Annotated in this window: 52 protein-coding genes and 2 pseudogenes; 36 read left to right on the top strand and 18 right to left on the bottom strand. The window is 56.6% G+C overall.

The window, feature by feature from the left end:
• A partial coding sequence (locus ACVCAM_RS18715) for a hypothetical protein (RefSeq protein WP_447093642.1) occupies positions 1–422 on the top strand: 422 nt, incomplete at its 5' end.
• 1,001 nt (positions 423–1,423) lie between these two features.
• On the opposite strand, the gene ACVCAM_RS18720 is transcribed toward ACVCAM_RS18715, so the two are convergent.
• Positions 1,424–2,248 (bottom strand): flagellin N-terminal helical domain-containing protein, encoded by an 825-nt coding sequence (locus tag ACVCAM_RS18720; RefSeq protein WP_025912254.1) that lies wholly within the window; start codon positions 2,246–2,248, stop codon positions 1,424–1,426.
• Positions 2,249–2,651: 403 nt separating this feature from the next.
• Between ACVCAM_RS18720 and fliD the strand changes: the two genes are divergently transcribed.
• Genes fliD through amyA form a run of 4 tightly spaced genes read left to right on the top strand, consistent with a single transcriptional unit; the run spans position 2,652 to position 6,421 of the window.
• A complete protein-coding gene (gene fliD / locus ACVCAM_RS18725) occupies positions 2,652–4,076 on the top strand; it encodes a flagellar filament capping protein FliD (protein WP_025912253.1) in 1,425 nt (474 codons plus the stop codon).
• Positions 4,077–4,097: 21 nt separating this feature from the next.
• A complete protein-coding gene (gene fliS, locus ACVCAM_RS18730) occupies positions 4,098–4,502 on the top strand; it encodes a flagellar export chaperone FliS (protein ID WP_025912252.1) in 405 nt (134 codons plus the stop codon).
• Between the two features lie 5 nt (positions 4,503–4,507).
• On the top strand, positions 4,508–4,882 hold the full coding sequence (gene fliT / locus ACVCAM_RS18735; protein WP_008500332.1) for a flagella biosynthesis regulatory protein FliT: 375 nt from the start codon (positions 4,508–4,510) through the stop codon (positions 4,880–4,882).
• A 51-nt stretch (positions 4,883–4,933) separates the two neighbouring features.
• A complete protein-coding gene (gene amyA / locus ACVCAM_RS18740; protein ID WP_021241382.1) occupies positions 4,934–6,421 on the top strand; it encodes an alpha-amylase in 1,488 nt (495 codons plus the stop codon).
• A 93-nt stretch (positions 6,422–6,514) separates the two neighbouring features.
• Here amyA and yedD read toward each other — a convergent pair whose 3' ends face one another.
• Entirely contained in the window at positions 6,515–6,928 is a 414-nt protein-coding gene (yedD, locus tag ACVCAM_RS18745) for a lipoprotein YedD (RefSeq protein ID WP_023293875.1), read from the bottom strand.
• 74 nt (positions 6,929–7,002) lie between these two features.
• Positions 7,003–7,317 carry a flagellar hook-basal body complex protein FliE gene (gene fliE, locus ACVCAM_RS18750; protein ID WP_008500329.1) on the bottom strand — a complete coding sequence of 105 codons (315 nt, stop codon included), beginning with the start codon at positions 7,315–7,317 and terminating at the stop codon, positions 7,003–7,005.
• A 228-nt stretch (positions 7,318–7,545) separates the two neighbouring features.
• On the opposite strand from fliE, the gene fliF reads away from it, so the two are divergent.
• The 14 genes and pseudogenes from fliF (at position 7,546) to rcsA (ending at position 19,080) form a co-directional block, all read left to right on the top strand.
• A complete protein-coding gene (gene fliF / locus ACVCAM_RS18755; RefSeq protein ID WP_021241384.1) occupies positions 7,546–9,225 on the top strand; it encodes a flagellar basal-body MS-ring/collar protein FliF in 1,680 nt (559 codons plus the stop codon).
• On the top strand, positions 9,218–10,216 hold the full coding sequence (gene fliG, locus ACVCAM_RS18760) for a flagellar motor switch protein FliG (protein WP_008500327.1): 999 nt from the start codon (positions 9,218–9,220) through the stop codon (positions 10,214–10,216). Before fliF ends, fliG begins: the two co-directional genes overlap by 8 nt.
• On the top strand, positions 10,209–10,916 hold the full coding sequence (gene fliH / locus ACVCAM_RS18765; RefSeq protein WP_008500326.1) for a flagellar assembly protein FliH: 708 nt from the start codon (positions 10,209–10,211) through the stop codon (positions 10,914–10,916). The genes fliG and fliH overlap by 8 nt, the downstream gene beginning before the upstream one ends.
• The gene (fliI, locus tag ACVCAM_RS18770; RefSeq protein ID WP_008500325.1) at positions 10,916–12,286 is read left to right on the top strand and encodes a flagellar protein export ATPase FliI; all 1,371 of its coding nucleotides are present in this window, start codon (positions 10,916–10,918) and stop codon (positions 12,284–12,286) included. The genes fliH and fliI overlap by 1 nt, the downstream gene beginning before the upstream one ends.
• A 21-nt stretch (positions 12,287–12,307) precedes the next feature.
• A complete protein-coding gene (gene fliJ, locus ACVCAM_RS18775) occupies positions 12,308–12,751 on the top strand; it encodes a flagellar export protein FliJ (RefSeq protein ID WP_021241386.1) in 444 nt (147 codons plus the stop codon).
• The gene (gene fliK, locus ACVCAM_RS18780) at positions 12,748–13,980 is read left to right on the top strand and encodes a flagellar hook length control protein FliK (protein ID WP_248247903.1); all 1,233 of its coding nucleotides are present in this window, start codon (positions 12,748–12,750) and stop codon (positions 13,978–13,980) included. Before fliJ ends, fliK begins: the two co-directional genes overlap by 4 nt.
• A gap of 106 nt (positions 13,981–14,086) precedes the next feature.
• Complete coding sequence (gene fliL, locus ACVCAM_RS18785) at positions 14,087–14,557, top strand: flagellar basal body-associated protein FliL (protein ID WP_021241388.1); 471 nt, start codon at positions 14,087–14,089, stop codon at positions 14,555–14,557.
• 4 nt (positions 14,558–14,561) lie between these two features.
• Positions 14,562–15,566 (top strand): flagellar motor switch protein FliM, encoded by a 1,005-nt coding sequence (gene fliM / locus ACVCAM_RS18790; RefSeq protein WP_008500320.1) that lies wholly within the window; start codon positions 14,562–14,564, stop codon positions 15,564–15,566.
• Complete coding sequence (gene fliN / locus ACVCAM_RS18795; protein ID WP_008500318.1) at positions 15,563–15,976, top strand: flagellar motor switch protein FliN; 414 nt, start codon at positions 15,563–15,565, stop codon at positions 15,974–15,976. Before fliM ends, fliN begins: the two co-directional genes overlap by 4 nt.
• A 2-nt stretch (positions 15,977–15,978) precedes the next feature.
• Positions 15,979–16,353, top strand: coding sequence for a flagellar biosynthetic protein FliO (gene fliO, locus ACVCAM_RS18800; protein WP_021241389.1), 375 nt, complete (start codon positions 15,979–15,981; stop codon positions 16,351–16,353).
• Positions 16,353–17,090 (top strand): flagellar type III secretion system pore protein FliP, encoded by a 738-nt coding sequence (fliP, locus tag ACVCAM_RS18805; protein WP_008500316.1) that lies wholly within the window; start codon positions 16,353–16,355, stop codon positions 17,088–17,090. The genes fliO and fliP overlap by 1 nt, the downstream gene beginning before the upstream one ends.
• A 9-nt stretch (positions 17,091–17,099) precedes the next feature.
• Positions 17,100–17,369 carry a flagellar biosynthesis protein FliQ gene (fliQ, locus tag ACVCAM_RS18810; protein ID WP_008500315.1) on the top strand — a complete coding sequence of 90 codons (270 nt, stop codon included), beginning with the start codon at positions 17,100–17,102 and terminating at the stop codon, positions 17,367–17,369.
• A gap of 7 nt (positions 17,370–17,376) precedes the next feature.
• A pseudogene (gene fliR, locus ACVCAM_RS18815) lies at positions 17,377–18,169 on the top strand (flagellar biosynthetic protein FliR); the annotation flags it as partial.
• 287 nt (positions 18,170–18,456) lie between these two features.
• Complete coding sequence (gene rcsA / locus ACVCAM_RS18820) at positions 18,457–19,080, top strand: transcriptional regulator RcsA (protein WP_008500313.1); 624 nt, start codon at positions 18,457–18,459, stop codon at positions 19,078–19,080.
• 107 nt (positions 19,081–19,187) lie between these two features.
• Here rcsA and dsrB read toward each other — a convergent pair whose 3' ends face one another.
• Positions 19,188–19,376 carry a protein DsrB gene (gene dsrB / locus ACVCAM_RS18825; RefSeq protein WP_008500312.1) on the bottom strand — a complete coding sequence of 63 codons (189 nt, stop codon included), beginning with the start codon at positions 19,374–19,376 and terminating at the stop codon, positions 19,188–19,190.
• A gap of 136 nt (positions 19,377–19,512) precedes the next feature.
• Here dsrB and yodD point away from each other — a divergent pair, with 136 nt between their 5' ends.
• Both yodD and ACVCAM_RS18835 read left to right on the top strand, forming a co-directional pair.
• Positions 19,513–19,740 carry a YodD family peroxide/acid resistance protein gene (gene yodD / locus ACVCAM_RS18830; protein ID WP_008500310.1) on the top strand — a complete coding sequence of 76 codons (228 nt, stop codon included), beginning with the start codon at positions 19,513–19,515 and terminating at the stop codon, positions 19,738–19,740.
• A gap of 301 nt (positions 19,741–20,041) precedes the next feature.
• Positions 20,042–20,842 (top strand): mannosyl-3-phosphoglycerate phosphatase-related protein, encoded by an 801-nt coding sequence (locus tag ACVCAM_RS18835; RefSeq protein ID WP_032652560.1) that lies wholly within the window; start codon positions 20,042–20,044, stop codon positions 20,840–20,842.
• Here the strand turns inward: ACVCAM_RS18835 and dgcQ are convergent.
• From dgcQ to ACVCAM_RS18850, 3 genes and pseudogenes are all read right to left on the bottom strand, one after another.
• A pseudogene (gene dgcQ, locus ACVCAM_RS18840) lies at positions 20,827–22,526 on the bottom strand (cellulose biosynthesis regulator diguanylate cyclase DgcQ). The gene ACVCAM_RS18835 and the pseudogene dgcQ overlap by 16 nt on opposite strands.
• Positions 22,527–22,599: 73 nt before the next feature.
• Positions 22,600–22,782, bottom strand: a complete 183-nt coding sequence (locus ACVCAM_RS18845; RefSeq protein WP_008500307.1) for a YodC family protein — start codon at positions 22,780–22,782, stop codon at positions 22,600–22,602.
• A gap of 78 nt (positions 22,783–22,860) precedes the next feature.
• Positions 22,861–23,772, bottom strand: a complete 912-nt coding sequence (locus ACVCAM_RS18850) for a DUF808 domain-containing protein (protein WP_008500306.1) — start codon at positions 23,770–23,772, stop codon at positions 22,861–22,863.
• A 178-nt stretch (positions 23,773–23,950) separates the two neighbouring features.
• Here ACVCAM_RS18850 and yedA point away from each other — a divergent pair, with 178 nt between their 5' ends.
• Positions 23,951–24,865 carry a drug/metabolite exporter YedA gene (gene yedA, locus ACVCAM_RS18855; RefSeq protein WP_025913347.1) on the top strand — a complete coding sequence of 305 codons (915 nt, stop codon included), beginning with the start codon at positions 23,951–23,953 and terminating at the stop codon, positions 24,863–24,865.
• Here yedA and ACVCAM_RS18860 read toward each other — a convergent pair.
• The 3 genes from ACVCAM_RS18860 to ACVCAM_RS18870 all read right to left on the bottom strand — a co-directional run bounded on the left by ACVCAM_RS18860 (position 24,837) and on the right by ACVCAM_RS18870 (position 27,487).
• Positions 24,837–25,328 carry a very short patch repair endonuclease gene (locus tag ACVCAM_RS18860; protein WP_025913345.1) on the bottom strand — a complete coding sequence of 164 codons (492 nt, stop codon included), beginning with the start codon at positions 25,326–25,328 and terminating at the stop codon, positions 24,837–24,839. The genes yedA and ACVCAM_RS18860 overlap by 29 nt on opposite strands.
• Positions 25,309–26,724, bottom strand: a complete 1,416-nt coding sequence (locus ACVCAM_RS18865; RefSeq protein WP_025913344.1) for a DNA cytosine methyltransferase — start codon at positions 26,722–26,724, stop codon at positions 25,309–25,311. The genes ACVCAM_RS18860 and ACVCAM_RS18865 overlap by 20 nt, the downstream gene beginning before the upstream one ends.
• 61 nt (positions 26,725–26,785) lie before the next feature.
• Positions 26,786–27,487, bottom strand: a complete 702-nt coding sequence (locus ACVCAM_RS18870; RefSeq protein ID WP_025913343.1) for a phosphohydrolase — start codon at positions 27,485–27,487, stop codon at positions 26,786–26,788.
• A 284-nt stretch (positions 27,488–27,771) separates the two neighbouring features.
• On the opposite strand from ACVCAM_RS18870, the gene ompC reads away from it, so the two are divergent.
• Positions 27,772–28,935, top strand: a complete 1,164-nt coding sequence (ompC, locus tag ACVCAM_RS18875) for a porin OmpC (protein WP_025913341.1) — start codon at positions 27,772–27,774, stop codon at positions 28,933–28,935.
• A gap of 56 nt (positions 28,936–28,991) precedes the next feature.
• Here ompC and ACVCAM_RS18880 read toward each other — a convergent pair whose 3' ends face one another.
• Entirely contained in the window at positions 28,992–29,855 is an 864-nt protein-coding gene (locus tag ACVCAM_RS18880) for an N-acetylmuramic acid 6-phosphate etherase (RefSeq protein WP_348581469.1), read from the bottom strand.
• 165 nt (positions 29,856–30,020) lie between these two features.
• On the opposite strand from ACVCAM_RS18880, the gene ACVCAM_RS18885 reads away from it, so the two are divergent.
• Positions 30,021–31,637, top strand: a complete 1,617-nt coding sequence (locus tag ACVCAM_RS18885) for a sensor histidine kinase (protein WP_023293867.1) — start codon at positions 30,021–30,023, stop codon at positions 31,635–31,637.
• Positions 31,634–32,353, top strand: a complete 720-nt coding sequence (dcuR, locus tag ACVCAM_RS18890) for a two-component system response regulator DcuR (protein ID WP_008500296.1) — start codon at positions 31,634–31,636, stop codon at positions 32,351–32,353. Before ACVCAM_RS18885 ends, dcuR begins: the two co-directional genes overlap by 4 nt.
• Here dcuR and ACVCAM_RS18895 read toward each other — a convergent pair.
• A complete protein-coding gene (locus tag ACVCAM_RS18895; RefSeq protein ID WP_407223497.1) occupies positions 32,334–33,296 on the bottom strand; it encodes an FAD:protein FMN transferase in 963 nt (320 codons plus the stop codon). The genes dcuR and ACVCAM_RS18895 overlap by 20 nt on opposite strands.
• A 94-nt stretch (positions 33,297–33,390) precedes the next feature.
• The gene (locus ACVCAM_RS18900; protein WP_407223498.1) at positions 33,391–36,171 is read right to left on the bottom strand and encodes a flavocytochrome c; all 2,781 of its coding nucleotides are present in this window, start codon (positions 36,169–36,171) and stop codon (positions 33,391–33,393) included.
• A 609-nt stretch (positions 36,172–36,780) separates the two neighbouring features.
• Between ACVCAM_RS18900 and ACVCAM_RS18905 the strand changes: the two genes are divergently transcribed.
• Together ACVCAM_RS18905 and fumA are read left to right on the top strand one after the other, a co-directional pair.
• Positions 36,781–38,289, top strand: a complete 1,509-nt coding sequence (locus ACVCAM_RS18905) for an anion permease (RefSeq protein ID WP_023325580.1) — start codon at positions 36,781–36,783, stop codon at positions 38,287–38,289.
• A 52-nt stretch (positions 38,290–38,341) separates the two neighbouring features.
• On the top strand, positions 38,342–39,991 hold the full coding sequence (fumA, locus tag ACVCAM_RS18910) for a class I fumarate hydratase FumA (RefSeq protein WP_025913337.1): 1,650 nt from the start codon (positions 38,342–38,344) through the stop codon (positions 39,989–39,991).
• Here the strand turns inward: fumA and ACVCAM_RS18915 are convergent.
• The gene (locus ACVCAM_RS18915) at positions 39,980–40,873 is read right to left on the bottom strand and encodes a LysR family transcriptional regulator (protein ID WP_008500290.1); all 894 of its coding nucleotides are present in this window, start codon (positions 40,871–40,873) and stop codon (positions 39,980–39,982) included. The two genes, fumA and ACVCAM_RS18915, sit on opposite strands and share 12 nt — an antisense overlap.
• 106 nt (positions 40,874–40,979) lie before the next feature.
• On the opposite strand from ACVCAM_RS18915, the gene ACVCAM_RS18920 reads away from it, so the two are divergent.
• The 3 genes from ACVCAM_RS18920 to ACVCAM_RS18930 all read left to right on the top strand — a co-directional run bounded on the left by ACVCAM_RS18920 (position 40,980) and on the right by ACVCAM_RS18930 (position 44,657).
• Positions 40,980–42,278, top strand: a complete 1,299-nt coding sequence (locus ACVCAM_RS18920; RefSeq protein ID WP_025913335.1) for a serine hydrolase domain-containing protein — start codon at positions 40,980–40,982, stop codon at positions 42,276–42,278.
• 280 nt (positions 42,279–42,558) lie between these two features.
• The gene (gene tcuC / locus ACVCAM_RS18925) at positions 42,559–43,872 is read left to right on the top strand and encodes an MFS transporter (RefSeq protein ID WP_407223499.1); all 1,314 of its coding nucleotides are present in this window, start codon (positions 42,559–42,561) and stop codon (positions 43,870–43,872) included.
• Positions 43,869–44,657, top strand: a complete 789-nt coding sequence (locus ACVCAM_RS18930; RefSeq protein ID WP_025913332.1) for a substrate-binding domain-containing protein — start codon at positions 43,869–43,871, stop codon at positions 44,655–44,657. The genes tcuC and ACVCAM_RS18930 overlap by 4 nt, the downstream gene beginning before the upstream one ends.
• Here the strand turns inward: ACVCAM_RS18930 and ACVCAM_RS18935 are convergent.
• The 3 genes from ACVCAM_RS18935 to ACVCAM_RS18945 form a co-directional block, all read right to left on the bottom strand.
• Positions 44,632–45,531, bottom strand: coding sequence for a LysR family transcriptional regulator (locus ACVCAM_RS18935; RefSeq protein ID WP_025913330.1), 900 nt, complete (start codon positions 45,529–45,531; stop codon positions 44,632–44,634). The two genes, ACVCAM_RS18930 and ACVCAM_RS18935, sit on opposite strands and share 26 nt — an antisense overlap.
• 94 nt (positions 45,532–45,625) lie before the next feature.
• Positions 45,626–47,155, bottom strand: coding sequence for a cryptochrome/photolyase family protein (locus ACVCAM_RS18940; protein WP_155267978.1), 1,530 nt, complete (start codon positions 47,153–47,155; stop codon positions 45,626–45,628).
• Positions 47,152–47,298 carry a DUF2256 domain-containing protein gene (locus ACVCAM_RS18945; protein ID WP_071530926.1) on the bottom strand — a complete coding sequence of 49 codons (147 nt, stop codon included), beginning with the start codon at positions 47,296–47,298 and terminating at the stop codon, positions 47,152–47,154. Before ACVCAM_RS18945 ends, ACVCAM_RS18940 begins: the two co-directional genes overlap by 4 nt.
• A 216-nt stretch (positions 47,299–47,514) precedes the next feature.
• Between ACVCAM_RS18945 and mtfA the strand changes: the two genes are divergently transcribed.
• Positions 47,515–48,312 (top strand): DgsA anti-repressor MtfA, encoded by a 798-nt coding sequence (gene mtfA, locus ACVCAM_RS18950; RefSeq protein WP_023325586.1) that lies wholly within the window; start codon positions 47,515–47,517, stop codon positions 48,310–48,312.
• On the opposite strand, the gene ACVCAM_RS18955 is transcribed toward mtfA, so the two are convergent.
• Positions 48,309–49,520 carry an MFS transporter gene (locus tag ACVCAM_RS18955; protein WP_025913328.1) on the bottom strand — a complete coding sequence of 404 codons (1,212 nt, stop codon included), beginning with the start codon at positions 49,518–49,520 and terminating at the stop codon, positions 48,309–48,311. The genes mtfA and ACVCAM_RS18955 overlap by 4 nt on opposite strands.
• Before the next feature lie 138 nt (positions 49,521–49,658).
• Here ACVCAM_RS18955 and ACVCAM_RS18960 point away from each other — a divergent pair, with 138 nt between their 5' ends.
• From ACVCAM_RS18960 to ACVCAM_RS18980, 5 genes are read left to right on the top strand one after another with little or no spacing between them, the layout of a single operon-like run.
• Positions 49,659–51,401, top strand: a complete 1,743-nt coding sequence (locus ACVCAM_RS18960; protein WP_407223500.1) for an IucA/IucC family protein — start codon at positions 49,659–49,661, stop codon at positions 51,399–51,401.
• Complete coding sequence (locus ACVCAM_RS18965) at positions 51,401–52,348, top strand: GNAT family N-acetyltransferase (protein ID WP_407223501.1); 948 nt, start codon at positions 51,401–51,403, stop codon at positions 52,346–52,348. The genes ACVCAM_RS18960 and ACVCAM_RS18965 overlap by 1 nt, the downstream gene beginning before the upstream one ends.
• Entirely contained in the window at positions 52,345–54,087 is a 1,743-nt protein-coding gene (gene iucC, locus ACVCAM_RS18970) for an aerobactin synthase IucC (protein WP_348581459.1), read from the top strand. Before ACVCAM_RS18965 ends, iucC begins: the two co-directional genes overlap by 4 nt.
• Positions 54,084–55,409: a lysine N(6)-hydroxylase/L-ornithine N(5)-oxygenase family protein gene (locus ACVCAM_RS18975; protein ID WP_126306197.1), complete on the top strand. Its 1,326-nt coding sequence runs from the start codon at positions 54,084–54,086 to the stop codon at positions 55,407–55,409. The genes iucC and ACVCAM_RS18975 overlap by 4 nt, the downstream gene beginning before the upstream one ends.
• Positions 55,410–55,435: 26 nt before the next feature.
• Positions 55,436–57,625, top strand: coding sequence for a TonB-dependent siderophore receptor (locus tag ACVCAM_RS18980; protein WP_070533862.1), 2,190 nt, complete (start codon positions 55,436–55,438; stop codon positions 57,623–57,625).
• Positions 57,626–57,671: the final 46 nt, after the last annotated feature.

The following is a 57,671-nucleotide window of genomic DNA, read 5'->3' on the forward strand; positions in this document are numbered from 1 at the left end:
CTAACTCACCTTACATTATAAAAACAGAAGAGAATATACATACTCTTCTGAACGCTACGGATTACTATCTTTTTACACAGTCGACGATTCAGTACGAAGCAGTTTTTTATCAAAAACCCATGGGACTCCTTTCAAGAAGTGTTCTGGGTATACATGGTGGTGTCTATGAAAGTGATTGCTATGATGATATAAATGAATTTCTAAACGCTCTTATTACTGACAAAGACTACGAACTACACCAGCAGCGTTCGAAAAAATGGCTGTCATTTATCTATCATTATTTCCTTATAAAAAACGATAATGAAAATAGAGGAAGTGAGAGTCAGCGTGTCAGCAATCTTTTAGCTCGCTATAGCCTTCCAGTAAATATCGACACCATTTACTCTCTTGAAAGATTCATTGCGCGATGGTGCAAGCATTAAATCATTCTAAAATGAGGTTCTATTTATTAATACACTCAGGGATAAATGCCTTGTAAATATATTTTGATCCAAATTATCTTCAGCTCGCAATATCTTGTCTATTAATGCTTGAAATGTAATCATAATGGTTTAGTTGCTCAATTGAGATTAAGGTTACTTGAGATAAGTGGCCTTAATCTTGCCACTCGCGCCAAACAAAAAATCCACATTCTGAATACGAAATTTAGTAAAGCTAAAGAATTTCTTTTCATAATTTTGTTTAATAAATACCACAAAACATCGCAACCTCAATTTTAATTTAGTTGAAGTCTAGTAATTCAGCACCGAATGTGAATAGCATTTGTTATAGTCCTGTCGTCAATCATCAATTGTTTTCGCTCCGCAAACGATATCACTTATCAAGTGACTCGTTAAGACACTCAAATCTGTATCAGATGTATCATCTGTGAAGCTATAAATAAATCTGTTCTGTGTCGACTTGCCCGGTTGAATAAGATACAGCTCCTTGTCATATTATAATTACCGTTGTTTAATTGAGCTGCAGGTGAATTATTACTGATGAAAATATTATTAATTTCTCGGTTCATTAATTAGCTAGAGTAGAGCAGAAAACCCAAATAAACAGGTATATGTTTGATTAAATTCCTTGCTTCCAGCATTCATGCTTTTCACTTTCACATAGCTATGGCAAAAGGCTTTTTATACTCTACTTTTTTCCTCGCATAACACTTGCCTACATTATCAAGAATCGAAAGCTAAGTGATATTTAGAGTTCCATGGAGTATATACAAACACTTTTCCGTCCCCGATTGGCTATTACTTTTGTTTTTTCCGCTTGACGGTCTTGTACGGTAGGTATGTTTTAAAAATCATAAGGCTTTTTATAACAGAATGAATGCTAATGCTTTTCCAGAAACCCAGCATAGCTGCTGATTATCTTTATTCAATAAAAAAAGCCAACCTTTGGGTTGGCTTTTTGAAAACAAAAACTAAAAAATTTATCAACGCAGCAGAGACAGAACGGTCTGTGGAACCTGGTTTGCCTGAGACAGAACAGAAGTACCAGCCTGCTGCAGGATCTGCGCCCGAGACATGTTGGAAACTTCAGTTGCGTAGTCAGCGTCCTGGATACGGGACTGAGCAGCAGACAGGTTGTTAGAGGTGTTGTTCAGGTTGTTGATTGCAGAAGTGAAGCGGTTCTGCACAGCACCCAGGCCTGAACGCGCGGTATCAACTTTAGCGATAGCTTTATCGATGGTGTCCAGATCAGTAGCGCTCATTGATTTGAGGTTGATTCCACTCACACCCAGAGTAGCAGAGTCAGCTTTAGCGCCGCTCAGATCCAGATTAATGATGTCGCCGTCATTCACGCCAACCTGGATTTTAACCACACCAGAAGCACCTGCAGTACCGTTCAGCAGTTTGATGCCGTTGAAGTCAGTTTTGCCTGCAACGCGGTCGATTTCTTGCAGACGAGCAGTAACTTCATCCTGCAGAGAGGCCAGGTCAGTAGTACTGTTAGTACCGTTGCTTGCCTGAACAGCCAGTTCACGAACGCGCTGCAGGTTGTTGTTGATTTCGTTCAGGGAGCCTTCAGCAGTCTGCGCCATGGAGATACCGTCGTTGGCGTTACGTGCTGCCTGGTTCATACCTTTGATCTGAGCGGTCATGCGGTTTGCAATCGCCTGGCCAGCGGCATCGTCTTTCGCGCTGTTGATACGCAGACCTGAAGACAGACGCTCAATAGCAGTGCCCAGAGAAGACTGAGATTTGTTCAGGTTGTTCTGAGTGGTCAGGGACAACAGGTTAGTATTGATAACTGCCATAATTTTCTTTCCTTCAAAAATTGGGTTTTAGGTCCGGTGCCTAACACTCACAGCGTCTCTCACCGTCAACAAGGTTATCGACGGGTCCCCAAAAGACTTTAGAATCAATTTTGAAAAAATTACAACCAACTGATTATTAACAGTTTTATTTTTAAAAAAAATCAATTAAGGTTTGCCAAAGCGTTATTATTTACGCTTTTTTAACGCGCAAAGAGATGACCAAAAGGGCACACACTTATTCATGTTTTAAATGCGCGGATAATGATCCTAAAGTGCAATCCTTTCATTAACCCCGCCAGGACGTGCCTATTCTTTGGATTATTTTTTTCTCACCATCGTAAACTTTTGCGTTAAGAGGCCGATAAGAGTCCTGAACTACTTTCGTATTTTAAGGAAAATATGCATGGCTACTATCAGTAACCTCGGGATAGGTTCTGCAGGACTCGGGGATTTATATAATCAGTTGGAAGCGGCAGAGAAAACCAAGCTGACGACGATTACTTCCCAGCAATCAACGTATAACGCACAGTTAAGCGCTTACGGCAAGCTGCAGAGCGCCATGACATCGCTGCAGACTGCCACCGCTGCACTGGGTAAAGCCACCACCTGGAACTCAACGTCCGTGAGCAGCACCAACACGGCCTTTACCGCCACGACGACGGCTGACGCCTCCGTGGGTTCCTTTGTGGTTAACGTCAACCAGGTTGCAAAGGCACAGGCGCTCACAACCGGCTCCTATGCAAACAACACGGATTTGTTAGGCGATACGACAGGTACGACCCGTAAAATCACCATCACCCAGCCGGGCACGAAAACGCCTTTAGAAGTCACGCTGGCCGATGGTGATACGTCGCTGGCCGGGATCGCGAGCGCCATTAACAAAGCGAACGGCAACGTCACCGCCAGCGTTATTAAAGCGAAAGACGGTGATTACCGCCTGATGCTGTCATCAAAAACCACCGGTACCGATGGTGCGATGACCGTCAGCGTCACCGGCGACGCCAAGCTGCAAAGCGCAATTGGCTACGATTCAACCACCAAAACGGGCGCGCTGACGGTGAACACCGACGCGCAGAACGCGATTGTGGTGGTGAACAACATCTCTATCGAGCGCCAGTCGAATACCATTACCGATGCGCTGCCTGGCGTGACTTTCTCGCTGAAAGCAGAAAGCAAGGCGGATGAAACACTAGAGGTCACTCGCGCAACGGATGCTAACCAGAAGGCGATTACGGACTGGGTAACGGCGTACAACTCGCTGCAGTCCACCATAAACAGCCTGACAAAATATGTACCGGTCGATGCAGGCTCTGGCAGCCAGTCTACCAGCAACGGCGCGCTGGTCGGTGATGCGAACGTGCGTGGGATCCAGTCTCAGCTGCGCGGTCTGCTGACCGAAGTGCAGGCCGGCTCTGTTCAAATCATGGCCCAACTGGGGATTACCCAGGACCCGGTAAAAGGCGCAGACGGTACCGTCGGTAACCTGAAGGTCGATACCGACAAGCTGAAAAAAGCGCTGACCGAAAACCCGAACGCCGTACAGCAGTATTTTGTCGGTGACGGGAAGAAAACCGGCATGGCGACCCAGATGAATAACACGCTGACCTCCATGCTCAGCACCAGTACCGGCAGCGCCGGTGTGATCCAGAACGCGAAAGACGGGATCAACAAAACGTTGAAAACTCTGGGTGAACGTTACGATGCCATGGATGCCCAAATTGAAGCCACCATGGCGCGTTACAAAACCCAGTTCACCAGCCTGGACGTATTAGTCACCAAAATGACCAATACAGCCAACTACCTGACCCAACAGTTCTCACAGAAATAGTCGTCGCATTGAGGAGTGGATATGTATAACACCTCTGGTGTTCAATCCTATCAGCAGATAGGAGTCGAAAGCGCAGTGATGAATGCCAGTCCACACCAGCTGATTGTCATGTTGTTCGACGGGGCGCATAGCGCCCTTGTCCGCGCGCGTTTGTTCCTGGAAGCCGGACAAATTCGTGAAAAAGGCGAAGCGTTATCCAAAGCCATCAACATCATCGACAACGGTTTAAAAGCAGGACTGAACATGGAGGTTGAGAGCGAGTTGTCCGGTAACCTTGCCTCCTTGTACGAATATATGGTTCGACGTTTGTTACTGGCGAATGTCAGTAATGACGTAGACGCAATTGTTGAAGTCGAGGGTTTATTAAACAACATTGCGGATGCGTGGAAGCAAATCGGCCCCAATGCGTCCTCTATTTCAGGATAATTTTGATGAATAATCCCAGCGCAGCGCTTAGCCACTGGCAGGCGTTACATGCTCAGAGCATTGCTATGCTAAATCTCGCACATTCTGGTCAATGGGATGCGCTTATCGAGCAGGAAATGCATTATGTACAACTGGTGGAGAGGATTTCTCAAACACCCATTATGTCATGCCCTCCGGCTCAGGTTGAGCAAGCGCGTGCGCTGCTGGAAATGATCCTTGAAAATGAGAATGCGCTAAAAGCGCTGCTGAAAGTCCGAATGGACGAACTGCGCAATCTGATCGATCAAACCGGCAAACAGCAATCCATCACGTCTACCTATGGAAAGCTGTCAGGGAATATTCTTTACCCAGAAAGTTTTACCCGCGACACACAACTATGATTTCTTCATCCATACTCCAGAAGTCTGCCAATGGCTTCTGGAGCAAGGATGATGAAAAACCCCACCCTGTTACAATGTTTTCACTGGTACTACCCTGCTGGCGGTGAATTGTGGCGAGAGGTCACGGCGTTAGCCCCCAATCTTAACGAAATCGGCATTAACATGATCTGGCTCCCGCCCGCCTATAAAGGCGCGTCAGGCGGGTATTCTGTCGGCTATGACTCCTATGACCTGTTCGATCTGGGCGAGTTTGACCAGAAAGGCAGTATCGCCACGAAATACGGTGACAAAGCGCAGCTGCTGGAAGCCATCGACGCCCTCAAGCGCAACGACATTGCCGTGCTGCTGGACGTGGTGGTGAACCACAAAATGGGTGCCGATGAAAAAGAGCCCGTCCGCGTTCAGCGCGTGAACGAGCAGGATCGCACGCAGATCGACGATGAGGTCATCGAGTGCGAAGCCTGGACCCGCTACACCTTCCCTGCCCGCGCCGGGCAATATTCCCAGTTTATCTGGGACTACAAATGCTTCAGCGGCGTCGACCACATTGAAAACCCTGATGAAGACGGCATTTTTAAAATCGTCAACGACTACACCGGCGAAGGCTGGAACGATCAGGTTGATGATGAGATGGGTAACTTCGATTATCTGATGGGCGAAAATATCGACTTTCGCAATCACGCCGTCACCGAGGAGATCAAATACTGGGCCCGCTGGGTCATGGAACAGACGCGTTGCGACGGCTTTCGCCTGGACGCCGTCAAGCATATTCCCGCCTGGTTCTACAAAGAGTGGATTGAGCACGTCCAGGAGGTCGCCGACCAGCCGCTGTTTATCGTGGCGGAATACTGGTCCCATGAGGTGGATAAACTTCAGGCCTATATCGACCAGGTCGAAGGCAAAACCATGCTGTTTGATGCCCCCCTGCAGATGAAATTCCACGAGGCGTCACGTCAGGGCCGGGATTACGACATGAGCCAAATCTTTACCGGCACGCTGGTGGAAGCCGATCCGTTTCATGCGGTGACCCTCGTCGCAAACCATGACACCCAGCCTTTGCAGGCGCTGGAAGCCCCGGTCGAAGCCTGGTTTAAACCGCTGGCGTATGCGCTGATCCTGCTGCGGGAAAATGGCGTGCCGAGCGTCTTTTATCCGGACCTCTTTGGCGCCAGCTATGACGATACGGGTGGAGACGGTGAAACGTACCATATTGATATGCCTGTGATTGAGCAGCTCCACGAGCTGATCCTCGCGCGCCAGCGTTTTGCCCACGGCGTGCAGACGCTCTTTTTTGACCATCCTAACTGCATCGCCTTCAGCCGCAGCGGCACGGAAGACGATCCCGGCTGCGTGGTGGTGATGTCGAACGGGGACGACGGCGAGAAGGTAATTTGCCTGGGGGAAAACTACGGCAACAAAACGTGGCGTGATTTTCTCGGCAATCGCGAAGAAACGGTCACCACGGCGGCGGATGGCGAAGGGACGTTTACCTGCAAAGGCGGAAGCGTGAGCGTGTGGGTAATTGAGGATGCGCTGTAGAAACCATGCCGGGTGGCGGCTTCGCCTTACCCGGCCTACGCGAAGGCACTTTTGTAGGCCGGGTAAGCGTCAGCGCCACCCGGCAACAAACGGCTACGGTAATTTACTCTCCAGCGGATGCTTGCTCAGGTAATCGGCACACTCAACCGTTGGGCGATCGACCTTCTGCAACTCCAGCCCGTCGTACTCAAGCGTCGAGCCATCGCGCTCCAGCGGATAGATATCCAGCTTGCGCGTCACGTTGTAATAACTGTCTGAACGCAGCATGATTTTACCCGGCACGGCAATCACGCGCTGCCACTGACGGCAGTCCAGCGTATCGCCCTCTTCCGTCACCACCAGCGTGGCAATCGCTTCAGGGCTGACCATTTTGCTCTGCGGCCCTTTTGACTGCCAGTATCCTGCCAGATGCGCCGGGACAGGATGCTTGATCACCTCTTTATAATTATCGACCTGAACGCACCCGGTCAGTGCCAGCAGCGCGCCAGCAATTGCTATTTTTTTCATCATCTTTCCTGCATTCGAAGAAAAAAATATTGTGGCATTAAAGCGCTGCGGCTGCCAGCGAAGATCGACAGGTCTTAGACCTGCATCCCCATCACTTCCTGATAAGCCGACACCAGCTTGTTACGCACCTGGATCCCCATCTGCAGGGAAACCGAGGCTTTTTGCAAATCGGTCATCACATCATTCAGCGCCACGCCCGGCTCGCCGAGGGTGAATTTCTCTGCCTGCGTGCGCGCTGCGGTCTGGGTATCACTGATACGGTCAAGAGCGGCATGCAGTTGCCCTGCAAAGCTGATGCTCGGCTGCTGATCTGCCACATTCTGATTACGGGCCGTCATCGCCGTTGCCTGCAGCTGACTGATTACCCCTTCAATGCCCTGTATAGCCATGACTCTCCCCTGGATGGTTTTTTACGCGGTCAAGACTAACAGCTTGTCAATAAGATAATGGCGGTAAATAGCATGAAAAAACCAGGTTATTTGACGCATAGAAAATCACGAATCATCAAATAATGGCAGGGCCATCAATATGGAACATTTGTCGTGTTTGCCGACCCGGGAGTCAGTTTTGTTTCTCTACACGAATAACGTAAACCACCAGGATTTAAGAGGTGCGCAATGAGTGCAACAGCATCGACAGCGCCGCAGAATAAATCACTCGAGTGGATGAACCGCCTTCGCGCGAATCCTAAAATCCCGTTGATCGTGGCAGGCGCTGCCGCAATTGCGATCCTTGTAGCGATGGTCCTGTGGGCGAAAAGCCCTGATTACCGGACGCTCTACAGTAACCTTTCCGATCAGGATGGCGGCGCCATCGTCACCCAGCTGACCCAGATGAACATCCCTTATCGCTTTGCCGATAATGGCGGTGCGCTGGAGGTCCCGGCAGATAAGGTGCACGAACTGCGTCTGCGCCTGGCCCAGCAGGGGCTGCCGAAGGGCGGCGCGGTAGGCTTTGAGCTGCTGGATCAGGAAAAATTCGGTATCAGCCAGTTCAGCGAGCAGGTGAACTACCAGCGTGCGCTGGAAGGTGAGCTGGCCCGCACCATTGAAACATTAGGCCCGGTGAAGAGTGCCCGCGTGCACCTGGCGATGCCAAAACCTTCCTTATTTGTCCGCGAACAGAAATCGCCTTCGGCTTCCGTGACCGTGAACCTTGAGCCTGGCCGCGCGCTGGACGAAGGGCAAATCAGCGCGGTGACGCATCTCGTCTCCAGCGCCGTGGCCGGTCTGCCGCCGGGTAACGTGACGCTGGTTGACCAGAGCGGTCACCTGCTGACGCAATCCAATACCGCCGGTCGCGATCTGAATGACGCGCAGCTGAAATATGCCGCTGATGTGGAAAGCCGTCTCCAGCGCCGTATCGAAGCGATCCTGGGTCCGGTGGTGGGCAACAGCAACGTGCACGCGCAGGTCACCGCGCAGATCGACTTCTCGAATAAAGAACAAACCGAAGAGCAGTACAGCCCGAACGGCGATGCGGCGCAGGCGGTTATGCGTTCGCGCCAGATCAACACCAGCGAGCAGATTGGCGGCGCAAACCCGGGCGGCGTGCCGGGCGCGCTGTCTAACCAGCCTGCCCCGGCTAACGCGGCGCCGATCTCTACGCCGCCGGCCAATCAGCAGAACGGCCAGCAGAATAACCAGCAGACCACCTCAACGGCGACGAACAGCGGTCCACGAAACAGCAGCCGTAACGAAACCACGAACTACGAAGTGGATAGAACGATTCGCCACACTAAACTGAACGTGGGCGATATTCAGCGTCTTTCCGTGGCGGTAGTGGTGAACTACAAAACGCTGGCGGATGGCAAACCGTTGCCGTTGACCGCCGAGCAGATGAAGCAGATTGAAAACCTGACCCGTGAAGCGATGGGTTACTCCGAGAAGCGCGGCGATACCCTCAACGTGGTGAACTCACCGTTCAACTCGGTGGAAGAGACCGGCGGTGAACTGCCGTTCTGGCAACAGCAGGCGTTTATCGACCAGCTGATGTCCGCAGGACGCTGGCTGCTGGTGCTGATTGTCGCGTGGCTGCTGTGGCGCAAGGGCGTTCGTCCTCAGCTCCAGCGCCGTGCTGAAGCTGAAAAAGCGGCTCGCGAGCAGATGAATGCGCGTCAGGAAACGGAAGAAGCGGTTGAAGTGCGCCTCAGCAAAGATGAACAGATGCAGCAGCGCCGCGCTAACCAGCGCATGGGTGCCGAGGTGATGAGCCAGCGCATTCGCGAAATGTCAGATAACGATCCGCGCGTCGTGGCGCTGGTCATCCGTCAGTGGATGGGTAACGAACATGAGTAATACGCTTACGGGCACCGATAAAAGCGTCATCCTGCTGATGACCATTGGCGAAGATCGCGCGGCGGAGGTGTTTAAACACCTCTCCCAGCGGGAAGTGCAAATTCTCAGTGCGGCGATGGCCAACGTGCGTCAAATCTCCAACAAGCAGCTGACCGAAGTGCTGTCGGAGTTTGAGCAGGAAGCCGAACAGTTTGCCGCGCTGAACGTCAACGCCAACGACTACCTGCGTTCCGTGCTGGTCAAGGCGCTGGGCGAAGAGCGTGCCGCCAGCCTGCTGGAAGACATTCTGGAAACGCGCGATACCGCCAGCGGTATCGAAACGCTTAACTTTATGGAACCGCAGAGTGCCGCGGACCTTATTCGCGACGAGCACCCGCAGATTATCGCCACCATCCTTGTCCACCTCAAACGTGGTCAGGCGGCCGATATTCTGGCGCTGTTCGAAGAGCGTCTGCGTCACGATGTGATGCTGCGTATCGCCACCTTCGGCGGCGTTCAGCCTGCCGCGCTGGCGGAGCTGACCGAGGTGCTGAACAACCTGCTCGACGGCCAGAACCTCAAGCGCAGCAAAATGGGCGGCGTGAGAACGGCGGCAGAAATCATCAACCTGATGAAAACGCAGCAGGAAGAGGCCGTCATTACGGCGGTTCGCGAATTCGACGGCGAGCTGGCACAGAAAATCATCGACGAGATGTTCCTGTTCGAAAACCTCGTCGAAGTGGACGACCGCAGCATCCAGCGCCTGCTCCAGGAAGTGGATTCCGAGTCGCTGCTTATCGCCCTCAAAGGCGCCGAGCAGCCGCTGCGCGAGAAGTTCCTGCGCAACATGTCTCAACGTGCGGCCGATATCCTGCGCGACGACCTTGCCAACCGCGGTCCGGTTCGTCTGTCTCAGGTGGAAAACGAACAGAAAGCCATTCTGCTTATCGTTCGTCGTCTGGCGGAAACCGGCGAGATGGTGATTGGCAGCGGAGACGACACCTATGTCTAATGAGCTGCCGTGGAAGCGCTGGACGCCGGACGATCTGGCCCCTCCCCTCTCCGAGTTCACGCCAGCCGCGATCCCGACCGAGGCGCTTGACCCGGACGTCGAGCAGCCCGAGCTGAGCGAAGAGGAGCAGCAGGCGCAAATGCTGGCTCAGCTGCAAATGCAGGCGCACGAGCAGGGCTACAATGCCGGTCTGAACGAAGGCCGGCAGAAAGGCCACGAGCTGGGGTATCAGGAAGGCCTGGCGAAAGGGCTAGAGCACGGTATCGATCAGGCGCGCCAGCAGCAGGCGCCGATCCATGCCCGCATGCAGCAGCTGGTCAGCGAGTTTCAGCACACGCTGGACGCGCTGGACAGCGTGATTGCCTCGCGACTGATGCAGATGGCGCTGGAAGCCGCGCGTCAGGTGATCGGCCAGACGCCCGTGGTGGATAACACGGCGCTAATCAAACAAATTCAGGGCCTGCTGCAGCAGGAGCCGCTGTTCAGCGGTAAGCCGCAGCTGCGCGTCCATCCGGACGACCTGCAGCGCGTGGAAGAGAGCCTGGGCGCGACGCTAAACCTGCACGGCTGGCGTCTGCGCGGCGATCCGTCTTTACATCACGGCGGCTGCAAAGTTTCTGCCGATGAAGGCGATCTGGATGCCAGCGTCGCCACCCGCTGGCAGGAACTGTGTCGCCTGGCGGCACCGGGAGTCGTCTGATGACCGCACGCCTCACCCGCTGGCTCACCACGCTCGACAACTTTGAGACGAAGATGGCGCAACTGCCATCTGTTCGTCGTTATGGGCGGCTGACGCGCGCCACCGGTCTGGTCCTGGAGGCCACCGGCCTGCAGCTTCCGCTGGGCGCGACCTGCGTGATTGAGCGTCAGGACGGTCTGGAAACGCGTGAAGTAGAAAGCGAAGTGGTCGGGTTCAACGGCCAGCGCCTGTTCCTGATGCCGCTTGAAGAGGTGGAAGGTATTCTGCCCGGCGCGCGCGTGTATGCCAAAAACACGTCCGGCGATGGGCTGCAAAGCGGGAAACAGCTGCCGCTTGGTCCTGCCCTGCTGGGTCGCGTGCTGGACGGCAGCGGGAAGCCGCTCGACGGGCTGCCCTCCCCGGACACTACCGAAACCGGCGCATTAATTACCCAGCCGTTTAACCCCCTGCAGCGAACCCCTATCGAGCATGTGCTCGACACCGGCGTGCGCCCGATTAACGCCCTGCTGACCGTGGGACGCGGGCAACGTATGGGCCTGTTCGCCGGGTCAGGCGTGGGTAAATCCGTCCTGCTCGGCATGATGGCGCGCTACACCCAGGCGGACGTTATCGTCGTGGGCCTGATCGGCGAGCGCGGTCGTGAAGTAAAAGACTTTATTGAAAACATTCTGGGTGCGGAAGGCCGAGCCCGCTCGGTGGTCATTGCCGCACCGGCGGACGTGTCGCCGTTACTGCGTATGCAGGGGGCAGCCTATGCCACCCGCATCGCCGAAGATTTTCGTGACCGCGGCAAGCACGTGCTGCTGATCATGGATTCCCTGACCCGCTACGCGATGGCGCAGCGTGAAATCGCGCTGGCTATCGGTGAGCCACCGGCGACCAAAGGCTACCCGCCTTCGGTCTTCGCCAAACTCCCTGCCCTGGTGGAACGTGCGGGGAACGGCATCAGCGGCGGCGGCTCCATCACCGCGTTCTATACGGTGCTGACCGAAGGCGATGACCAGCAGGATCCGATTGCCGACTCCGCGCGCGCGATCCTTGACGGTCATATCGTGCTGTCTCGTCGTCTGGCCGAAGCCGGACACTATCCGGCGATAGATATTGAAGCCTCTATCAGCCGCGCGATGACCGCGCTGATAACCGAGAAACACTACGCCCGCGTGCGTAACTTTAAACAACTCCTCTCCAGCTTCCAGCGCAACCGCGATCTGGTCAGCGTAGGGGCGTATGCCAAAGGCAGCGACCCGATGCTCGACAAAGCGATTACCCTGTGGCCGCAGCTGGAGGCATTTTTGCAACAAGGCATTTTTGAACGTGCCGACTGGGAAGATTCAATTCAGGCTCTGGAGCTGATTTTCCCGCAGGTGTAACACAGGTGGAGGGCGAAGGTCATGGCGCAAAACAGCGCGTTATCAACGCTGAAAGATCTGGCTGAAAAAGAAGTTGATGATGCCGCATTGCAGCTTGGCGCAATGCGACGCGGGTGCCAGCAGGCTGAAGAACAGTTGAAGATGTTAATCGACTATCAGCATGAATATCGCACCAACCTCAATACCGATATGACACAGGGCATTGGAAGCCAGCGCTGGATTAACTATCAGCAGTTTATCCAGACGCTGGAGAAGGCGATAGATCAGCATCGCCAGCAGCTTCACCAGTGGACCCAGAAAGTCGATACCGCGCTGAATTTCTGGCGCGAGAAGAAGCAGCGACTGCAGGCCTGGCAGACCTTACAGGACCGACAGATTGCGGCAACGACCCTGGCGGAAAACCGCCTGGATCAGAAAAAAATGGATGAGTTTGCCCAGCGCGCATCAATGAGGAAACCGGAATGATCACACTGCAACAACTGCTGATGAGCGACAGCGACCTGTCAGGCGGTACGCAGACAGGAAAAGGCACCGACGGTGCACAGGACTTTCTCGCGCTGCTTGCGGGCGCCCTGTCGGACGCGACGGGCAAGGGCAACGATGCGCCCCTGACTCTGGCTGACCTGAAAGCCGCCGGCAGCAAGCTGTCCCACGTTGCTCAGGACGCCAAAGGGGATACCACCCTGCAGACCAAAATTGCCGACCTGCTCTCGCGTCAAACTGCGCTGAAAGGCGATGAAACGTCGTCCGTCACGTCGCTTGATACGCTGGTATCCGGGCTGGTGCCGCTGTCAAAGGGTGATGCCCTGAAAACGCTTAATGCGGTCAACAGCAAAGATGACGGCAAAAGCGAGCTGAGCGAAGAGGAGCTGGCCGGGTTAAGCGCGCTGATGGCCATGCTGCCGCACCAGCAGACCAGCACCTCACGTGCGGCAGGCAGTGACGGTGTGTCCGCCACCGCAACGCTGAGTTCAGCGGCGCTGACGCAAAACGGCGCGGGCCAGCCGTCCCTGAACGCGCTTCCGGGAAGCCATGATAAAGCCCAGAGTGCTGCGCCTTATCAGAGCCAGGCGAAAAACAGCGACCCGGCCCTGTCGGGTAACGCGCCGGCCACGCCGGCCGTGGCCGCAACGGCAGAGAAGCAGGAGCTTGCCAGTTCCTCCTCCTCAGCCTCACCGACGGCGACCCTGGCACCGATTATGTCCAGCCATGCGACCAGTCAGACAGCCGCCACCGTCGCCACCGCGCCGGTGTTAAGCCAGCCTCTGGGTACGCATGAATGGCAGCAGTCCCTGAGCCAGCACATCACCCTGTTCACTAAACAGGGCCAGCAGACAGCCGAGCTGCGTCTGCACCCGGAAGATCTGGGTCAGGTGCAAATTTCGCTTAAGCTGGATGATAACCAGGCGCAGCTGCAGATGGTTTCTGCGCACAGCCATGTCCGTGCGGCGCTGGAAGCCGCGCTGCCGGTCCTGCGAACCTCACTGGCGGAGAACGGCATTCAGCTTGCGCAAAGCAGCGTCAGCAGCGAGAGCTTTGCCGGGCAGCAGCAGTCCTCATCCCAGCAGCAGCACCAGGCTTCGCGTTCCGGCAACACCGGCGGCTTTAATGACGAGAGCGATGAGTTACTGCCTGTCCCTGCCGCTCTGCAATCCGCCGCGCGCGGTAACAGTGCCGTAGACATCTTCGCCTAAACGCCAGAGGTAGCGTGATTATCCCCGTCTTTTCCACGCTTTGACGACAGCAGGACACGGGATAATCACCTTATTAAGCTGTACCGAAACAGGAAGCTCGTATCAGATGACTGACTCCGCTATCACCAAAAAAAGTAAGCGTTCCATCTGGATCCCGCTGCTGGTGTTGATCACGCTCGCCGCCTGCGCTACCGCGGGCTATAGTTACTGGCGTATGCAGCAGGAACCTTCGACCGCTGCGGCCAAAGCCGAACCTGCACCACCGCCGGCGCCGGTATTTTTCCCTCTGGACACCTTCACCGTGAACCTCGGTGACGCGGATCGTGTGCTGTATGTCGGTATTACGCTGCGCCTGAAGGATGAAGCCACGCGCGCGCGTCTGAATGATTATCTTCCGGAGGTGCGTAGCCGCCTTCTGCTGCTGTTCTCTCGTCAGGACGCTTCGGCGCTGGCCACCGATGTGGGTAAGCAAAAGCTGGTCGACGCCATTAAACAAACGCTGGCGACCCCGCTGGTAAACGGCCAACCTAAGCAGGAAGTCACTGACGTTCTGTATACAGCCTTCATTCTGCGGTAACGACATGGGCGACAGTATTCTTTCTCAGGCAGAAATCGATGCGCTGCTCAACGGCGACAGCGATAAAAGTGATGATCCGCAACCGGGTATCGGCGGCGATAGCGATATTCGTCCCTATGACCCGAATACCCAGCGTCGCGTGGTACGTGAACGTCTGCAGGCGCTGGAGATCATTAACGAACGTTTTGCACGTCAGTTCCGTATGGGGCTGTTTAACCTGCTGCGTCGTAGCCCGGATATTACGGTCGGTGCGATCCGCATTCAGCCGTATCACGAGTTTGCCCGCAACCTGCCGGTGCCAACCAACCTTAACCTGATTCATCTGAAGCCGCTGCGCGGCACCGGTCTGGTGGTGTTTTCCCCAAGCCTGGTGTTCATCGCGGTGGATAACCTGTTCGGCGGCGACGGGCGTTTCCCGACCAAAGTAGAAGGTCGCGAATTCACCCACACCGAACAGCGCGTCATTAACCGCATGCTGAAGCTAGCGCTGGAGTCCTACAGCGACGCGTGGAAAGCGATTAACCCGCTGGAAGTGGAGTACGTCCGTTCTGAGATGCAGGTGAAATTTACCAATATCACCACCTCCCCGAACGATATCGTCGTGAATACGCCGTTCCACGTGGAGATCGGTAACCTGACCGGCGAGTTCAACATCTGCCTGCCGTTCAGCATGATCGAACCGCTGCGCGAGCTGCTGGTTAACCCGCCGCTGGAGAACTCGCGCAACGAAGACCAGAACTGGCGTGAAAACCTGGTCCGCCAGGTCCAGCATTCGCAGCTTGAGCTGGTGGCGAGCTTCGCCGATATCCCGCTGCGGTTATCTCAGATCCTGAAATTACAACCCGGTGATGTTTTGCCGATAGAAAAACCCGACCGCATTATTGCCCATGTGGATGGTGTCCCCGTGCTGACAAGCCAGTACGGCACGATTAACGGTCAGTATGCGTTACGCGTTGAGCACTTGATCAACCCGATTTTGAATTCGCTGAATGAGGAACAGCCCAAATGAGTGACATGAACAATCCGTCCGATGAAAACAGCGGAGCACTGGACGATCTGTGGGCTGACGCGTTAAACGAGCAAAAAGCGACCCCGGCCAAAAGCGCAGCGGATGCCGTATTCCAGCAGCTCGGCGGCGGTGACGTCAGCGGCACGCTGCAGGATATCGACCTGATTATGGATATCCCGGTTAAGCTGACCGTTGAGCTGGGACGCACCCGCATGACCATTAAAGAGCTGCTGCGCCTGACGCAGGGCTCCGTAGTAGCCCTTGACGGTCTGGCCGGCGAGCCGCTGGATATCCTGATCAACGGCTATCTGATTGCTCAGGGTGAAGTGGTGGTGGTGGCCGATAAATACGGCGTACGCATCACCGACATCATTACCCCGTCTGAACGTATGCGTCGTCTGAGCCGTTAAGCATGAAAACCCAGGCAACAGTATCGCAACCTTCTGCCGTTCCCGGCTCGCCTCTGCTCCAGGTGAGCGGGGCGTTGTTCGGTATTATTGCCTTTATTCTTATCGCCGCCTGGCTGGCGAAGCGCTTTGGCCTGGCGGGGAAAACCGCCGGTGCCCGCGGGCTGAAGGTCAGCGCCAGCACCACGCTGGGGCCGCGTGAACGCGTGGTCATCGTCGAGGTGGACGATGCGCGCCTGGTCCTGGGCGTCACGGCGTCAAACATCAGCGTGTTACATAAACTGCCGCCCGCCCCTGCTGTGGTGGACGAGCGTGCAGAGGCCCCTGCGGATTTCCAGTCCGTGATGAAGAGTTTGCTTAAGCGTTCCGGGAGATCCTGATGCGTCGTTTGTTATCCCTAACGCTTGCGGGCGTTGGACTGTTTGCTCCCGCGGTCTATGCGCAATTGCCCGGTCTGGTTTCTACCCCGCTCGCGGGCGGCGGCCAAAGCTGGTCGCTTCCGGTTCAGACGCTGGTGTTCATCACCTCGCTGACGTTTATTCCGGCCATCCTGCTGATGATGACCAGCTTCACCCGCATCATCATCGTTTTTGGTCTGCTGCGAAACGCGCTGGGCACCCCTTCCGCTCCGCCAAACCAGGTTCTGCTCGGGCTGGCGCTGTTTTTGACCTTTTTCATTATGTCGCCGGTGATCGATAAGATTTACACCGACGCCTACCAGCCGTTCAGCGAAGATAAAATCTCCATGCAGGAAGCGCTGGATAAAGGCGCGCAGCCGCTGCGGGAATTTATGCTGCGCCAGACGCGTGAAGCCGATCTGGCCCTCTTTGCCCGCCTGTCCAACACCGGCGAACTGCAGGGACCGGAAGCGGTACCCATGCGTATTCTGCTGCCCGCCTATGTGACCAGCGAGCTGAAAACCGCATTCCAGATTGGCTTTACCATCTTTATTCCGTTCCTGATTATCGACCTGGTGATCGCCAGCGTCCTGATGGCGCTCGGGATGATGATGGTGCCGCCCGCGACCATCGCCCTGCCCTTTAAGATCATGCTCTTTGTGCTGGTCGACGGCTGGCAGCTGCTGGTCAGCTCGCTGGCGCAGAGTTTCTACAGTTAAGGAACGGCAATGACACCCGAATCGGTCATGATGATGGGCACGGAGGCGATGAAAATCGCGATTGCCGTTGCCGCGCCGCTGCTGCTTGTCGCGCTGGTTACCGGTCTGATTATCAGTATTCTCCAGGCCGCCACGCAGATTAACGAAATGACGCTGTCATTCATCCCGAAAATCATCGCCGTGTTCGTGGCGATTATCGTGGCCGGGCCGTGGATGCTGAACCTGCTGCTGGACTATATGCGCAACCTGTTTACCAACCTGCCGTACATCATCGGCTGACCTGACGATGCTGCACTTCACCAGCGACCAGTGGGTTCAGTGGCTCGGCGTCTATTTCTGGCCGATGCTTCGCATCATGGCGCTGATCTCCACCGCCCCCATTCTCAGCGAGAAATCGATACCCAAGCGTGTCAAAGTGGGGCTGGGGATTATCATCTCCATTATCGTCGCACCGTCTCTCCCTCCCGTGAATATTCCGATCTTCTCGGCAAATGCGGTGTGGCTCGCCCTGCAGCAGGTGATGATTGGCGTTGCCGTCGGCTTTACCATGCAGCTCGCTTTTGCCGCCGTGCGTACCGCGGGGGAACTGATTGGCCTGCAGATGGGGTTATCGTTTGCCACGTTTGTCGATCCCGGCAGTCATCTCAACATGCCCGTGCTGGCGCGCATTATCGATCTGCTCGCCATGCTGCTGTTTCTGTCGTTCAACGGCCATCTGTGGCTTATCTCCATGCTGGTGGACACGTTCCATACGCTGCCGATTGGCGAAAATCCGGTGAACAGCAACGCTTTCCTGGCGCTCACTCGCGCCGCGGGGCTGATCTTCCTCAACGGGCTGATGCTGGCGCTGCCGATCATCACCCTGCTGCTGACCGTCAACCTGGCGTTAGGTTTACTCAACCGAATGGCACCGCAGCTTTCGGTGTTTGTCATTGGTTTTCCGCTGACGCTGACGGTCGGAATTTTATTAATGTCATTACTGATGCCCCTTATCGCTCCCTTCTGTGAACATTTATTCGGCGAGATATTCAACCTGTTAGCGGATATTGTCAGCGAACTGCCACGTAAATAATAGCCCGCACTGTTGTTACTGTCTTTCTGAGGATATTCCTAAAATAAAACGCGAAAAACATCTTCCAAGATATATCTGACGCGGTTTAATTGTTTCTAACCACCTCACAATACTTAATATTTACTTTACTTTAAGAAGATTCCTGGCAAATTATACGTAACTTTACGGGATAGTGAGTCCGCCTGAAAGTCTTTGTCATGCTCACAGGTTTATTATTTTTTTCCATCCCGTATGGCTGTTTTGAGCTCTCAGGCAGATGGTGAATTATCGTTACGCATTGAGTGAGGGTATGCCATGTCAACGATCATTATGGATTTATGCAGCTACACCCGGCTAGGGTTAACCGGGTACCTGGCAAGCAGAGGGGTAAGAAAGAGAGACATCAACGATGCACACACCGTTGACGAACTCGCAGCCGCTTGTGACGAACTAAAACCAGGCGTGGTGTTTATTAATGAGGACTGTTTCATTCACGATCCAGCCAACAGTCAGCACATTAAGCAAATCATTAATCAGCATCCAAAAACCCTGTTTATTGTTTTTATGGCCATCGCGAATATCCATTTCGATGAGTATTTGTTGGTCCGTAAAAATTTATTGATCAGTTCTAAATCGATTAAACCCGAGTCGCTGGATGACATTTTGGGTGATTATTTGAATAAAGAAGTTAAAAATGTAGGAGCGGTTAACTTACCCACCCTATCATTAAGCAGGACTGAATCAAGTATGCTGCGAATGTGGATGGCGGGACAAGGAACTATTCAGATCTCCGACCAGATGAATATTAAAGCGAAAACCGTTTCATCACACAAAGGAAATATTAAACGGAAAATTAAAACGCATAATAAGCAAGTGATCTACCACGTGGTACGCCTGACCGATAATGTGACGAACGGGATTTTCGTCAACATGCGTTAGTCGCTTAAGAAAAGACCCTGTGCACCCTACCTTTGATCTCTGGCCTGGCCAGAGATTTTTGCTTTTACAGCGGGTGTCGGGCACGCAATGTGCTACCCGACGCCGTGCTAGTCTGCTTTCTCTACAAAAATCCCGTCCGGATGCCCCAGTTCGTTAAAAAACCAAATGCCGAGCGGGTAGTCTTCCAGTGATACCAGGTACATTGTACCTTCGCTAAACTCTTCAATTGCCAGCACCACACCCGGGCGGCGCGGCCCACCGTCCGTTTTAACGGTTACCCGATCGTTGACCTTCATACATTCCTCCTCTGGTTTTGAGCCAGTGTAGAACAAAACGCAAAAACGCACATCGCCGCCCGGCGTGAATGGCGTTTTTATGCACAGGCTATACTTAACCCTGGACACGTTTGCAGGTTGAAAGAGGAGTCCCGCAATGAAGACCGATAAAGAGTACAGCGATACCATCAAGCGCGAAGTCGAGGTGGATGTCGATGCCCTGCTGGCCGCCATCAATGAGATCAGCGAGTCAGAAGTCCGCCGCTCGGACGACAATTCGGACCGCGTCATTGTCAACGGAAGGGATTATCACACCTATCGCGAGCTGGCCGAGGCCTTCGAGCTCGATATTCACGACTTTAGCGTGTCGGAAGCCAATCGTTAGGGCGAAAAAAATCCCGGTCATGGGGATGACCGGGATCAAAACTTGCTTATGCAAGAAGCACTTGAAAATTCGTTACACCAGGAAATCTGATGTACATGCCACACTATCCCCAACGAATTTGTCTGACAAGCATATATTCTTAGGATGAATATAATATTTTTAACATAATGCTTTTGGTTATGAGCAATAACATACGCCGAATGCGGGTTTGCCAGGGAATACTCTCATTTCTCCGGTTAACAATTCGGATATTTTTTAGGAATTTTCTTAGAGCGAAACGCATGCGTCACCGGGAGTCACTATGCCTTCACTGCGGGATACCTTGCTGATTTTTTCCGACCTGGATGGCTCGTTGCTGGATATTCATACCTATGACTGGCAACCCGCCATGCCCTGGCTGGACAGGCTGCAGGATAACCAGATTCCGATCATTCTCTGCAGCAGTAAAACCGCGGCAGAGATGCTGGATATTCAGCAGGATCTGGGGCTGGAAGGCCTGCCGTTTATTGCCGAGAACGGCGCGGTGATTCAGCCTGACGTGCGCTGGGACAATATCCAGCGTCAGATTAGAGGGATGACGCACCGGGATATTCGTCCGCGGATCGAGCAGATTCGCCTGCAGACGGGCTTTAAATTCACCACCTTTGACGATGTGGATGAGCACGTTATTAGCGAGTGGACCGGACTGACGCGCTACCGTTCGACGCTTGCCCGCAAGCACGAAGCCTCCGTCACGTTGATCTGGCGCGATACCGACGAGAACTTGCTTCAGTTTGAAGAGGAACTGGCGCACAGCGGCCTGCAATGCCTGCAGGGGGCGCGCTTCTGGCATATTCTGGACGCCCGCTGCGGTAAAGACGTGGCGGTTAACTGGCTGATTGAACGGTATCGCGAGCAGGAAGACATTGAACCCACCACGCTAGGGCTCGGCGACGGTCCCAACGATGCGCCGCTGCTCGACAGCATGGACTTCGCGGTGGTGATCAAGGGGATTAACCGCCAGGGCATCACGCTACGGGACGATAACCCCGCGCGGGTTTATCACACCCAACAGCCCGGGCCTGCGGGCTGGCAGGAGGGGCTGGATCATTTCCTGTCCTGATCCCGCCACACGACCCGGTTACGCCCGCTCTGCTTGGCCTGATACAGCCGGGCGTCCGCCACGGACTGCAGCTGTTCAAAATCGTAATTGCCCGTTTCATCCGCGCTGCTGACGCCCAGTGACGCGCTGATGCGCAGGGTTGTGCTCTTCTTCACCAGGATCTCCTTACTGTTGATTCGGCAACGAATGCGTTCGGCGACGCCTCTCGCCTCCTCCAGACCAAGACCGGGAAGGACAACACAAAACTCTTCGCCACCGACGCGTCCGGCCACGTCATTCTTGCGTAACGCGCTGGCAATCACGCCTGCCGTATGGGAAAGCACCTTATCACCGGCCTGATGGCCAAAACGGTCGTTGATGTTTTTAAAATAGTCGAGATCGATCTGAATCACCGAGAACGGCAGCGACTGCTGACGACAGGTTTCCGCCAGCAATTTTGCGCGGTCGAACAGCGCGCCGCGATTATTCAATCGGGTCAGCGGATCGTGCCAGGCCTGCCACTGGAGCGAGTGCTGAAGCGTATACATGTTACTCACCATCCGACGGATCACCAGCCACGAGATCAACAGCATGGCGGTAAAGAGCGCCCACAGCAGCGCCAGCACAATGCTGATACTGCCGAAGTCGTCCTGCACCCCTTCGTGCAGGGTGTGGATCCGCAGGACGACGCCATCGAAATGATCGAGCCGCTCCCAGGTGATAAACCGGCTCCCGAGGCGGATACCGCCGCCGGTATCATGTTCAATCGCCTGGGCAATCTGCGCCGTTTCGCGTTCGTCAAACTGGTTAACCGGACTTCCCGCGTGGGCTGAGGTAGCAATCATATTAAGCCGGGTATCGTACAGCTGATACTCCCCCTCCGTCCGGTCTTCCGTCGCGTCGGTCAGCAGACGCTGCATCGTGTCTAAGGTAAAGTCCATCGCCACGACGCCATACCAGTAGTGATCGAAATAGATGGGGACGCTGGCGGTGATCGTGCGTTCATCCCCGGTCCAGGATGAAGGGGTAGAGATAAACCAGCGCACGGCGCGCGCGCGATTGTTACGCTCTGACTGCTGGGTAAACCAGGACTGCGTGACCAGATTATAATAGCGGGCGGTAATATCACCCGCCCGATCCGGCGTATCCGTGGAAAGGAAAAATCCGGCGCGGGAGACGTAGATCACCCGCGCTTCCGTTTGCGCTCTCGATGACGCCAGCCTGAGCAGATACCCCACTTCGAGCGCGGCAGAAATTTCATGACTGATGCGCTCAGCGTCCCGGTTCAGAAGCGTGGTTTTATCCACGAACGCATCCGAGACCCCGTTGATGGGAAGGGTGCGCTTTTTATCAACGGCGAGCTGCCAGGTGGGGAGCATGCGGACGGTGTTAAAGCGTGACACCGCGTCCTGTAGGACATCAAAGGCCAGCGGCGTCTCGATTGCATCATGCATGCCCTGGCGGAATAACAGCATCCTGTCGACGCTGTTCTGTAACTGCCTGTCCAGCGAACTGGCCACCGTATCCAGATGGTTGCGCTGGCTGGAGATGTACGCCTCTTCCAGCACCACCACCTCACGCCAGGTCAGGAGCGTGGAAAACACCAGAACGATCAGAAAACAGAGATTACAATCCGCCCCGGATTGCTACGCTTATGCAGCCATTGCAAAAAAGTTTGTCTTACAACAAAGGTATCGCGCTGCACACACACTCCCTGATTACTGCTCTATACCCGAAACCTGAGATAAAAACGCCCGGCAAAGCCGGGCGTTATGTGATTAAGCCTTGTCCCGTTTGTGCTGCCCGTCCCCCGGCTGAAGCTCATCTTCACGGAATGCTTCCCGCTTGATGCTATAGCCATCGTGCCACCGGCATTCCACCATTCCGCTGGAATACCCGGTGACGATCATACGTGGGCCGCCCTTTTTAGGCTTAACTTCATCACTGACCAAAAAGACCATACCTGCCTCCTGTATCAGGGTGAAACTGTTTCAATTTAGACGAGGAATGGTCTTTTTGCATCCTGCCGACGGTAACAATTAGTGCGACGTGCCGCGAATTTTCTCAACCAGCTTCACCGCCGCAACGACGATAGCGCCAATGATAAAGCCCAGCACCAGGTTCAGCAGCGTAGGCAGAATCGCCGCGATAACGGCCCCCTGCGTGGAGGAGAAATGTTCGATGGCATGGTGCAGCGGCGCAATGCCGTGAACCACAATTCCGCCGCCTACGAGGAACATCGCCAGCGTGCCCACCACCGATAAGCTCTTCATCAGCCAGGGCGCCAGCACCAGCAGGCTTTTGCCGATGCCTCTTGCCACCGCGCTCGACTTTTCTTCCAGCCAGTAGCCAATATCGTCCAGCTTGACGATCAGTCCCACCAGACCGTACACGCCCACGGTGACCAGAATCGCGATGCCGGAGAGGATCAGGACCTGATTCAGGAGCGGCGCGTCAGAGACAATGCCCAGCGTAATCGCGACGATTTCCGCAGACAGGATAAAGTCGGTCCGAATAGCGCCTTTGACCTTATCACGCTCGAAGGTTTTCGGATCCTGCGCGGCCAGCGCTTCAAGACGCTGCTGGCGTACCTCCGGCGTATCGCTCTGCTTGCGCGCGCTAAAGGAGTGGAGCACCTTCTCCACGCCCTCGAAGCAGAGAAATGCCCCACCGATCATCAGTAACGGCGTGATGGCCCAGGGGATAAAGGCGCTGATCAGCAGCGCCAGCGGCACCAGGATCACCTTATTCAGGAAAGAACCTTTCGCCACGCCCCACACCACCGGCAGTTCACGGTTTGCCCTCACCCCACTCACCTGCTGCGCGTTAAGCGATAAATCATCGCCCAGCACGCCTGCGGTTTTCTTCGCCGCCAGTTTCCCCATCACTGAAATGTCGTCCAGTAGGGTGGCTATATCATCCAGCAATGTTAATAAGCTACTTCCTGCCAAAATCTTAATCCTTCATTTTTTGGTAATTAAGTGAATAGTATGGAGCAAAAGCGCAAACCCGGAAACAGGCACCTTACGTCAACAAAAAATTCACATCAGCTACACAATTAAAGGGCTCGCCAGCGCGATAGTTTTCGCGTTTACTATCAGCGACCTTTTTATTTCGACGTGAGGGATTATGCGTTTCCGGCAATTGCTACCGCTCATCGGGGCACTCTTTTCGCTGTACATCATCTGGGGCTCAACCTACTTTGTCATTCGCATCGGCGTGGAAAGCTGGCCGCCGCTGATGATGGCGGGCATCCGCTTCCTTTCGGCGGGTATCCTGCTGCTGGCCTTCCTGATGCTGCGCGGGCATAAGCTTCCCCCGCTGCGCCCGATGCTGAATGCCGCCCTGATCGGCCTGCTGCTGCTGGCAGTGGGGAACGGGTTTGTGACGATTGCCGAGCACCAGAACGTCCCGTCCGGGATCGCCGCCGTGGTCGTTGCCACCGTACCGCTGTTTACCCTCTGCTTCAGCCGTCTTTTCGGCATCCGCACCCGCAAGCTGGAATGGCTGGGGATTGGGATTGGGCTGGCCGGCATTGTTCTGCTCAACAGCGGCGGCAACCTGAGCGGGAATCCGTGGGGCGCGGTGATTATCCTGATCGGCTCGATGAGCTGGGCGTTGGGTTCCGTCTACGGGTCACGTATCGAACTGCCGACCGGCATGATGGCCGGTGCGATTGAGATGCTCGCCGCGGGGATTGTCCTGCTGCTGGTCTCGGCGCTGACGGGAGAAAAGCTGACCGCGCTGCCGGACCTGTCGGGCTTTCTCGCGGTAGGCTACCTGGCGCTGTTTGGCTCTATCATCGCCATTAACGCCTATATGTTCCTGATCCGCAACGTCTCTCCGGCTGTCGCCACCAGCTACGCCTACGTCAACCCGGTCGTGGCCGTGCTGCTCGGAACGGGACTGGGGGGAGAAACGCTCTCGCCTGTGGAATGGATTGCTCTTGGGATCATCGTGTTTGCCGTCGTGCTGGTCACGCTGGGCAAATATCTGCTGCCGGCAAAACCGGTGGTCACGCCTTGCGAGGTGGAGAAACCGTAAGCAGGTGAATACCCTGCGTGTCGATCTGCGCGGTCTGACCGCCGCCGCAGATCCACTCTTCCAGCCGTTCGCGCAGATCGGTATCGTTCAGCTTTAGTCTGCCTCTCAGCGCACACTCCCAGACGATCAGCACCCGCCAGCCCTGCGCAATAAGCATTGAAAGATCCCGTTTGTCACGCTCGACGTTCTTGCCAATCTTATCCAGCCAGAAATCGGTGCGCGTCGCGGGGACTTTAAACAGGTAGCAGTCGTGATGGTGCCAGAAGCAGCCGTGGGTAAAGATGATGCACTGCCAGGCGTCGAGGACGAAATCGGGACGCCCCGCCAGGGCGGGATCCTGCACGCGAAAGTCAAACCCTGCCTGCGTCAGCAGCGCGGCCAGGCGCTTTTCAATGGCGGTGTCACGCGTGCCGATGGCACGCATGTTTTTACTGCGCGTGGCCTTATCGTGAACGTCCGTCATTGACGGCCTCACTCTGGCGTAGCGCCACCGCCTGTCTGATGCGCGGAGCCAGCAGTTTTGCGACAGCCGCAAACGCGGGAACGACGACCGAGTTACCAAACTGGCGGTACGCCTGGGTGTCTGAAACCGGAATGCGGAAACCGTAGCCTTGCGGCGTTTCAAAGCCCATCAACCGGGCGCATTCCCGCGGCGTTAAGCGCCGTGGGCGATGACGCTGGTTGTGCGGATCGTCGAAATCTTTTTCACCCAGCGCTTTGTCCCAGCCTCTGTCGATCAGGATTTCCGCGCCGTCTTTATAGTAGCGAGCAGACAGCGTGCGGGTGACGCTGTGCGGATCGTTCGGGTTGACCATCCCAAAACCGAAGCCGTTGCCTTTCGCCTGATGCTTCTTGGCATAGCGGTAAAGGTATTTCCACAGCACCGGGGTCAGGATAAATTTCGCGTCGACGACCGGTTCCAGCAGGTCGGCCACGGTAGGACGGCGCTCGGGATACAGAGAAGGAATATCCCGCAGGGTGAAATCCCCCTTCAGATTGAGATCGCGGCGGAAACCCACCAGCACGATACGTTCGCGATGCTGGGGCAGGAAATGTTTCCCATCAATGATTTTAGGATCGTCCGCGCCCATGTCCTCTGAATCGGCCACGTCATAACCCAGCTCATCCAGCGTTTGCATGATAATGCGGAAGGTTTTCCCGCCGTCGTGGCTTTTTAAGTTTTTGACGTTTTCCAGTACAAAAATGGCTGGACGACGGGCGTCAATAATGCGCGCCACGTCAAAAAACAGCGTTCCCTGCGTATCGCAGGCGAAACCGTGGGCGCGTCCGAGGGCATTCTTCTTGGAGACGCCGGCCAGCGAAAAAGGCTGGCACGGGAAGCCGGCCAGCAGCACGTCATGCGCGGGGATCGTCTGACGAATATGCTCGGCGGCCTCCTCATCGCTCACGCCGCTTTTATGGCTCAGGGTGACATCGCGAATATCGGCGTTGAAATGATGCTCGTGCGGGTCGCAGTACCAGTTGGCCTTATAGGTCCGCACGGCGTGCTTGTTCCACTCGCTGGTAAATACGCACTGTCCGCCGATAGCTTCAAAACCGTGCCGAATACCACCGATACCGGCAAACAGATCGATAAACCGGAAGGCATAGTTCGGGTGCGCGGCAGAAGGTCGCGGAAGCAGGTTTTGCAGATAACGAAACTCGCCTTCACTCAGGCGACGCCCTGCTCGCTCGCTGGTCAGCAGACGTTTAAGGATCGCCGGGCTCCAGTGGCTTTCGCCGTGCGCCACCAGCAGACTGGCCAGCGTTTTAGCATCATAGATATCCAACAGCTGGCGCAGTAAGGCCTGCACCGTTGCCGTTGATTTCTCAGCCTGCGCGGGCGCGGGCTCTTTCACTGCTCGATTTTCCTGCATTCTTTTAACCGGAGAGTAAAGACTGGGAACAGATTACCACAGTTCAGTTGCGCAAACTGCGACGGAAGCGGCTCAGCACCTGGCTATCCAGCCCGAGGCAGTCGCCGTGTAATTCGGCGCTGAGTTTCGCCATAAACTGGATCAGGAAATCGGCATTGTGACGTGCCAGTTCGCGGCCCATTTCCGTCTGCATTGTATCAGGCAAACGCAGCAGCTTGGTCTGAAAATGGTCGAGGGCAAATGCCCTATCGTCGAGGGATCGCGCATCGGCAAAGGGATCGTCCGCGTCAAATAGCGGCACGCCCAGCGCGCCCGAGACGGCAAAAACGCGCGCCAGGCCGATAGCACCTAACGCTTCCAGCCGGTCAGCGTCCTGCACTATTTTGGCTTCCATACTCTGCGGCGCGATTTCGGCGCTAAAGCTGTGCGCCTCAATCGCGTGCGCGACGGCGGCAATATGCTCTGGCGGAAAGTCCGGAAAGTCGCGGCGCAGAATGTCGCTCGTCTTACGCGCGGCGAGCCTTGACGACTGACTGCGTTCGGGATGATTTTTCGGCAGGCTGACAATATCGTGAAAATAGCATGCGGCCAGAATCACCCGCGGCTCGACCGTGTGGTGAACCATGATTTTTTGCGCCGTCATCCAGACCCGTCGAAAATGCGAAATATCATGTGCGGTATCGTCGTTCTGATGATTTTCCTTGAGCCAGCGCTCAAAGCCATGCTGCCACCGGGCCAGTTCCATCGTCATGTCCTGTTGTTAAAAAGAGGATGAATTATAACATAGCCAAATTAAATAAATTAAAAAATAGAAATGCGAAATATTTAATAATAATTACACCTTATAAATTCAATTAATTAATTCACTGGAAAAATAAAGAGATTTATAGAAATAATTTGAAATATTACATCGAATTTTATTACATTTATTTTTGAAACTAAATCACATCTCCTGGAATAGTATCAACCCTGTAATTACGGAGGGTAATTACATATATTCATATAAATTATCTTTAAAGGGAATATATAATGAAAAGAAAAGTTCTGGCAATTCTTGTACCCGCGTTATTAATGGCAGGCGCAGCAAATGCGGCTGAAATGTACAACAAAGACGGCAACAAAGTTGACCTGTACGGCAAGGTCGACGCGCGTCATACCTTCTCTGACAGCCCTGGCGACGACGGCGATGAAACCTATGTACAGATTGGTTTCAAAGGCGAAACCCAGATCACTAACGACCTGACCGGTTACGGCCAGTGGGAATATAAAACCTACGCTAACGATACCGAAGGCGCGGGTGATAAATCCTTTAACCGTCTGGCATACGCTGGCCTGAAATTTGGCGAATACGGTTCATTTGATTATGGCCGTAATTACGGCGTCGTGTACGACGTTGAAGCGTGGACCGATATGCTGCCTGTATTTGGCGGTGATTCCTACACCTGGACTGATAACTTTATGACTGGCCGTGCTAACGGTCTGGCTACCTACCGTAATAGTGATTTCTTCGGTCTGGTTGAGGGTCTGAATATCGCGCTGCAGTATCAGGGCGCAAATGAAGATCAGTTTGCTCAAGAAGACCAGGAAGGCACGAAAAATGGTCATAAAGATGTACGCTTCCAGAACGGTGACGGCTTCGGTATGTCTACCTCCTATGACTTCTCTGGCGATCTCTCCGGTCTGAGCCTGGGGGCGGCGTATTCCTCTTCTGACCGTACTAACAAACAGGAAGCGGCAGGCCAATACAGCGCGCATTATGCGAGCGGTAAAACAGCTGAAGCGTGGACTCTCGGCGCGAAATACGACGCCAATAACGTCTATCTGGCGATGATGTACGCTGAAACCCGCAACATGACGCCTTATGGTGATTATGGTATCGCGGATCAGACTCAGAACTTCGAAGCGGTTGCACAGTACCAGTTCGACTTCGGCCTGCGTCCATCCCTTGCATGGGTTTACTCTAAGGGCAAGGACATGACCTATCCAGGCAACGCCAGTAACCCTCAGGGTCAGCATGGAGACATGGACCTGGTTAACTACATCGACCTGGGTATGACCTACAGCTTCAATAAGAACTTCTCTACCTATGTTGACTACAAAATCAACATGCTGGACAACGATGAAAGCTTCTACGAAGCCAACGGTATTTCCACCGACGACATCGTTGGTGTGGGCATGACCTACCAGTTCTAACCTCTAAAATATCAAAGGCCGCATCTGCGGCCTTTTTTATTTCTTAACGGTACGTATTACGGCGCTTCCTGCAGCGCCACGCGGATAAACCCGTTATTCTGCACCAGCAGCTCATGAGCTTTCCACGCATCCAGCCCTGTCAGCACCATCAATACCGCTGTTTTACAGTGATGGTTACAGCTCTCCAGCGCCGCTTTTGCCTCCGCCCGGGAGCATCCCCCCGCTTCCATTACAATGGCGATTTGACGTTCGGCCCATTTGGTGTTGCTTGCCTCAAGATCCACCCGCAGGTTGCTGTATACGCGCCCGGTTCGAACGGCCAGCCCGGTAGCGATCATCGAGAGGATCATTTTTTGCGCGATCCCCGCTTTGGTGTTGAGATAGCCGGCCACCACATCGGCACCCAGTTCGGGGGCTATAACCATACTTGCCAGCTGCGCGGCTTCACTTTGCGCATCACCGGTAAGCACGGCGACCGGCGAACCCAGCGACCATGCATGCCGGATCGCTCCCCAGACCCACGGCGTTTTTCCGCTGACGGTCACGGCCAGCATCATATCGTGTTCACCAAATTTAATGGCCTGCAGGTCGGAAACGCCGCGCTCGTAGCTCCCTTCCCCCTCTTGTGCCGTTACGGCCATCACAGGGGTTTTGCCGGGCGCATAGTCATCGGCAACCTGTTGCGCGACACGACCAGACGGCCCCGCCCCGACAATGACCAGGCGACCACCGTGATTGAGGGTCGCGGCAGCGTTATCCACCGCACGGGCAATCGTCTGTAAACAAGGGGTGATAGCAGCAGAAATGAGTGCATCATCCTGGTGAATGACTTTCAGCATGTCCAGCGTGGACAATCTATCGATATTCATCGTGCTGGCGTGCCGTCTTTCCTTGACCGAACCGGTAAGCATAATGCTCATAAACAGCCTCCTTATTATGAGTACCCACACACTATAAAGTGTTTTATATAGATGACCTGCGAGGAGGGTCACGAAAAGAGGACCAAATCCACGCTTTTACATGGCTTTAAGAAAAGTGCGTCATCAGCGATAATTACCCTCTTACTTAATCATCGCGGAGTATTGATGAGCGATTTGCAGCCTTTCCTTCCGACGCGCAAGCGCCCCATGAAACTCAATACGCTGGTCACGCTGATGGTGTGCGCGATTATCGGTTCAGTTCTGCTGGTGGTTTTTGCGCTCTATTCGGTGCAGATCACCCGCGCAACGCGCGATGATGTCAAAGACACCGCGCTCGGCATTGCCCGCACCCTCGCCGACAGCCCCGAGATCCAGCGCGGCCTCATGCAGGCACCGCAGGAGAACATTATTCAGCCCATCGCCCAGGCGGTGACGAAGCGAAACGATCTGCTGTTCACCGTGGTCACTGATATGCGCGGGATCCGCTACTCTCATCCGAATGAGGCGCTGCTCGGGCTACATTTTATCGGTGACGATTTAACGCCCGCGCTGGAAGGCAAAGAGAACGTATCGGTTAACCGGGGCGCGCTCGCCGAAGCGCTGCGCGTTTTTACGCCCGTCTACGACGCGCAGCACGAGCAGATTGGCGTGGTGGTCGTCGGAATCTCCCTCAATAAGGTTGAAGAGCAGATCGCTCGCGGGCGGCTCAACGCCGTCTGGACCATTTTGTTCAGTATTTTTATGAGTTCTATGGCGATTTGGGGTCTGGTGCGGGTTCTGAAGCGCATTCTGTTCGGGCTCGAACCCTACGAAATCTCCGCCCTGTTCGAACAGCGCCAGGCGATGCTGCAGTCGCTTCGCGAGGGTGTTCTGGCCGTTGATATACACGGGCGCGTGACGATGATTAATCAGACCGCCAGAGAAATATTGCTTCTCCCCTCCGGCAAGCAGACCGAAAACACCAGCGCGCCCCTGCTGGCCAGCCTGCGTGACGTCTCGAAGACGGGCGTCGCACGCCAGGATCAGGAGATCAGCTGCAACGGTCGGCTATTGCTGTGCAACATGGTCCCCGTGAAAAGTCAGGATCGGGTGATCGGCGCCATCACCACCTTCCGTGATAAAACGGAAGTCAGCCAGCTGATGCAGCGTCTGGACGGCATGGTTAACTACGTCGATGCCCTGCGCGCTCACACCCACGAGTTTATGAATAAACTGCATGTGATACTCGGCCTGCTGAATATTAAGCGCTACGACAAGCTGGAAGAGTACATTCTCCAGACGGCACATCATTACCAGACGGATATCGGTACGATACAGAGCAAGGTAAAATCCCCGGTGGTTGCCGGGTTCCTGTTGGGTAAAATCAACCGGGCGAAAGAAGCGGGCGTCACCCTGACGCTGGCGGATGAAAGCCAGATACCGGATACCGCAAGTGAAGAGCAGGTCGCGGTGCTGATCACCGCGCTGGGTAATCTCATTGAAAACGCGCTCGACGCGATGGAAGGACAGCAGGAGGGCGAGATCGGCCTGCTGCTGCATTATCAGAATGGCTGGCTCAGCTGTGAAGTCAGCGACGATGGCCCCGGCATTGATCCCACTCAGCTGGAGTCTATTTTTACAAAGGGCTTCTCAACAAAAGGTGAAAACCGCGGCGTTGGGCTGTTCCTTGCTCGCCAGCAGATTCAGAACCTTGGCGGCGATATCTCCGTCGAGTCTGAGCCCGGCGTATTTACCCAATTTTTTGTTCACATCCCCTGGGATAGCGAGAGGAAAATCGCGTGATAAATGTGTTAATTGTCGATGATGACGCCATGGTAGCCGACCTCAACCGTCTGTATGTCAACCGTGTTGAAGGCTTTAGCTGCTGCGGCGTCGCCTCCACGCTAAGCCAGGCCGAGGCCATCATTAATAACCCCAGCCAGCCCGTCGATCTGGTGCTGCTGGATGTCTATATGCAGCAGGATAACGGGCTGGATCTGCTGCCCGTGATTCGCGCATCCGGCCGCCCAATCGACGTGATCATGATCTCCTCGGCCGCCGACGCCGCGACGATCCAGACCTCCATCCATTACGGCGTGGTGGATTATCTGATTAAACCGTTCCAGTTCCCGCGCTTTGAAGAGGCGCTGAACGGCTGGAAGGCAAAGCACAGCCTGATGGGGTCGCACCAGTATTACGAGCAGGCGGACGTCGACCGCCTGATCCACGGCGGGGCGCCGGAACTGGCGGACAGCAAAAAGCTGCCGAAAGGGTTAACGCCGCAAACGCTGCGCACGATTTGCCAGTGGATTGACGCTCACCCGGAGACGGAGTTTTCCACCGACGATCTGGCAAACGCGGTCAATATTTCCCGCGTGTCCTGCCGCAAATACCTGATCTGGCTGGCACAAATCAATATTCTGTTCACCAGCATTCACTACGGCGCCACCGGGCGTCCGGTGTATCGCTACCGTCTCCAGCCGGAGCAAACGGGCCTGCTCAAGCAATACTGTCAGTAACGCGGTAGGTATCATCCAGCAGGGTAAAGCGGAAGTGGTGTGCTGAAGAGAACACCACTTCTTTTGTTTTGGTCACAAAGATGGGCTCAATGTCGGGGCGCGCACACAGTGCGGCACAGCCCTTCTCCACGCCCATGCCGTACATCAGCGTGGTCCAGATATCGCCGTCGATGGAATCTTTCGAAATGATGGTCACGCTGTCCAGTTCGTTGTCCAGCGGATATCCGGTGCGCGGATCAAGAATGTGGTGATAGCGTTTGCCGTCTTGTTCAAAATAGCGCTCGTAGGTTCCCGACGTGACGACGGACACGTTCTCAACGATCATCGTGCCAATCAGCGCATCTCCGGCGAACGGTTTTTTCAGCCCGACGCTCCAGCCCCCTTCCGGCGAGCCTAACGTCTGAATGTTGCCGCCGAGGTTAATCAGCCCCAGCTCCGCGCCCTCTTTATGCAGGTAATCCCGCACCCGGTCGGCGATATAGCCTTTGGCAATCGCCCCCAGATCGATCTCCATCCCCGCTCTGGTCAGAAACACGCTGCTGCTGGCCTCGTCAAGGAGAACATCCTCGGGCCGGGTTATCGCCAGCAGCGACGCGATTTCATCGGCAGGCGGAACGCTGTCCCCCTGAAAGCCAATCTTCCAGCGCTTCACCAGCGGACCGATCGCCAGATTAAAGGCGCTGTCCTTGAGCAAGCTTGCCGCTTTTGCACAGCGGATCAGATCAAACACCGGCCGACTGACGGTGACCGGATGCTGGCCCGCCGCATGGTTAATGTCCATCACCTGCGAGTGCGCGCGGTTGACGGTGAGCAGGTCTTCATACTGTTTGATCAGGCGAAACACGCGGGACGCGAGGGCTTCGTCATGGGAGAAGAGTTTCAGGAGGATGGGCGAGCCCATCAGAACGGCGGAGTAGCTGTAAACGCGATGGCTATCAGGCATGGCAGGAGTCCTCAGAAGTAGCCCCGGCAAGCTCCGCGCCGCCGGGGAAAATGCCGGATAGCGCTGCGCGTATCCGGCCTGGGAAGCAGGTGCCTTACATCTTTTTCGAACGCAGAGCCGCCTGATGTCCTGCAAGGGTACCAAAAATGATGATATCTGCCACTGCGTTACCGCCGATACGGTTGCCGCCGTGGATCCCGCCGACCACTTCACCGGCCGCAAACGCACCTGGCAGCACGTTGTGGTTGCTGTCCAGCACGCAGGTTTCGGTGTTGATGGTCACGCCGCCCATGGTGTGGTGCACGCCCGGTGAAATCTGAATGGCGTAGAATGGCCCTTCATTGATTGGCGCACGCAGCGCGGTGGTACGTCCAAAGTCGTCATCGTGCTGTTTTTCAACGAAACCGTTGTAACGTTCCAGGGTCGCCAGGAAAGCGTGGTAATCCATGCCGAGCGCTTCCGCCAGCGCTTTTGGCGAGCTGGCGCTGGTCACGAAGCCTTTAGCGATGTACTCATCCGCGGCTTTGTTTTTGGCGCGAACATGCTCGTCAAAGACGATGTATGCGTATTTCTCCGGCAGGGCGATGATTGACGCCGAGACTTTATCGCGGGTCGACATTTCGTTGTAGAAGCGTTCCCCTTTCTGATTGACCAGAATCGCCCCGCCGCCGCGGATGGATTCGGAAATCAGGTACGAGGTTTTCTGCTCAACGGTTGGGTGGATCTGGATCTCGCCCATATCAACCGTACCTGCCCCGATACGCTCCAGCAGCGCGATGCCGCCGCCGGTCGCCCCTTTGTGGTTGGTGGTAACGAACCCTTCCAGGTCAGGGCGGTATTTCACCACCATCTGGCTGTTAGCGCTGAAGCCGCCGGTAGCGACAATCACGCTTTTCGCTGCCACGGTGAGGGTTTCGTTCTCTTCGGTGGTCAGGCGCACGCCGGTCACTTCGCCGTTTTCGAAGAGGATGTCGCTGACGGAGGTATCCAGCATCACCTCGATGTTGCGTTTGTTGACGTTACGCACCAGGCCGCTGATCAGGTAGCCGCCGACCGCTGAGCCGTCTTTTGGACGGTGGGTACGGTCAATGCTCATCCCGCCGGTGGTGGTGATGTCGTTCAGCATGATGCCGCGGGTTGCCAGCCATTCAATCGCCTGCGGCGCGTTCTCAACGAAGCGGTGCAGCAGTTCCGGGTTGTTCTTGTTGCCGCCACCTTTCAGGCTTTCCTGGTAGAACAGCTCTTTGCTGTCCTGAATGCCCTTCACGCGCTGGAAGCGGGTTTCTGCGGCGTTCATCCCGGCAGAGGCTTTAATGGTGTTGCCACCGATGGTTGGCATTTTCTCAACAATCAGCACGCTCGCGCATTCGTCGTGCGCCTGAATCGCCGCCGCCAGACCGGCGCCGCCGCTGCCGACTACCACCACGTCCACGCTGCGGGTTTCGTTCGGGTCAACGCCCTCTTCCGCGGCCAGCGCTTTGCTGGATTTCAGCATCGCTTTAGAGACCGCTTTCTTCACCGCCTCGCTCTGGCTGGTTGCGCCGGTGATGGCATCCACGTGCGGGGTGTTGGCATCCAGAATGCGGGTGCGGATCTCTTCAAAGCTGGTGACAAACTCAACGTCTTCGCTCGGGCCAGAGGCCAGCTCGATGTCTGCAATGCGGTCCGTTTCCAGACTGACGTTAATCACCAGCTCGTTCGCGTCGTCCTGCACCTTCTCAGTAAACATGCCCGGTTTGAATTTCGATTCGCCCATGCTCATGTCGCGGATCATCGCTTCCACCAGCGAGAAGCGCCACAGCGGCTCAGGAATGTTCAGCGCCTCGCGCTGGGTGCTGTCCATAAACAGCTCCAGGTTTTCCCCGGCCGCGATGCGGTCGGTCCAGTCCGGGTAAGCGATGGTGGCACGGCCAACGGCAATCAGGTCGTAACCGTGGTCCAGCGCTTCATTGGCATCGGCGGCATTCACCACGCCGCCCACCCCCATCACCGGTACCTGAGCCAGCGTTTCAGAACGCATCGCGCAGTATTTTTCGATCAGCGGCGTCGGGTCCTGGGTGTCAACAATGGAAGGACGCAGGGTCGCGCCGACGGAGAAGTGGAGGTAGTCCACGCCGCGAGCCGCCAGTTTTTCCAGCAGGTACATGGTGTCTTCAAAGCGGATGCCCGGCACTTCAAGCTCTTCAGGAGAGAAGCGGTAGCCAATAATAAAGGCGTCGTCCGCGTACTGGCGCACCATTTTGTGGGTGATATCCAGTACTGCCAGCGGGAACTTCGCGCGGTTGTCGCGGCTGCCGCCCCACTCGTCATCGCGCTGGTTAGAGTTTGGCGAATAGAACTGCTGAATCAGATAGGTGTTTGCCCCGTGGATTTCCACGCCGTCGAAGCCGGCCTGGATGGCGCGGCGCACCGCTTCACCAAACTTGCCGATCATGCCTTCGACTTCTTCGCCAGTCAGTGCCACTGGCGTTGCTGCGCCCTCACGCGGCGCGGCAACAGCGCTTGGGCCAACCGGCGTACGGCCACCGATCAGTTTCGGGTCGACCATGCGGCCGCCGTGGTAGATCTGCAGCAGGGCTTTAGATCCTTTGGATTTGATCGCCTCCGCGATTTTCGCCAGCCCGGCAATTTTCTCGTCATTATCAATCCCGATCGCGCCCGGGAAGGCGAGACCGAGATCGTCGACGAAGCAGCACTCCACAATGATGGTGCCGATGCTTCCGGAACGGGCACGATAGTACTCCACCAGTTCGCTGGTGACGGTGCCGTCGTAATAGCCGGTGCAGGTGGTCATAGGGGCCATTAACAAACGGTTTTTCAGTTCAGTGCCATTCGGTAATGTGAAGGGGCTAAGAATACGTTCGTTAGTGCTCATAATTGAAACTCCAAACTTTTTAAAATTAAGAATTCGTTATCGGATTAATTTTTTAGTTCGTCGTTATTTGCCGATGTCATGATATTAATATAATGATTTTTTTACTTTCTAAAGTTATTACGTTAGTTAAAAAACTATTTAATCCCTGCAATAACACAATTAACACATTGGTGTTAGCAAATGTCGTTTAGCCATTCACAATAATTTAAAATTCGTTAAAGAATGATTGGTAAAACCACTTTTCCAAACAACTAAAAACACCAAACAAAACAAACACATATAAAATCACAGAAAATAAAAATGTTACAAAAATGATAAAATAAACCAATAAAAAAGGGAATACCCACATACGCCAGAGTGGTTATTAATAAAAGCATAAAAATAACGCTGCAATTCTATTTTTTTGATCACGATCAATAGTTATGGCATCCAAAAGCGCAATATAAAAACATCATCAATTTTTAATTTAGCGCCTCCATAAAAGCGTTAAATTGCTATTACTGAAAATAAAAAATCGCACCTTTAATAACTAAAAAAAGCAAAGAAACTTAAGAAAGTGATTTTGTTTTTCAGTACGACCGAATCTTTGACAACTTAAGACGTGAAACTATGAATACAAAAACTGCTGTAACGCCCCCTGTGGCGAACCAGGCATCAAATGGAAACGCAAAACGTCTGCTGATGATGGCACTGCCCGTCATCGTCGCCGTACTGCTGCTGTTTGTTCCGGTACCGGAAGGCCTGCCTCCTTACGCGTGGCACTATTTCGCTATCTTCGTTGGCGTGATCGTCGGTTTGATCTTCGAACCGCTGCCGGGCGCGGTGATCGGTCTCACCGGCGTGGTCGCCATTGCGCTGTGCAGCCAGTGGGTGCTGTTCAGCCCTGAACAGCTGGCTGATCCGAAATTCAAGCTGGCGGGCGCCTCCTTTAAATGGGCGGTGAGCGGGTTTGGTAACTCTACCGTCTGGCTAATTTTCGGTGCCTTTATGTTCGCCGCAGGCTATGACAAAACCCGCTTCGGCCGCCGTCTGGCGCTGATTCTGGTGAAATACCTCGGCCGTCGCAGCCTGACGCTCGGTTACGCGATTACGTTTGCTGACCTGCTGCTGGCACCGTTCACCCCGTCCAACACCGCGCGCAGCGGCGGGACCATCTACCCGATCATCGCTAACCTGCCGCCGCTGTACGGTTCAAAACCGAACGACCCAAGCGCGCGTAAGATTGGTTCGTATCTGATGTGGGTGGCGATCACCGCGGCCTGTATCACCAGCTCAATGTTCCTCTCCGCACTTGCGCCGAACCTGCTGGCCCTGGCGCTGGTGAAAAGTACGGTTGGAATCGATATCTCCTGGGGGACCTGGTTCCTCGCCTTCCTGCCGCTGGGTATCCTGCTGATTCTGACCATGCCGCTGCTGGCCTACTGGTTCTACCCACCAGAAGTGAAGGTAAACAACGAAGTGCCGCTGTGGGCGACCCGTGAGCTGGAAAAACTGGGCAAACTGTCCCGCAATGAAATCCTGCTGCTGGTGTTCGTGTGCTGTGCGCTGCTGATGTGGATCTTTGCCGCCGCGTGGATTGAACCGGCTATGGCTGCCCTGCTCATCGTCGGCCTGATGCTGTGGACCGGCGTGCTGGAGTGGAACGACATCACCGGTAATAAAGCCGCGTGGAACACCTTCGTCTGGTTCGCCACCCTGGTGGCGCTGGCGGATGGCCTCTCCTCTACCGGCTTTATCAGCTGGTTAGGTAAAGAAGGCGGTCTGCTGATGAGCGGTATCTCTCCGGGCGTAGCGACCATCGTGCTGCTGCTGGCGTTCTACCTGCTGCATTACCTGTTTGCCAGCACCACCGCGCACACCACGGCGCTGCTGCCAGCGATGCTGACCATCGCCTCCACTATCCCGGGCATGAATATGGAAGTGTTCGTTCTGCTGATGGTGACCTCGCTGGGCGTGATGGGGATCATCACCCCGTACGGCACTGGCCCAAGCCCGATCTACTACGGTAGCGGCTACCTGCCAACCAAAGACTACTGGCGCCTCGGCACCATCTTCGGTGCCATCTTCCTGGCGGCCCTGCTGCTGATTGGCTATCCGTGGATGTCCATGATGTTCTGATTCCTGACCGCCGGACTTCTCCTCCGGCGGTTTTATTTTTTTGGAGCAAGCTATGTCAAACAAACCGTTTTTTTATCAAAACCCCTTCCCACTGGCGCACGACGACACCGAATACTATCTGCTGACCAAAGAGCACGTTTCCGTTGCCGAGTTCGAAGGCCAGGAAGTGCTGAAAGTGGAGCCGGAAGCGCTGACCCTGCTGGCGCAGCAGGCCTTCCACGACGCCGCATTTATGCTGCGTCCTTCCCACCAGAAGCAGGTTGCCGCCATTCTTGACGACCCGGAAGCGAGCCAGAACGATAAGTACGTTGCCCTGCAGTTCCTGCGTAACTCTGAAATCGCCGCTAAAGGCGTGCTGCCAACCTGCCAGGATACCGGCACGGCGATCATCATGGGTAAAAAAGGCCAGCGCGTCTGGACCGGCGGCGGTGACGAAGCGGCCCTGAGTCAGGGGGTGTACAACACCTACATTGAAGACAACCTGCGCTACTCCCAGAACGCGGCGCTGGATATGTATAAAGAGGTGAACACCGGCACCAACCTGCCGGCGCAGATTGACCTCTACAGCGTGGACGGCGATGAGTACAAATTCCTGTGCATGGCAAAAGGCGGCGGCTCTGCCAACAAAACCTATCTCTACCAGGAAACCAAAGCGCTGATCACCCCGGCGAAGCTGAAAAACTATCTGGTTGAGAAGATGCGCACTCTCGGTACCGCGGCCTGCCCGCCGTACCATATCGCGTTCGTGATCGGCGGCACCTCGGCGGAAGCCACGTTGAAAACCGTGAAGCTGGCCTCCACGCGCTACTACGACGCGCTGCCAACGGAAGGTAACGAACACGGCCAGGCGTTCCGCGACGTTCAGCTCGAACAGGAGCTGCTCCAGGAAGCCCAGAACCTCGGCCTCGGCGCGCAGTTTGGCGGTAAATACTTCGCCCACGACATCCGCGTGATCCGCCTGCCGCGCCACGGCGCCTCCTGCCCTATCGGCATGGGGGTCTCCTGCTCCGCGGACCGCAACATCAAAGCGAAAATCAACCGCGACGGGATCTGGATTGAGAAGCTGGAGCACAACCCGGGCCAGTACATTCCTGAATCGCTGCGCCAGCAGGGCGAAGGCGACGTGGTCAGCATCAACCTGAACAAGCCGATGAATGAGATCCTGGCGCAGCTTTCCGCGCACCCGGTCTCTACCCGCCTGTCGCTGAACGGAACCATCATCGTGGCGCGCGACATCGCCCACGCGAAGCTGAAAGAGCTGATCGACAACGGCGAAGAACTGCCGCAGTACGTCAAAGATCATCCGATTTACTACGCGGGCCCGGCCAAAACGCCGGAAGGCTACGCGTCTGGCTCCCTCGGCCCAACCACGGCAGGGCGCATGGATTCGTATGTGGACTTACTGCAGTCCCACGGCGCGAGCATGATCATGCTGGCGAAAGGCAACCGCAGCCAGCAGGTGACGGACGCCTGCCATAAGCACGGCGGCTTCTACCTGGGCAGCATCGGCGGCCCGGCGGCGGTGCTGGCGCAAAACAGCATCAAGAGCCTGGAGTGCGTGGCGTATCCTGAGCTGGGCATGGAAGCTATCTGGAAGATCGAGGTCGAGAACTTCCCGGCGTTTATCCTGGTGGATGACAAAGGCAACGATTTCTTCCAGCAGATCCAGAACCCGCAGTGTAAAGGCTGTTCACAGCGCTGAGTGCTTCCATACGTCCGGCAAGAGCGACAGCGTTTCAGCGATTGTGCTGCGCTTGTCGCTCCCCGGCTTCCAGATGGTGACCATCGTCTGACCAATCCCCTGGCTGCCCACTTCGGTGTGCAGCCTTTTTACGTTTTGCCACTGCCCGGCGTGAAAATGCGTCGGTAAGAATCCCCAGCCGCAGCCGCGCTCCAGCAGACCGCGCAGCATCTCCGGCTCATTGGTAAAGAGGGTATGCCCGGAAATCTGCAGGCGGCGCGCCACCGGCTCGTCCGAGGCGGGGTGCATGACGAGCTGAGGTACCAGGGAGAGATCGAGCAGCGACAGAGGGGAAGCACTGTCCGCAAACAGCCCGCTGGCGGCATAAAAATCCATCTCGATGGCCCCCAGGGCACGCCACTCCATGTCGTTGCCCACGCTGCGGTTGCGCGCCTGGCAGATGGCCAGATCCGCGTCGTTATTCGCCAGCAGCCGTTCCGATTCATCCCGCGAGGCGCAGATAAGGCTGAGGCGGATTTTTCGCACCGCCATTTCAGCAATCACCCCGTGAAGAAAGGCTCTGGGCGTAAAAGGATCGTAGACCAGCGTCAGGTCCTGCGTCGCACCGTGCGGCACCTCTCTGGCAAACGCCTCAAAGGCTTTTACCTGCCGCATCAGGAGGTGCGCCTGGCGCTGAAGCTGTTCCCCTTCGGGCGTGAGCCGCAGGGTGCGGCCGTCGCGAATAAACAGCGCATAGCCCAACCCATCCTCAAGAAAATCAACCAGATCGCGAAGCGTCGTGCGGTCCTTCTTCAGCGCCACCGCGGCTTTACTGAGGCTCCCATTCTCGGCCACGGCGGTAAATGCCTCGAGCTGTGCAAAAGAGTAAATCAGTCCAGCCACGCTACGCTCCCTCTGTTTTTTAGGGGGATTTTCCCCCACTACGCGTTTTTTATTATAGCCCCGGGGTTTTTAAACTGAAGCCGTTCTTAACCTGTAAGAGACGGATATGAAAAACAGAAAAGTAAACCATGCCCTGCTGGCGGGCCTTGTCTTCAGCACCCTGATCTCCCCTGCGGCAGTGGCGGCCTGTAAAGGCACCGACCTCAGCGCCTGCCCTGCCCCCTTCGACACCACGCTGCCTGACACCCATAAGATGCTCACCTGGAGTCAGGCCGATCGCGTGGTGGGCTTTCGCAATGACTACCGCAACTACACCGGGGATGTTTTCCACCACGGTAACGCTGTGCCGCTGGAAATGTCGGACAAGCCGCTCACGGACGCACACTATCAGGTCAACGGCAGGCGCTACGGCCTTAAGGACTACCTCCAGCGGCAGAACGTCAGCGGCATGCTGGTGCTGAAGGACGGCAAAATCGCCTGGAAGTATCTTGGAGAGGGCAATACCGACTCGACGCTCTGGACCTCGCGCTCGGTTGGGAAATCGGTGGTATCGGCGCTGGTGGGCGTGGCCCTCAAAGAGGGAAAAATTCACTCGCTCGACGATCGGATCACGCGGTATGAACCCGACCTGAAAGGCACCGCGTGGGACGGCGTAACGCTTAAGCAGCTGATCACCCATACCTCCGGCGTGGCCTGGAACGAGGATTACACCAACCCTAAATCCGACTTCGCGCAGCTCACCGAGTGCGAGGCGAAGCCGGGTACCTATGACTGCGTGCGCAAGCTAGTGAAGGGGCTGCGCAGGGCGCACCCGGCCGGAGAGAGCTGGTCTTACTCTTCGGGCGGTGCCTGGCTGCTGGGTGACGTGCTGGAGCGGGCCACCGGCATGACGCTCGCAGCCTATCTGGAGAAAAGCATCTGGCAGCCATACGGCATGGCGAGCGACGGCGTGTGGCATGCCTACAGCAAAGGCCAGCACGACGTCGGCGCGCACGGCTTTAACGCCACGCTGGAGGACTGGGGACGCTTCGGGCAATTTATCCTGAACAACGGTACGTTACCGAACGGTAAGACCATCCTGCCGGAAAACTGGATCCGGCAGTCGTCAGACTGGACGAAGGCCAAAGGCTCGGTCTCAGACGGCCATCCCGAGGGGCTGTACGGCTACCAGTGGTGGAACAATGAAGTGCCCGCCAACGCCGCGGGCGTAGAGCCGACGGCACAGGATTCGCTGAAAGGTTCGCTCTGGGCGCTGGGCATTTTCGGACAGATGATCGTGGTGAACCCGAAGGAAAATCTGGTCATCGTCCAGTGGTCTACCTGGCCGCAGGCGGAACCGTCCTTCAGCGCCCAGCCGCTGGAAGCCTCTCTGATGTTTAGCGCGATTGCCAGGGCGCTGCGCTAAATGGCCTCCGCCGGGTAATGAAGCGGTTACCCGGCTCATTCTGAAACGCGCCTCTGCGCCACATCACAAAATCGCAATATCAGAGACTTACAGAATATTGGTGAATAAAAAGCCAACATTTTGTTAAGTTATTGTTGCCATTAATGGTATTTATTCGCCGGATTATATTCATGCAAGAAATGCATCAGTCGATGCGGCATTTGCGCTTATCTAATTCCTCATCCTGATCCAGTTTTCAGAAACAGACGCGTAAAACGTCAACAATAAACTGGAGATAACCATGTTTTCCTCAACCTCACCTGCAACCGTACGGTCGAAGGCGGGCGCGATACTTCGCGTCACGTCCGGCAACTTTCTTGAGCAATTCGATTTCTTTCTGTTCGGCTTCTATGCCACCTACATCGCCCACACGTTCTTCCCGGCGAGCAGTGAATTTGCGTCGCTGATGATGACCTTTGCCGTCTTCGGCGCGGGCTTTTTGATGCGTCCAATCGGCGCCATTGTGCTGGGGGCTTATATTGACAAGGTTGGCCGCCGCAAAGGGCTAATAGTGACGCTTTCCATTATGGCGGCAGGCACCTTCCTGATCGTGATGATCCCGTCTTATCAAAGTATTGGTCTCTGGGCGCCGCTGCTGGTGCTGACGGGCCGTCTGCTACAGGGCTTTTCCGCCGGCGCGGAGCTTGGGGGCGTGTCGGTCTATCTCGCGGAAATCGCCACGCCGGGCCGCAAGGGGTTTTACACCAGCTGGCAGTCCGGTAGCCAGCAGGTCGCCATTATGGTCGCCGCCGCAATGGGCTTTGCGCTGAACGCGCTGCTGGAAGAGAGCGCCATCCGCGAATGGGGCTGGCGCATCCCGTTCCTGTTCGGCTGTTTAATCGTGCCGTTTATCTTTTTCCTGCGCCGCAAGCTGGAGGAGACGGAAGAGTTCAGCGCGCGCCGCCATCACCTGGAGATGCGTCAGGTCTTTAAAACGCTGCTCGCGAACTGGCAGGTGGTGGTCGCGGGCATGCTGATGGTGGCGATGACCACCACGGCCTTTTATCTGATCACCGTTTATGCGCCCACCTTTGGCAAAAAGGTGCTGATGCTGAGCGCGTCAGACAGCCTGCTGGTCACGCTGCTGGTGGCGATCTCTAACTTCGTCTGGCTGCCGGTGGGTGGTGCCCTGTCGGAGCGTTTTGGCCGCAAGCCGGTGCTGATTGCCATGACCCTGCTGGCGCTGGCGACCAGCTACCCGGCCCTGACGCTGCTGGCGAACGCGCCCAGCTTCTCGATGATGCTGAGCGTGCTGCTGTGGCTCTCCTTCCTCTACGGCCTCTATAACGGCGCGATGATCCCGGCGCTGACGGAAATTATGCCTGCTGAAGTCCGCGTAGCAGGGTTCTCTCTGGCTTACAGCCTGGCAACGGCGGTGTTCGGTGGCTTTACCCCGGTGATGTCCACCGCGCTGATTGAATACACCGGTGACAAAGCCTCGCCGGGCTACTGGATGAGCTTCGCTGCGGTATGTGCCCTGCTGGCAACGCTCTACCTCTACCGCCGTCGTGCGATGTCGCTGCAAAATACCGTCAAGTCACAGGGGGCCGCATGAAACGCACGTCTCGCTATACCGCCAGCGCGCTGGTGCTGATGTTCCTGAGCGCGAGCGCCTGCGCGCAGGACGTGAAGGTCATGATTTCCGGCGGTTTCAAAGCCGCCCTGGAAAAGCTGGCGCCGGAGTATGAACGTCAGACCGGAGATAAAATTGTGGTCATCCCCGGCCCCTCAATGGGCAATACGCCGCAGGCGATCCCAAACCGGCTCGCGCGCGGCGAGAAGGCCGACGTGGTGATTATGGTGGGTGATGCGCTGGAGAAGCTCGAAAAGGCCAGCCAGACCCGGCCGGGTTCGCGAACGGAACTTGCGGACTCTCCCGTTGGCATGGTGGTAAAAAAAGGAGCGGATATACCGGATATCAGCAGCGACGCGAAACTGCGTGAAACGCTGCTGCAGGCCAGCTCCATCGCCTACTCTGATAGCGCCAGCGGCAGGTACGTCAGCCAGGGGCTGTTCAAAAAGCTGGGCATTGAAAAGGAGGTCGCCGATAAAGCGACAATGGTCGAGCGCATTCCGGTCGCGTCGGAAGTGGCTAAAGGAAAATACGCCGTCGGTTTCCAGCAGGTTAGCGAGCTGTTGCCGGTTCAGGGCGTCACCTTTGTCGGGAAAATCCCTGACAATGTGCAATACATCACGCGCTTCGCGGGTGCGGTCACTCGTCACGCTGAACATCCTGACGAGGGGAAAGCGCTGTTATCCTATCTCGCCTCACCGCCCTCACGCGCCGTCATCGAGAAGACGGGGATGATCCCCGTTACGTCCGGCGATACTGCTCGGTGATCTGCTTTTCCAGTTCAGCCGCAATGTAAGACTGGATGCGCCCCCGGCGCCGGATAAGCCCAACGGTGCGTTTCACTTCCGGCGCCACCAGCGGCAGATGCGTCAACAGCGTGTGCTCAGAGGTCGGCATTGACATGGCGGGAACGGCAGCGATGCCAATCCCCGCCTCTACCATACCGAGCATCGTGGTGACGTGACGCGTTTCGCAGACGCTGGGGCGCCCGGGAACTATATCCCCCAGCATCCGATCGAGCAGGTTACGGTTACCTGACGTTTTATCGAGGGAGATATAATCCTGCTGGTAAAACGCCTGCCACGTCAGGTGACTCTTCTGCGCCACGGGGTGATCCTTTCGGCACGCCGCGACGTAGACATCCTCCACCAGCGGGAAAAATTCGATTTCAGACGGCAGGTTTCCTGCGAAGCAGATGCCGAAATCCGCCTGGCTGCGGGCCACGGCGTCAATCACATTCCCCGCGCTGCTGTCGATGAGCTTGATGCGAACGCGCGGATAGCGGGACTGAAAACGCCGGATCACGTCGGGCATAAAGTAACAGGCCGCGGAAGGGACCGCGGCAACCGCGATCAGCCCCGTCCGCTCTTCGCTGGCCTTATCGACATCCGCCAGCATTGACTCCACGCTGTCGAGCAGCTGCGCGGAGCGCTCGGCAAAGTTTTGTCCGTAGAGCGTCAGCGCCACGCGGCGGGTGGTGCGATCGAACAGCCTGTTTCCCAGCGCGGCTTCCAGCTTTTCAATCCTGCGGCTCAGCGCCGACTGGGATAAGCAGATAGATTCAGCGGCGACACGGAAGTTACCGTATTCCACTAACGCTCTGAAAGCATAAAGATCGTTAAGGTCAAAATTCACGGGCATGGCGTCTGGATGTCCTGTCAGGGAATACGCAACAAAGTCAAAAATAATAGCGTCTTATTGACCTGCCGCAACCGGCCTGGCGTTGAAATGCCGATCAGAGGTCGTTGAGATGCAGGCGGACGTACCCGGCGCGGTCGGTAATGGCCTGCCGATCCTCTTCCGTCATGTCCGCAAGCTGTTTAAAGACAATGCCCAGGCGGGGATTGTTACCGAGACGCGCCTGATTGCGCGCAAAGAAGTCCCAGTAAAGGGCATTGAAGGGGCAGGCCTGCTCTCCGGTACGCTGGTTGTGCTGATACCGGCACCCCTGACAGTAATTACTCATCTTATGAATATATGACGCGCTTGAGACGTAGGGTTTACTGGCCAGCAACCCGCCATCGCCAAACTGGCTCATGCCGAGGGTATTGGGCAGTTCCACCCACTCAAAGGCGTCAATATAGACGCCCAGATACCATTCATGAACCGCCTGCGGCGACAGGCCGCTGAGCAGGCTAAAGTTTCCAATGACCATCAGGCGCTGGATATGGTGGGCGTAAGCCTCGGTGAGCGACTGCCCAACGGCATGCGCCAGGCAGCGCATCTGCGTCTTGCCCGTCCAGAACCAGTCCGGCAGCGGGGCGTGCTGGTCTAAGGCATTCAGTTCCCGATAGCCGGGCATCTGCGACCAGTAGATCCCGCGCACATACTCCCGCCAGCCGAGAATTTGCCGGATAAACCCTTCGACGGCAGGCAGCGGCGCGTGGCCCAAACGCCACGCCTGCTGGGCGGCAGCAACCACTTCCCGCGGATTAAGCATCTTTGTGTTCAGCGCAAATGAAATTAACGAATGGAAAAGAAAAGGTTCCTCCGTGTGCATCGCGTCCTGCCAGTTTCCAAACTGCGGGAGCACGTGCGTGATAAATTCATCCAGCCTGGCTTTGGCTTCAGAACGGTTGAGCGGCCAGCGAAAATTGTCGGCCTGCGGTTCGCCGAAGGTCTTTACGCCGCAGCGTTGGATCTCCGCCCATAAGGCGGAACGATCGTGGCAAGGACGCGCGTCCCCCGGCGCGGGAGGCTCGCCGGACCAGCGCTTGCGGTTTTCAGCATCGAAATTCCATTTCCCCCCTTCCGGCTCGCCTGCTGACGTCAACAGGACGCCGTGCCGACGGCGCATTTCCCGGTAAAAGTATTCCATTCGCCAGCTTTTGCGCGACGCAAAAAACGCGCTGACCTGTTCCCGAGTGGTGAAGAAATGCTCGCTGCTGACGCAGGCCGTTTCAACGGAGACCGTCTTCGCCCACGCCTGCAGCTGCGCATCAAGACGCCATTCGTCGGGCTCCTGCCATATCACCCTGCCCGCGCCGTAATGCGCGACAAGCGCGTTGAGATTGTCTTCCAGCGCGCCGCGGTTTGAGTCATCAGAGAGCCGGACATACCTCACCCGATGCCCCTTCTCCTTTAATGCAGAGGCAAACGCGCGCATGGCGGCGAAGATAGCGATAACTTTCTGGGCGTGATGAAGCACATAGGCGGTTTCTGCCCGGAGTTCCAGCATCACGTAAATGATGTTCGGACTGCAGGTATCAAACCAGCTGTGATGCGGATTAAGCTGATCGCCCAGGATCAGACGTAGCTCGGTCAACGGTGGCTCCTGCGACAGCGCTCAGAACAGTATTTAACCTCATTCCAGCATTTCGCCCATTTCTTGCGCCACGTCATGGGCCGCTGGCAGTGCACGCACAGTCGACTGGGCAGGTCCTGCTTGTTACCTTTGAAATCGCTCATCTTTTCAATACCGTACTGATTTATTCACGCCACCTGCGGATAAAGGCTACGACAGACTTCACAAAATGAAGGTGATGCCCGCAAACCGCTACCCACCGCTACGTACGAAATGATAGTTTATTCAGGCTGGATTTGTCGCAGCAGGCGATATTCTGGCATCTTAACCGAATCTGACTTTCCCATTTTTGTTCAAGTGACGAGTTTGCGAGCAAAGCGATGATAAAGTGGCCCTGGAAAACGAATGAGGCTGGCCGGGATGTGGCGCTGCCATGGGATGACGCCCTGACGATCCCTGTTCTGGCTAATCTAAACCCGGATGAACAATCGAAACTGGTTCAGCTGGCGGATCGTTTTTTACAGCAAAAGCGCCTGGTGCCGCTGCAGGGGTTTGAACTCGATCCCCTGAAAAACGCCCGCATCGCGCTGCTTTTCTGTCTGCCGGTGCTTGAACTCGGCATTGAGTGGCTGGACGGTTTCCACGAAGTGCTTATCTATCCTGCGCCGTTCGTGGTGGATGACGAATGGCAGGACGATATTGGGCTGGTGCATAACCAGCGCGTGGTGCAGTCCGGACAAAGCTGGCAGCAAGGGCCGATTATCCTCAACTGGCTCGATATTCAGGACTCGTTCGACGCCTCCGGTTTTAATCTGATTATCCATGAAGTGGCGCACAAGCTGGATACCCGCAACGGCGATCGCGCCAGCGGCGTCCCGCGGATCCCGCTTCGCGAAGTGGCGGGCTGGGAGCACGACCTGCACGCGGCGATGGATAACATCCAGGATGAAATAGACCTGGTGGGCGAAAGCGCGGCCAGCATTGACGCCTATGCGGCAACCGACCCGGCTGAGTGCTTTGCGGTGCTCTCCGAGTACTTCTTCAGCGCGCCCGAGCTCTTCGCGCCCCGTTTCCCGGCCCTCTGGCAACGTTTCTGCCAGTTTTATCAGCAGGATCCGCTACAGCGCCTGCGGCAGAATGAAGCGTCCGGCGGGCATTCGTCCCGCCAGGTCCATTAAGCTTTTTCAGCAGGGGTACGCTCGGTTGACCATACCCCTATGCTCAGGGCTAAAAACAGCAATGCCATTCCCCACGCGGCCACCGTTAAAGACTGCTCCCCGTAAAAGCGCGTCACGACCGGCACCATCAGCGCGCTGACGCCGTAGCCTAACGTGTGGCTGGTGGCGATGACGCCCGCCCCTTTCCCCGTGGTTAGCCGATCGTTCAGCAGCAGCTGGTAGCCCGGCGTGGCCATCGCCGCCCCGAGTGACGTGGTAACAATCCCCACGTAGAACAGCGCTAAACCGGCGACAGCCATCAGCCCAAGCCCGGCCACCATCAGCACCGCCGCGATGCAAAGCAATGTCACCGGGCTGAAATGCTGCGGGCGGACCACCAGAAACTGTGCCGCGAGCGTGGCCAGCGCGGCCAGGCTCAGCAGGAGCGCGACATGATGGCTGATCTCCCGGGCGTTACCGTCCAGCAACGGGCTAAGATGCGGTGACAGGCCAATCTGCATCAGGCTCACCAGCGCCGCCAGCAGCAGCGCCAGCAGCAGGAACGGCAGCATGGAGGCCTGCAGGCGGGTTGCCTGGTGGGCTACCGGCGGCAGCGGCGGGTCAGCGACTTCGCGAAGCACCAGCAGCAGGGCGATAAGCGGCGCAACCGCCATCAGCCAGAGCGGTGCCACCGGATTAACGCTGAGCATCAGCGCCGCCAGCGGCGGGCCGAGCAAACGCCCGCAGCTGAGGCCGGAGCTTATCGTCGCCAGCGCCGCCATTCTTTTCTCCAGCCCCGCACGCTGAATCGCCCACGTCTGGGCCGCAGGCACCAGCCCCGAGACCGTCAGCCCGTAGAGCAGGCGCGAGAAAATAAGCCCCGCCAGCCCCCAGACCGCATCCAGCCTTCCGGCCGCCATCCCCCAGACCACCAGGGACATCACGACGAAACTCGCCAGATAGCCGCTTAGCGAGGCTAGCATGACGGACTTACACCCCTTTCGCTCGCTCTGACGCCCCCACCAGGGCGAGGCCGGTAAAAAGAGCATGGATCCAAATATCAACAGCCCGGCCCAGACAGAGAGAGACAGCCCGGTCAGGGTGACCAGCTGCGGGAGCATCACCAGCAAGCCGTTTTGCCCGATGCCGAGTAACCCCGCAGATAGCGCCAGGGGCCAGTTAGCTTTTGAAGTGACGTTTTCCGTCAAGGTTTCAGAGTCAGCGCGCATAAGAATGTGAACATAGTGTCAATAAATGTGTGGAAATTATGAAGTTTATGAAAACAAATATTGCAAAAATGGTTGCGAGTGTAAACAGAATGAATATCATAACGAGAATTATTATCAATCATGGAATGAGGTACATCTATGCGTGCTCTGCTCCGCGCCGCCGGTACAGACGTTGCAGCCCAGTGCTTTTTAAACGCCCTGTTGCGTGAAACGAAGGACTGGCGCTATCTCCCCGCTACCGATGCGGATGCGCTATCTGAGATCCATATCCCGCTTTCCCAAACCCAGGCGCTTCGGGTGCCGGTACGCTATTTCTCACCCACCCAGCATCATCAGTACCGTTTCCCGGCAACGCGGATTCAGAGCAACAGCGACAGGGGTGACGCCGTCACTTTCCCTCAACTGGTTGATTTAATTCTTGAAAAACCGTCCGTAAAAGGCTCGCTGGATGCCGATACGCTGGCGCGTTTTAAGCAGCGCGTTCTCGAAAGCCATGCCCACACCTGGCAGGCGATTGATTTACGCCACAGTTGGGCAACCCTGCGCGATAAGCCGCTGACGTTTGCCGAAGCGGAACAGGCGCTGCTGGTCGGCCATGCGTTTCACCCGGCACCGAAGTCTCACGAGCCGTTCAACGAAGCCGAGGCGCGCCGCTATTTGCCCGATTTCGCCTCCCGCTTCCCGCTGCGCTGGTTTGCCGTTGAGAGCACGCTCGTTGCCGGCGACAGCCTGAACGTCTCCCTGCGTGAGCGTCTGCTGCGCTTTGCGGCCCAGAGCGCGCCCGAGCTGCTCGGCCACTTTACCGACACCCGCTGGCTGCTGCCGATGCACCCGTGGCAGGCCGACTATCTGCTGGAGCAGGACTGGTGCCAGCGTCTGGTGGAAAACGGTTCGTTGCAGGACCTGGGTGAAGCGGGCGCACAGTGGCTGCCCACCAGCTCCTCCCGCTCGCTGTACAGCGAGACCAACAGCGACATGATTAAGTTCTCCCTCAGCGTGCGCCTGACCAACTCCGTGCGCACGCTGTCGGTGAAAGAGGTGAAGCGCGGCATGCGCCTGGCGCGTCTGGCAAAAACGGAACGCTGGCAGGATTTACAGGCGCGCTACCCGACCATGCGCGTGATGCAGGAAGACGGCTGGGCGGGGCTGCGTGACGAAAGCGGCACTATTCAGGAAGAGAGCCTGATGGCCCTGCGCGTCAATCTGCTGTTCGATACGCCAGACACCCAGACCAACGTGCTGGTGAGCCTGACGCAGGCCGCGCCGGACGGCGGCGACAGCCTGCTCGCCGCGGCGGTGCGCCGTCTGAGCCTGCGTCTTGATTTACCGCTCGCCCAGGCCGCCCGCTGCTGGCTGGACGCCTACTGCGACCGCGTATTGCTTCCGCTGTTCAGCGCCGAGGCGGACTACGGTCTGGTCCTGCTGGCGCACCAGCAAAATATCCTCGTTGAGATGCAGCAGGATTTCCCGGTCGGGCTGATCTACCGCGACTGCCAGGGCAGCGCGTGGACCGAAGGCGCCGACGCGTGGCTGAAAGAGGCGGGCGAAACTGAGGTGGAAAACCGCTTTGGCGAGAGCCAGCTGCTGCGCTACTTCCCTTACTACCTGCTGCTGAACTCTACCCTTGCCGTCACCGCCGCCCTTGCCGCCGCCGGTTTCGACAGCGAGGAGAGCCTGATGTCCCGGGTGCGCGACGCGCTGGCAGACCTGCGCCGCACGGCGAAGCAGACCCGCTGCCTCGACTACGTGCTCGACAGCCCGACCTGGAACTGCAAAGGCAACTTCTTCTGCTACCTGCACGATCGCAATGAAAACACCATCGCCGATCCGGCGGTGATCTATTTCGACTTTAGCAACCCGTTCTACAAGGAGAAGGCGTGATGGCTATCGCGAATATCGTCCATTCCGGCTACGGCTTTCACTGCACCGCAACGGATCGCGCCCTGCCGCTGGCGTTGGGTCTCGACGGCAGCGCGGTGCTGGAGCGTCTGAAGGGGATCCCGGACGGCTGGCTGGTGGAAGCCCTGGATCAGCTGTTTGTGGCCGCCCCCGCGCTGACCGGCATTACGTTGCCGTGGGCGGACTGGCAGGATGAACCCCAGGCGCAGGCGCTGTTTGGCCTGGCCCACGGTGATTATCTGGCGCGCGACGCCTTCTGGCAGCTGCCGCTGTGGCTGAAGGGCGAACGCCCGCAGGCGAGCGGCGGAATGCAGTTTGACGAGAGCCGTCAACTGTACTTCCCGCTGCGCCCTCGCCGCCCGCAGGGTGAGGTGTATCGCCGTTACGATCCGCAAATTAAACGTACCCTCAGCTTCCGCGTGGCCGACGTGGCGCTGGACGGCGAGCGTTTTACCCGCTGGATGAATAACCCGCGCGTGAACGCCTTCTGGGAGATGGCGGGCCCGCAGGCCGAGCAGGAAAACTACCTGCGCCGTCAGCTCGACTCGCCCTACTGTTACCCGGTTATCGGCTGCTTCGACGATCAACCGTTTGGCTATTTTGAACTCTACTGGGCACCGGAAGACCGCATTGGCCGCCACTACCGCTGGCAGCCGTTTGACCGCGGGCTGCACATGCTGGTGGGGGAAGAGAACTGGCGCGGCGCGCAGTACATCCGCAGCTGGCTGCGCGGTCTGAGCCACTACCTGTATCTCGATGAACCGCGCACCACGCGCATCGTGGCCGAGCCGCGCTTCGACAACCAGCGCCTGTTCCGTCACCTTTCCTCTGCCGGTTTTGACACGGTGAAAGAGTTCGACTTCCCGCATAAACGCTCGCGCCTCATTATGAGCCAGCGTCACCGCTTCTTCAGCGAGGTGGGCCTGTGAACGCGCTCTGGGAAAAAGTGAACCGCGAGATGGTGGCGAAGATCCTCGCCGAGCTGGAATACGAGCGCACCCTGCGCGCCGAGCCGCTTTCGTCAGACGCCTGGCGCATCACCATGGGCAACGCGTCCTGGCAGTTTTGCGCCACGCGCGGGATCTGGGGCTGGCTGCATATCGACCCGGACAGCCTGACCACCGCCAGCGGTGCCGCCGTGGAGGCGGAGAGCGCGCTGCTGCAGCTGGCGACGGTGCTGGAGATGAGCGACGCGCAAACGGCGGAGCACATGGAAGATCTCTACGCCACGCTGCGCGGCGACATGCAGCTGCTGCAGGCGCGTGACGCGCTGGATGCGGACGCGCTGATCCACCTCGATCCGGACGAATTACAGTGTCTGATGCGCGGTCACCCGAAGTTTATTTTCAACAAAGGTCGCCGCGGCTGGGGGCTGGACGCGCTGCGCCAGTACGCGCCTGAGTACCGCGGACGTTTTCGTCTGCACTGGGTTGCCGTTCAGCGGGAGCATCTGGTCTGGAGCAGCGACGTCGATTGCGATATCAGCGCCCTGCTGGCGAGCGCCATGGACAACGCCGAGCGCGCCCGCTTTGACGCCCGCTGGCAGGCGCTGGGCCTCGACGAGAGCTGGCTGCCCGTGCCGCTGCACCCGTGGCAGTGGCAGCAGAAGATCGCCATTCATTTCCTGCCGCAGCTGGCGCGCGGTGAGATGGTTGAGCTGGGCGAGTTTGGCGATGAGTACCTGGCGCAGCAGTCTCTGCGCACGCTCACCAACGCCAGCCGTCGCGCGCCGTTTGACATCAAGCTTCCGCTGACGATCTACAACACCTCCTGCTATCGCGGTATTCCGGGCAAATACATTGCCGCCGGGCCGCTGGCCTCGCGCTGGTTGCAGCAGCAGTTTGTCGCCGACGCTACGCTTGCCCGCTCTGGCGCACAGGTGCTTGGCGAACCCGCCGCCGGATATCTGTCGCATCCGGGCTATGCGGCGCTGCCGAAAGCGCCGTATCGCTATCAGGAGATGCTGGGGGTGATCTGGCGCGAGAACCCGTCCTGCTATCTGCAGGAGGGCGAACAGGCGGTGCTGCTGGCGGCGCTAATGGAAACCGACAACGCCGGACGCCCGCTGATTGACGCGTGGATCAACCGTTCCGGGCTAAGCGCCGACGCGTGGCTGGAAAAGCTGTTTGAGGCAACGGTGATCCCGTTCTATCACCTGCTCTGCCGCTACGGCGTGGCGCTGATCGCCCACGGCCAGAACGTGACGCTGGTGATGAAAGATTACGTTCCACAGCGCATCCTGCTGAAGGATTTCCAGGGCGATATGCGCCTGGTGGATGAAGATTTCCCGCAGGCGGAAAGCCTGCCGAAACAGGTGAAGGCCGTCACGGCGCGCCTGAGCGCGGATTACATCATCCATGACCTGCAAACCGGCAACTTCGTGACGGTGCTGCGTTTTATCTCACGCCTCACGCTGCAAAGCGGCGTCAGCGAAACGCGTTTCTATCAGATCCTCGCCGGGGTTCTGCACCGCTATATGGCCGCGCACCCCGAGCTTGCCGACCGCTTCGCGAAGTTCGACCTGTTCAAGCCGCAAATTATTCGGGTGATCCTCAACCCGGTCAAACTGACCTTCTCCGAACACGACGGCGGCAGCCGCATGCTGCCGAACTACGTCACCGACCTTGATAACCCTCTTTTTCTGGCCTCCCGGGAGTCCGCGCAATGAAAACCTATGATTTCATCGGCATTGGTATCGGCCCGTTTAACCTTAGCATCGCCGCCCTCGCAGAAGGGCTGGACGGCTTTAGCTCGCTGTTTCTTGAGCGCAAACCGCACTTTTCCTGGCACCCGGGGATGATGGTGCCGGACTGCCACATGCAAACCAGCTTCCTGAAGGATCTGGTCAGCGCCGTGGAGCCGACCAACCGCCACAGCTTCCTGAACTACCTGGTGCAGCGTAAAAAGTTCTACCGCTTCCTGACCACCGAGCAGCGCACCGTCTCCCGCGAGGAGTTTGCGGACTACCTGTGCTGGGCGGCGGACAACCTCACCAACCTCGCCTTCAGCCAGCAGGTACAACAGGTGAGCTTTGATGAGAAAAGCGGCCTGTTTGAGGTAGTGACCCAGCGCGATCGCTTCCTGGCGCGCCACGTCTGCGTGGGGATCGGTAAGCAGATTAACCTGCCGGACTGCGTCACGACGCAGGACGATAGCTGCTTCCATGCCAGCGAGATGATGCTGCGCACGCCGGATCTCGCGGGCAAGCGCGTTACCATCGTCGGCGGCGGCCAGAGCGGTGCCGACCTGTTCCTGAATATTTTCCGTGGCGAATGGGGCCAGCCGCTGAGCCTGAACTGGGTCTCGCGCCGCAACAACTACAACGCGCTGGATGAAGCCGCCTTTGCTAACGAGTATTTCACGCCGGAGTACGTGGACAGCTTCTCCACGCTCGGTGAAGAGGCGCGTCGTCAGATGCTGCACGAGCAGAAGATGACCTCCGACGGCATCACCACCGAGTCCCTGCTGGCGATTTACCGCGCCATGTACCACCGCTTTGAAGTGCTGCGTGAAAAACCCTGGGCGCACCTGATGCCGTCCCGCTCGGTGACGGCCCTGACGCGCCTGGAAAACGGACAGCGTCTGAGCATACAGCATCACCTCGACGGCGGCCGTGAGCAGCTGGAGAGTGACGTTGTGATCTTCGCCACCGGCTATCGCGCCGTGCAGCCTGCGTTCCTGGCGCCGCTGTCTCACCGCCTGCATCTGGATACGGACGAAGCCTTCTGCATCAACAACGATTTCACCCTCGAATGGGACGGCCCGCAGAGTAACCGCCTGTTTGCCGTGAATGCCGGGATGCACCGTCTCGGCATTGCCGAACCCCAGCTCAGCCTGATGGCCTGGCGCGCGGCGCGAATTCTGAATCGCGCGCACGCCGACGAGCCGTTTGAGCTGGCTACCACCCCCGGCGTTATCCACTGGCGAAGCACCACCAGCCCGGAGAACAGCCAGGTTTTTAAATCATTAGCAAAAACCTCCGAGTACTGACACACACAATCAGGGTCAACATAACAATGAAACGTTCTCATCTTTGGGTTTTAAATCCTTGCTTGCTTGCAATGCTTTCTACCTCTGCGTGGGCGGAAGAACAAAAGGAAGAAAATATCGTGGTCTCCGCCAGCCGCGCGCACCGCAGCGTGGCGGAGATGGCGCAGACCACCTGGGTCATCGAGCGGGCTGAAATTGAGCAGCAGGTTCAGGGCGGGAAAGAGATTAAAGAAGTGCTGGCGCAGCTGATTCCGGGCATGGACGTCAGCAGCCAGGGGCGTACCAACTACGGCATGAACCTGCGCGGCCGCTCCATGATGGTGATGGTGGACGGCGTGCGCCTGAACTCGTCCCGCAGCGACAGCCGCCAGCTCGACTCTATCGATCCGTTCAACATTGACCGTATCGAGGTTATCTCCGGCGCCACGTCACTCTACGGCGGCGGCAGTACCGGCGGTCTGGTGAACATCGTCACCAAAAAAGGCCAGCCTGAGACCGAAGTCGAATTCCAGACCGGGGCTAAAAGCGGGTTCAACAGCCACAACGACCACGATGAGAACGTGTCGGCAGCGGTCAGCGGCGGCAATGACAACGCCTCCGGTCGTCTGTCGGTGTCGTATCAGCGCTACGGCGGCTGGTATGACGGCAACGGCGACGAGGTGATTATTGATAACACCCAGACCGGCTTACAGTATTCCGACCGTATCGATGTGATGGGAACAGGCACCATCAATATTGACGATCACCAGCAGCTGCAGCTGACGACCCAGTACTACAAGAGCGAGTCCGACGGCAAGCATGGGCTGTATCTCGGAAAGAACTTCTCGGCGGTAACGGGGGATGCGACCGCCTACAACAAAGGTAACCTCGATTCTGACCGCGTGCCGGGTACCGAGCGCCATCTGATTAACCTGCAGTACTCCAATACCGACTTCTGGGGACAGGATCTGGTCGCGCAGATTTACTATCGCGACGAGAGCCTGACCTACTATCCGTTCCCAACCCTGACCAAAGGCGTGGTCACCAGCATCGGCGCGTCGCAGCAGAAAACCGATTTCTACGGCGGCAAGCTGACGCTGAACAGCAAACCGGTGGACGATTTGACGCTGACCTGGGGTATGGATGCCGATCACGAAACCTTCGACGCCAACCAGCAGTTCTTCAACCTGAAAAAAGCTGCGGCGAGCGGCGGCATGGAGCTGGATAACGCCTACAACGTGGGCCGCTACCCGGGCTACAGCATCACCAACCTCGCCCCGTTCCTGCAGGCCAGCTATGACATTGACGCCATCACCCTGAGCGGCGGCGTGCGCTACCAGTACACCGAGAACAAGGTGGACGACTTTGTCGGTTACACCCAGCAGCAGGCCATCGCTACCGGGAAAGCTACCTCCGCCGACGCGGTGCCAGGCGGGAAAACCGATTACAACAACTTCCTGTTTAACGCCGGGATCCTCGGTCGGCTGACCGAACAGCAGCAGCTGTGGTTTAACTTTTCCCAGGGCTTCGAAATCCCGGACCTGGCGAAGTACTACGGCTCCGGGACCTATCAGCTCAGCAACGGTCACTATCGCCTGCTGAACAGCGTCAACGTCAACGACTCGAAGCTGGACGGTATCAAGGTTAACGCTTATGAGCTGGGCTGGCGCTACACCGGGGATAACCTGCGCACCCAGGTTGCGGCGTATTACTCGCTCTCGGATAAAACCATCACCATCAACAAGACGGACATGACCATCAACCTGGAAGACGACAAGCGTCGTATCTACGGGGTGGAAGGTCAGGTGGACTATTTCTTCACCGACAGCGACTGGAGCACGGGCGCGAACTTTAACGCCATTAAGTCGGAAACTCGCGAAAACGGGAAATGGGAGAAGCTGACGGTAGACAGCGCCAGCCCGTCGAAAGCCAGCGCGTGGGTCAACTGGGCGCCGGGCGACTGGACCCTGCGCGTGCAGAGCACGCAGACCTTTGACGTCTCTGACGCCGACGGCAAGAAGATCGATGGCTATAACACGGTCGACTTCCTGGGCAGCTACGCCCTGCCGGTGGGTAAAGTCAGCTTCAGCGTGGAGAACCTGCTGGACAAAGACTACACCACCGCCTGGGGCCAGCGCGCGCCGGGGCTGTATAGCCCAACCTACGGTGCACCGGGCCTGTACACCTATAAAGGCCGCGGACGGACGTTTGGTCTGAACTACTCCGTACTGTTCTAATCCTCAGCGCCGCCTGCGGGCGGCGCATTTTGCTGTGTAATTTCGA

This window comes from Enterobacter sp. CFEC122, assembly GCF_052983755.1.

Bases quoted from the DNA above. Each gene is read 5' to 3' on its own strand.
- fliH (WP_008500326.1), top strand. From the start codon at position 10,209: ATGTCTAATGAGCTGCCGTGGAAGCGCTGGACGCCGGACGATCTGGCC.
- ACVCAM_RS18920 (WP_025913335.1), top strand. From the start codon at position 40,980: ATGAAAAACAGAAAAGTAAACCATGCCCTGCTGGCGGGCCTTGTCTTC.
- ACVCAM_RS18885 (WP_023293867.1), top strand. From the start codon at position 30,021: ATGAGCGATTTGCAGCCTTTCCTTCCGACGCGCAAGCGCCCCATGAAA.
- fumA (WP_025913337.1), top strand. From the start codon at position 38,342: ATGTCAAACAAACCGTTTTTTTATCAAAACCCCTTCCCACTGGCGCAC.
- yedA (WP_025913347.1), top strand. From the start codon at position 23,951: ATGCGTTTCCGGCAATTGCTACCGCTCATCGGGGCACTCTTTTCGCTG.
- ACVCAM_RS18900 (WP_407223498.1), bottom strand. From the start codon at position 36,171: ATGAGCACTAACGAACGTATTCTTAGCCCCTTCACATTACCGAATGGC.
- mtfA (WP_023325586.1), top strand. From the start codon at position 47,515: ATGATAAAGTGGCCCTGGAAAACGAATGAGGCTGGCCGGGATGTGGCG.
- yedD (WP_023293875.1), bottom strand. From the start codon at position 6,928: ATGAAAAAAATAGCAATTGCTGGCGCGCTGCTGGCACTGACCGGGTGC.
- rcsA (WP_008500313.1), top strand. From the start codon at position 18,457: ATGTCAACGATCATTATGGATTTATGCAGCTACACCCGGCTAGGGTTA.
- fliO (WP_021241389.1), top strand. From the start codon at position 15,979: ATGAAAACCCAGGCAACAGTATCGCAACCTTCTGCCGTTCCCGGCTCG.
- ACVCAM_RS18980 (WP_070533862.1), top strand. From the start codon at position 55,436: ATGAAACGTTCTCATCTTTGGGTTTTAAATCCTTGCTTGCTTGCAATG.
- fliF (WP_021241384.1), top strand. From the start codon at position 7,546: ATGAGTGCAACAGCATCGACAGCGCCGCAGAATAAATCACTCGAGTGG.
- fliK (WP_248247903.1), top strand. From the start codon at position 12,748: ATGATCACACTGCAACAACTGCTGATGAGCGACAGCGACCTGTCAGGC.
- ACVCAM_RS18720 (WP_025912254.1), bottom strand. From the start codon at position 2,248: ATGGCAGTTATCAATACTAACCTGTTGTCCCTGACCACTCAGAACAAC.
- amyA (WP_021241382.1), top strand. From the start codon at position 4,934: ATGAAAAACCCCACCCTGTTACAATGTTTTCACTGGTACTACCCTGCT.
- fliT (WP_008500332.1), top strand. From the start codon at position 4,508: ATGAATAATCCCAGCGCAGCGCTTAGCCACTGGCAGGCGTTACATGCT.
- fliI (WP_008500325.1), top strand. From the start codon at position 10,916: ATGACCGCACGCCTCACCCGCTGGCTCACCACGCTCGACAACTTTGAG.
- fliN (WP_008500318.1), top strand. From the start codon at position 15,563: ATGAGTGACATGAACAATCCGTCCGATGAAAACAGCGGAGCACTGGAC.
- fliP (WP_008500316.1), top strand. From the start codon at position 16,353: ATGCGTCGTTTGTTATCCCTAACGCTTGCGGGCGTTGGACTGTTTGCT.
- ACVCAM_RS18975 (WP_126306197.1), top strand. From the start codon at position 54,084: ATGAAAACCTATGATTTCATCGGCATTGGTATCGGCCCGTTTAACCTT.
- ACVCAM_RS18860 (WP_025913345.1), bottom strand. From the start codon at position 25,328: ATGACGGACGTTCACGATAAGGCCACGCGCAGTAAAAACATGCGTGCC.
- ACVCAM_RS18955 (WP_025913328.1), bottom strand. From the start codon at position 49,520: ATGCGCGCTGACTCTGAAACCTTGACGGAAAACGTCACTTCAAAAGCT.
- ompC (WP_025913341.1), top strand. From the start codon at position 27,772: ATGAAAAGAAAAGTTCTGGCAATTCTTGTACCCGCGTTATTAATGGCA.
- fliD (WP_025912253.1), top strand. From the start codon at position 2,652: ATGGCTACTATCAGTAACCTCGGGATAGGTTCTGCAGGACTCGGGGAT.
- ACVCAM_RS18870 (WP_025913343.1), bottom strand. From the start codon at position 27,487: ATGGAACTGGCCCGGTGGCAGCATGGCTTTGAGCGCTGGCTCAAGGAA.
- ACVCAM_RS18935 (WP_025913330.1), bottom strand. From the start codon at position 45,531: ATGCCCGTGAATTTTGACCTTAACGATCTTTATGCTTTCAGAGCGTTA.
- fliG (WP_008500327.1), top strand. From the start codon at position 9,218: ATGAGTAATACGCTTACGGGCACCGATAAAAGCGTCATCCTGCTGATG.
- fliJ (WP_021241386.1), top strand. From the start codon at position 12,308: ATGGCGCAAAACAGCGCGTTATCAACGCTGAAAGATCTGGCTGAAAAA.
- ACVCAM_RS18835 (WP_032652560.1), top strand. From the start codon at position 20,042: ATGCCTTCACTGCGGGATACCTTGCTGATTTTTTCCGACCTGGATGGC.
- ACVCAM_RS18880 (WP_348581469.1), bottom strand. From the start codon at position 29,855: ATGAGCATTATGCTTACCGGTTCGGTCAAGGAAAGACGGCACGCCAGC.
- fliQ (WP_008500315.1), top strand. From the start codon at position 17,100: ATGACACCCGAATCGGTCATGATGATGGGCACGGAGGCGATGAAAATC.
- fliM (WP_008500320.1), top strand. From the start codon at position 14,562: ATGGGCGACAGTATTCTTTCTCAGGCAGAAATCGATGCGCTGCTCAAC.
- ACVCAM_RS18960 (WP_407223500.1), top strand. From the start codon at position 49,659: ATGCGTGCTCTGCTCCGCGCCGCCGGTACAGACGTTGCAGCCCAGTGC.
- ACVCAM_RS18930 (WP_025913332.1), top strand. From the start codon at position 43,869: ATGAAACGCACGTCTCGCTATACCGCCAGCGCGCTGGTGCTGATGTTC.
- fliL (WP_021241388.1), top strand. From the start codon at position 14,087: ATGACTGACTCCGCTATCACCAAAAAAAGTAAGCGTTCCATCTGGATC.
- fliE (WP_008500329.1), bottom strand. From the start codon at position 7,317: ATGGCTATACAGGGCATTGAAGGGGTAATCAGTCAGCTGCAGGCAACG.
- ACVCAM_RS18845 (WP_008500307.1), bottom strand. From the start codon at position 22,782: ATGGTCTTTTTGGTCAGTGATGAAGTTAAGCCTAAAAAGGGCGGCCCA.
- dsrB (WP_008500312.1), bottom strand. From the start codon at position 19,376: ATGAAGGTCAACGATCGGGTAACCGTTAAAACGGACGGTGGGCCGCGC.
- yodD (WP_008500310.1), top strand. From the start codon at position 19,513: ATGAAGACCGATAAAGAGTACAGCGATACCATCAAGCGCGAAGTCGAG.
- tcuC (WP_407223499.1), top strand. From the start codon at position 42,559: ATGTTTTCCTCAACCTCACCTGCAACCGTACGGTCGAAGGCGGGCGCG.
- ACVCAM_RS18965 (WP_407223501.1), top strand. From the start codon at position 51,401: ATGGCTATCGCGAATATCGTCCATTCCGGCTACGGCTTTCACTGCACC.
- ACVCAM_RS18945 (WP_071530926.1), bottom strand. From the start codon at position 47,298: ATGAGCGATTTCAAAGGTAACAAGCAGGACCTGCCCAGTCGACTGTGC.
- ACVCAM_RS18895 (WP_407223497.1), bottom strand. From the start codon at position 33,296: ATGCCTGATAGCCATCGCGTTTACAGCTACTCCGCCGTTCTGATGGGC.
- fliS (WP_025912252.1), top strand. From the start codon at position 4,098: ATGTATAACACCTCTGGTGTTCAATCCTATCAGCAGATAGGAGTCGAA.
- ACVCAM_RS18905 (WP_023325580.1), top strand. From the start codon at position 36,781: ATGAATACAAAAACTGCTGTAACGCCCCCTGTGGCGAACCAGGCATCA.